The sequence below is a fragment of the Barnesiella sp. B2-R-119 genome (genome assembly GCF_023656675.1).
In the GTDB taxonomy this organism is placed as follows: domain Bacteria; phylum Bacteroidota; class Bacteroidia; order Bacteroidales; family Barnesiellaceae; genus Barnesiella; species Barnesiella intestinihominis.
Genome location: NZ_JAMOKL010000002.1, coordinates 173,014 through 230,684, shown reverse-complemented (window position 1 = coordinate 230,684; position 57,671 = coordinate 173,014). Strand labels below are relative to the sequence as shown.

General features: G+C 43.3%; 45 protein-coding genes (2 of these 45 only partly in view). 20 read left to right on the top strand and 25 right to left on the bottom strand.

The window, feature by feature from the left end; translation table 11 throughout:
• Positions 1-878 carry the end of an excinuclease ABC subunit UvrA gene (gene uvrA / locus NBH06_RS04155; RefSeq protein WP_155012552.1) on the top strand. Its footprint begins 1,933 nt before the window's first position, so the window shows 878 of its 2,811 coding nt (coding positions 1,934-2,811); its start codon lies off the left edge, out of view; its stop codon occupies positions 876-878.
• A gap of 170 nt (positions 879-1,048) precedes the next feature.
• Here uvrA and NBH06_RS04150 read toward each other — a convergent pair whose 3' ends face one another.
• A complete protein-coding gene (locus tag NBH06_RS04150; protein ID WP_250792912.1) occupies positions 1,049-1,549 on the bottom strand; it encodes a DUF4293 domain-containing protein in 501 nt (166 codons plus the stop codon).
• A 254-nt stretch (positions 1,550-1,803) separates the two neighbouring features.
• Between NBH06_RS04150 and NBH06_RS04145 the strand changes: the two genes are divergently transcribed.
• The 4 genes from NBH06_RS04145 (at position 1,804) to NBH06_RS04130 (ending at position 6,477) form a co-directional block, all read left to right on the top strand.
• A complete protein-coding gene (locus NBH06_RS04145; protein WP_250792909.1) occupies positions 1,804-4,029 on the top strand; it encodes a tetratricopeptide repeat protein in 2,226 nt (741 codons plus the stop codon).
• A 224-nt stretch (positions 4,030-4,253) separates the two neighbouring features.
• On the top strand, positions 4,254-5,009 hold the full coding sequence (locus NBH06_RS04140; RefSeq protein WP_250792907.1) for a tetratricopeptide repeat protein: 756 nt from the start codon (positions 4,254-4,256) through the stop codon (positions 5,007-5,009).
• Positions 5,010-5,028: 19 nt separating this feature from the next.
• Positions 5,029-5,874, top strand: a complete 846-nt coding sequence (prmA, locus tag NBH06_RS04135; protein WP_250792904.1) for a 50S ribosomal protein L11 methyltransferase — start codon at positions 5,029-5,031, stop codon at positions 5,872-5,874.
• A 414-nt stretch (positions 5,875-6,288) separates the two neighbouring features.
• Positions 6,289-6,477 carry a hypothetical protein gene (locus NBH06_RS04130; RefSeq protein ID WP_046416777.1) on the top strand — a complete coding sequence of 63 codons (189 nt, stop codon included), beginning with the start codon at positions 6,289-6,291 and terminating at the stop codon, positions 6,475-6,477.
• A gap of 96 nt (positions 6,478-6,573) precedes the next feature.
• On the opposite strand, the gene NBH06_RS04125 is transcribed toward NBH06_RS04130, so the two are convergent.
• From NBH06_RS04125 to NBH06_RS04100, 6 genes are all read right to left on the bottom strand, one after another.
• On the bottom strand, positions 6,574-7,035 hold the full coding sequence (locus NBH06_RS04125) for a helix-turn-helix domain-containing protein (protein WP_250792902.1): 462 nt from the start codon (positions 7,033-7,035) through the stop codon (positions 6,574-6,576).
• Between the two features lie 345 nt (positions 7,036-7,380).
• Positions 7,381-8,346 (bottom strand): fimbrillin family protein, encoded by a 966-nt coding sequence (locus NBH06_RS04120; protein ID WP_008861894.1) that lies wholly within the window; start codon positions 8,344-8,346, stop codon positions 7,381-7,383.
• 155 nt (positions 8,347-8,501) lie between these two features.
• A complete protein-coding gene (locus NBH06_RS04115) occupies positions 8,502-10,340 on the bottom strand; it encodes a fimbrillin family protein (protein WP_250792900.1) in 1,839 nt (612 codons plus the stop codon).
• Positions 10,341-10,370: 30 nt separating this feature from the next.
• The gene (locus NBH06_RS04110; protein ID WP_250792898.1) at positions 10,371-11,273 is read right to left on the bottom strand and encodes a fimbrillin family protein; all 903 of its coding nucleotides are present in this window, start codon (positions 11,271-11,273) and stop codon (positions 10,371-10,373) included.
• A 29-nt stretch (positions 11,274-11,302) separates the two neighbouring features.
• Complete coding sequence (locus NBH06_RS04105; RefSeq protein ID WP_250792896.1) at positions 11,303-12,163, bottom strand: FimB/Mfa2 family fimbrial subunit; 861 nt, start codon at positions 12,161-12,163, stop codon at positions 11,303-11,305.
• A gap of 15 nt (positions 12,164-12,178) precedes the next feature.
• On the bottom strand, positions 12,179-13,372 hold the full coding sequence (locus tag NBH06_RS04100; RefSeq protein WP_250792894.1) for a DUF3575 domain-containing protein: 1,194 nt from the start codon (positions 13,370-13,372) through the stop codon (positions 12,179-12,181).
• 342 nt (positions 13,373-13,714) lie between these two features.
• Here NBH06_RS04100 and mutA point away from each other — a divergent pair, with 342 nt between their 5' ends.
• From mutA to NBH06_RS04080, 4 genes are all read left to right on the top strand, one after another.
• Positions 13,715-15,586 (top strand): methylmalonyl-CoA mutase small subunit, encoded by a 1,872-nt coding sequence (gene mutA / locus NBH06_RS04095; protein WP_250792892.1) that lies wholly within the window; start codon positions 13,715-13,717, stop codon positions 15,584-15,586.
• Positions 15,587-15,627: 41 nt separating this feature from the next.
• Positions 15,628-17,763, top strand: a complete 2,136-nt coding sequence (scpA, locus tag NBH06_RS04090) for a methylmalonyl-CoA mutase (RefSeq protein ID WP_008861900.1) — start codon at positions 15,628-15,630, stop codon at positions 17,761-17,763.
• Positions 17,764-17,919: 156 nt separating this feature from the next.
• Positions 17,920-20,361 (top strand): phosphodiester glycosidase family protein, encoded by a 2,442-nt coding sequence (locus NBH06_RS04085; RefSeq protein WP_250792890.1) that lies wholly within the window; start codon positions 17,920-17,922, stop codon positions 20,359-20,361.
• Positions 20,362-20,554: 193 nt separating this feature from the next.
• Positions 20,555-23,161: a M6 family metalloprotease domain-containing protein gene (locus NBH06_RS04080; protein WP_250792888.1), complete on the top strand. Its 2,607-nt coding sequence runs from the start codon at positions 20,555-20,557 to the stop codon at positions 23,159-23,161.
• A gap of 89 nt (positions 23,162-23,250) precedes the next feature.
• Here the strand turns inward: NBH06_RS04080 and NBH06_RS04075 are convergent, their stop codons facing one another.
• Positions 23,251-24,636 (bottom strand): Gfo/Idh/MocA family protein, encoded by a 1,386-nt coding sequence (locus NBH06_RS04075; RefSeq protein ID WP_250792886.1) that lies wholly within the window; start codon positions 24,634-24,636, stop codon positions 23,251-23,253.
• Between the two features lie 163 nt (positions 24,637-24,799).
• Between NBH06_RS04075 and NBH06_RS04070 the strand changes: the two genes are divergently transcribed.
• Positions 24,800-25,357, top strand: a complete 558-nt coding sequence (locus NBH06_RS04070; protein WP_195555215.1) for a hypothetical protein — start codon at positions 24,800-24,802, stop codon at positions 25,355-25,357.
• A 94-nt stretch (positions 25,358-25,451) separates the two neighbouring features.
• Entirely contained in the window at positions 25,452-26,489 is a 1,038-nt protein-coding gene (locus tag NBH06_RS04065) for a DUF6340 family protein (RefSeq protein ID WP_250792884.1), read from the top strand.
• Between the two features lie 642 nt (positions 26,490-27,131).
• On the opposite strand, the gene NBH06_RS04060 is transcribed toward NBH06_RS04065, so the two are convergent.
• The 5 genes from NBH06_RS04060 to NBH06_RS04040 form a co-directional block, all read right to left on the bottom strand.
• A complete protein-coding gene (locus NBH06_RS04060) occupies positions 27,132-28,394 on the bottom strand; it encodes a phosphoglycerate kinase (protein WP_008861907.1) in 1,263 nt (420 codons plus the stop codon).
• 96 nt (positions 28,395-28,490) lie between these two features.
• Positions 28,491-29,321 (bottom strand): orotidine-5'-phosphate decarboxylase, encoded by an 831-nt coding sequence (gene pyrF / locus NBH06_RS04055; protein WP_195331720.1) that lies wholly within the window; start codon positions 29,319-29,321, stop codon positions 28,491-28,493.
• A 12-nt stretch (positions 29,322-29,333) separates the two neighbouring features.
• Entirely contained in the window at positions 29,334-30,446 is a 1,113-nt protein-coding gene (gene prfA / locus NBH06_RS04050; protein WP_008861909.1) for a peptide chain release factor 1, read from the bottom strand.
• A 248-nt stretch (positions 30,447-30,694) separates the two neighbouring features.
• Complete coding sequence (gene glgP, locus NBH06_RS04045; RefSeq protein WP_250792883.1) at positions 30,695-33,250, bottom strand: alpha-glucan family phosphorylase; 2,556 nt, start codon at positions 33,248-33,250, stop codon at positions 30,695-30,697.
• A 23-nt stretch (positions 33,251-33,273) separates the two neighbouring features.
• The gene (locus NBH06_RS04040) at positions 33,274-34,926 is read right to left on the bottom strand and encodes a glycosyltransferase (protein WP_008861911.1); all 1,653 of its coding nucleotides are present in this window, start codon (positions 34,924-34,926) and stop codon (positions 33,274-33,276) included.
• Positions 34,927-35,145: 219 nt separating this feature from the next.
• Between NBH06_RS04040 and NBH06_RS04035 the strand changes: the two genes are divergently transcribed.
• From NBH06_RS04035 to NBH06_RS04025, 3 genes are read left to right on the top strand one after another with little or no spacing between them, the layout of a single operon-like run.
• On the top strand, positions 35,146-35,427 hold the full coding sequence (locus tag NBH06_RS04035) for a hypothetical protein (RefSeq protein ID WP_250792880.1): 282 nt from the start codon (positions 35,146-35,148) through the stop codon (positions 35,425-35,427).
• Positions 35,428-35,435: 8 nt separating this feature from the next.
• Positions 35,436-35,984: a lysophospholipid acyltransferase family protein gene (locus NBH06_RS04030; protein ID WP_250792878.1), complete on the top strand. Its 549-nt coding sequence runs from the start codon at positions 35,436-35,438 to the stop codon at positions 35,982-35,984.
• A gap of 54 nt (positions 35,985-36,038) precedes the next feature.
• Positions 36,039-36,824: an amidohydrolase gene (locus NBH06_RS04025; RefSeq protein WP_250792876.1), complete on the top strand. Its 786-nt coding sequence runs from the start codon at positions 36,039-36,041 to the stop codon at positions 36,822-36,824.
• 94 nt (positions 36,825-36,918) lie between these two features.
• Here NBH06_RS04025 and NBH06_RS04020 read toward each other — a convergent pair whose 3' ends face one another.
• The 10 genes from NBH06_RS04020 to lplA form a co-directional block, all read right to left on the bottom strand.
• A complete protein-coding gene (locus NBH06_RS04020; RefSeq protein ID WP_250792874.1) occupies positions 36,919-37,236 on the bottom strand; it encodes a hypothetical protein in 318 nt (105 codons plus the stop codon).
• Between the two features lie 83 nt (positions 37,237-37,319).
• The gene (locus NBH06_RS04015; RefSeq protein ID WP_250792872.1) at positions 37,320-38,660 is read right to left on the bottom strand and encodes an ABC transporter permease; all 1,341 of its coding nucleotides are present in this window, start codon (positions 38,658-38,660) and stop codon (positions 37,320-37,322) included.
• Positions 38,661-38,671: 11 nt separating this feature from the next.
• Positions 38,672-39,604 (bottom strand): ABC transporter ATP-binding protein, encoded by a 933-nt coding sequence (locus tag NBH06_RS04010; RefSeq protein WP_250792870.1) that lies wholly within the window; start codon positions 39,602-39,604, stop codon positions 38,672-38,674.
• Between the two features lie 122 nt (positions 39,605-39,726).
• Positions 39,727-41,964: a DNA primase gene (gene dnaG / locus NBH06_RS04005; protein ID WP_155012776.1), complete on the bottom strand. Its 2,238-nt coding sequence runs from the start codon at positions 41,962-41,964 to the stop codon at positions 39,727-39,729.
• A 631-nt stretch (positions 41,965-42,595) separates the two neighbouring features.
• Positions 42,596-43,945 (bottom strand): dihydrolipoyl dehydrogenase, encoded by a 1,350-nt coding sequence (gene lpdA, locus NBH06_RS04000; RefSeq protein WP_118687215.1) that lies wholly within the window; start codon positions 43,943-43,945, stop codon positions 42,596-42,598.
• A 70-nt stretch (positions 43,946-44,015) separates the two neighbouring features.
• Entirely contained in the window at positions 44,016-45,479 is a 1,464-nt protein-coding gene (gene gcvPB, locus NBH06_RS03995; RefSeq protein ID WP_195241893.1) for an aminomethyl-transferring glycine dehydrogenase subunit GcvPB, read from the bottom strand.
• A gap of 3 nt (positions 45,480-45,482) precedes the next feature.
• Positions 45,483-46,811: an aminomethyl-transferring glycine dehydrogenase subunit GcvPA gene (gene gcvPA / locus NBH06_RS03990; protein WP_250792868.1), complete on the bottom strand. Its 1,329-nt coding sequence runs from the start codon at positions 46,809-46,811 to the stop codon at positions 45,483-45,485.
• Between the two features lie 18 nt (positions 46,812-46,829).
• Positions 46,830-47,207 carry a glycine cleavage system protein GcvH gene (gene gcvH / locus NBH06_RS03985; RefSeq protein ID WP_250792865.1) on the bottom strand — a complete coding sequence of 126 codons (378 nt, stop codon included), beginning with the start codon at positions 47,205-47,207 and terminating at the stop codon, positions 46,830-46,832.
• A 28-nt stretch (positions 47,208-47,235) separates the two neighbouring features.
• A complete protein-coding gene (gcvT, locus tag NBH06_RS03980; protein WP_250792863.1) occupies positions 47,236-48,330 on the bottom strand; it encodes a glycine cleavage system aminomethyltransferase GcvT in 1,095 nt (364 codons plus the stop codon).
• Between the two features lie 29 nt (positions 48,331-48,359).
• On the bottom strand, positions 48,360-49,334 hold the full coding sequence (gene lplA, locus NBH06_RS03975; protein WP_250792861.1) for a lipoate--protein ligase: 975 nt from the start codon (positions 49,332-49,334) through the stop codon (positions 48,360-48,362).
• A 52-nt stretch (positions 49,335-49,386) separates the two neighbouring features.
• On the opposite strand from lplA, the gene NBH06_RS13590 reads away from it, so the two are divergent.
• Both NBH06_RS13590 and NBH06_RS03970 read left to right on the top strand, forming a co-directional pair.
• Positions 49,387-49,791, top strand: a complete 405-nt coding sequence (locus NBH06_RS13590) for a pentapeptide repeat-containing protein (protein ID WP_350449407.1) — start codon at positions 49,387-49,389, stop codon at positions 49,789-49,791.
• A complete protein-coding gene (locus tag NBH06_RS03970; RefSeq protein ID WP_250792859.1) occupies positions 49,788-50,039 on the top strand; it encodes a pentapeptide repeat-containing protein in 252 nt (83 codons plus the stop codon). The genes NBH06_RS13590 and NBH06_RS03970 overlap by 4 nt, the downstream gene beginning before the upstream one ends.
• 210 nt (positions 50,040-50,249) lie before the next feature.
• On the opposite strand, the gene NBH06_RS03965 is transcribed toward NBH06_RS03970, so the two are convergent.
• Together NBH06_RS03965 and lon are read right to left on the bottom strand one after the other, a co-directional pair.
• On the bottom strand, positions 50,250-51,314 hold the full coding sequence (locus NBH06_RS03965; RefSeq protein WP_250792858.1) for a D-2-hydroxyacid dehydrogenase: 1,065 nt from the start codon (positions 51,312-51,314) through the stop codon (positions 50,250-50,252).
• 8 nt (positions 51,315-51,322) lie between these two features.
• Complete coding sequence (gene lon / locus NBH06_RS03960) at positions 51,323-53,755, bottom strand: endopeptidase La (protein WP_407934819.1); 2,433 nt, start codon at positions 53,753-53,755, stop codon at positions 51,323-51,325.
• 193 nt (positions 53,756-53,948) lie between these two features.
• On the opposite strand from lon, the gene NBH06_RS03955 reads away from it, so the two are divergent.
• From NBH06_RS03955 to NBH06_RS03940, 4 genes are all read left to right on the top strand, one after another.
• A complete protein-coding gene (locus NBH06_RS03955; RefSeq protein ID WP_250792856.1) occupies positions 53,949-54,662 on the top strand; it encodes a tRNA1(Val) (adenine(37)-N6)-methyltransferase in 714 nt (237 codons plus the stop codon).
• A gap of 67 nt (positions 54,663-54,729) precedes the next feature.
• Entirely contained in the window at positions 54,730-55,284 is a 555-nt protein-coding gene (locus NBH06_RS03950; protein ID WP_195241897.1) for an HdeD family acid-resistance protein, read from the top strand.
• Between the two features lie 254 nt (positions 55,285-55,538).
• Positions 55,539-56,876, top strand: a complete 1,338-nt coding sequence (locus NBH06_RS03945; protein WP_008861931.1) for a hypothetical protein — start codon at positions 55,539-55,541, stop codon at positions 56,874-56,876.
• 28 nt (positions 56,877-56,904) lie between these two features.
• Positions 56,905-57,671, top strand: partial view of an OmpP1/FadL family transporter gene (locus NBH06_RS03940; protein WP_250792854.1) — the 5' end (the start) only. It continues 862 nt past the right edge of the window; 767 of the gene's 1,629 nt are visible here — the first part of the coding sequence; the start codon lies at positions 56,905-56,907; its stop codon lies beyond the right edge, outside the window.

Genomic DNA, 57,671 nt, shown 5'->3' with positions numbered 1-57,671 from the left:
GAGAGGGCGGAGAAATGCCCGGAACGTATTCTCGTCTTTCGGGCGATATGGATCGAATTCATTCTGTCGAATTCGTGGATCAGAATCCTATCGGTAAATCGACTCGTTCCAATCCTGCTACGTATTTGAAAGCGTTTGACGAGATACGGAAACTGTTTGCCGAGCAACAAGGAGCCAAGCAGATGGGATTTTCTCCCTCGTATTTCTCTTTTAACTCCGAGGGCGGACGCTGCGAGGAGTGTAAAGGAGAGGGAACCATTACTGTGGAAATGCAGTTTATGGCCGATATTGTCCTCGAATGCGAGTCGTGCCACGGAAAAAGGTATAAGCAAGATGTACTCGATATCGAGTACAGGGGCAAGAACATCAGCGATGTGCTTGATATGACTATCAATCAGGCCATAGAGTTTTTTTCGGAGGTGAACGGAAGTCAGGAGAAGCGTATCATAAAGCGGTTGAAGCCGTTGCAAGACGTAGGACTGGGATATATAAAATTAGGACAGTCTTCTTCAACGCTTTCGGGCGGAGAAAATCAGCGTGTGAAATTAGCCTTTTTCCTGAGTAACGAGAAACAGGAATCGACTCTTTTTATTTTTGACGAACCTACGACAGGATTACATTTTCATGATATAAACACGCTTTTGAAATCGTTTAACCAGCTTATCGAACGAGGTCATACTGTTGTTATCATCGAACACAATATGGACATTATAAAGTGTGCCGACCATGTTATCGATATGGGGCCGGAAGGTGGTAAGGAGGGTGGATACGTGGTTTGTACCGGTACTCCCGAGGAGATCGCCGAATGCTCTGCTTCCTATACGGGAATGTTTTTGAAAGAGAAACTAAGAAGCTGTTTTAAATTTATTGAGAAATAATATTACCATTGCAAGCAGGTATGTTCCGGCCATATTGCGCCCCTGTCACGCATCTAGAATCCCTTGATTTTTGTCAATAGCCCGCTATTGACTGCCTATCTCGGACTCCAATCTGCTTCAACATAGGTCTCAATCTGTCTCGGAATAAATTTAAAACAGCTTCTTAAAGTTTAGCGTATGCGGTCGAGGCTTCGAACCAAACGCTCGTCTTTATTAATGGCCTTATAGGCTAAAATGTCGAGAATGAGGGCGACGAAAGGCATTACGATATAAGCGGTCCACGATATGTTTGAAGCCGAAAGATCTTCGCGGAATGTATAACCGCTCAAAAAGATGACGATATAGAAAGTTACCAGAAAGAATGCGTCGATCATGCAGATACGCGCTTGTGTAGGTCTGTTCTTATATAGGAAAATCGTGATAAACGATAATACGGCTATTACGGTTCCTAATACGAATACTCCCCATGTGGGGGTAAATACAGAAGTTTGTGTGACTGCTGCGGCACTATCCTGTACAGGAGTTGTCATAGCTTCTACGGTAGAGATACCTTGTGCCGTGAAACTGTAAATGCCATCGGTCGTATCGAATTGAGCTATCGGAAGAAATAAAAATACAGCCATTAAAGCCGTCGTCAGTAATAAATAGATCGATTGTATTCGTTGTATCATAATATAAGTTTTCTTCAATGGTGAAATAGGTACGTAAATAAACGGAGCGGGTTGCAGCTTATTTGTGCGCTCCGTTTTGCAAAGATAGAAAATTGTCGGTAAACACCCAAATGTGGATTTGAGAAATAGCTGTGGAAAGGAGGGTAGGGCGAATGGGAAAAATTAAATAACCTTTTTCCGGCACACTATTTGTAAATTAAGTTTGTTATATAAGGGAAAGCTATTAAATTTACTTCGATTTTATATTTATAAAGATGATTACGACAGAGATAACGAAATTGCAGTACGATATATACGGCTTGCTTGCCGAGAGACGATTGAAAGACGCTTTCGGTAAACTTGCTTTATTGGTAAACGAGTTGCAAGATTGGGTAAGCCGGGACAAGTTGAACGAGATGGAGACGTCGTATAGATATATGATACAATATATGTTGGACGGTGTCGAGGATCCCGAACGGAAGAGTATTTACGATCATTTGGTTTTGTCTGCTTATGTGTTGACCGATCGGGTTTCGGATCGATTGGCCGGGCAGGTTTCTCCTTCTCAATACTATGGGTGGAAGAGATATGCGTCGGCCAGCCGAACGGGTATTTCCTTATCGTCTCAATTCGATGTGTGCGATAATGAAATCAACGATCTTTCTTTGGCTTTGTTGCTTGGCGAACAAGAGCAAGATTTTTCTAAAATTCAATCATTGAAACACCGTATCGAGGACACGGCGGGAAATCTTTTTATGGATATATGGACCAATTATCCGGCGGCAGAGGAAGATTACCGGTCGTTAAGAGAGGCTCTTTTCACCGATCGTTTTCCCGATACTTTCGTTTCGCTTCTTCTTTCGGCTGTGTTGTTGAACTTATTGCACCGGTTCGACGAGCAAAAGTTGCTCATTCTGTTGGACGGTTATCGCCATTCTTCGCCCGAGATACAGATGCGTTCGCTTTGTTGTGCCCTCATCGTCATGTATATTTATCGGGAGAGATTGCCTCTTTTGAAGAGTTTGCGGAATCGCCTCGATGCATTGTGTGAAGAACCGAGATTCAAGACCGATGTTCGTAATATTTTCTTGCAGTTCATCAAAAGTCAAGAGACTGAAAAAATTACCAGAAAAATGAATGAAGAGCTGCTTCCCGAAATGATGAAACTGGGGCCATCGCTTTATAAGAAAATACGTCAAGAAGACTTGATGAACGATATCAATGCGCTGGAAGAAAATCCGGAGTGGCAGGAGATGCTCGACAAATCGGGAATTACCGATAAGTTAAAGGAGTTGACCGATTTGCAGATGGAGGGAGCCGATGTTTTCATGAGTACGTTTTCTCATTTGAAGAGTTTCCCTTTTTTCCAGTCGATTCAAAATTGGTTTTTGCCGTTTAATCCCGATCATACAGCGTTGTCGGGGGTATTGTCCGGTAAGGGTGGAGATACGTTTAAGAAGATGATTTCGGCATCGGCTCTATTGTGTAATTCGGATAAATATTCTTTTTGTTTGAGTTTGGCTCAGGTTCCCGAGTCGCAAAGGGATTTCATGATGGGGCAATTCAGTGCCGAGAATGCGGCGGTTCAAGAGATGGAAAAAGAGGAATTGATGAAGAAAGAAATAAGTCGGGAAAATATATCCAATCGTTATATTCAAGATTTGTACCGTTTCTTCAAGCTGTATATACGTCGAACCGAGTTTACGGATCCTTTTGCCGGGCATATCAATTTATTGCATGTATCTGTTTTGAATCCGTTATTGAGCGATTCGGACAGTTTGCGCCTCATAGGGGAATATTATTTCCGGCGGGGATATTATGTTGAGGCTCTCGAATTGTTCGAAAGGCTTTCGGCGGCATATCATTCGGATAGTGAAATTTATCAGAAGATAGGTTTTTGTTACCAGAAGAAAGGAGACTATGCCAACGCTTTGGAGGCTTTCCTCAAAGCAGAAATTATTTCGCCCGACAATTTCTGGACGATTAGACGCATAGCTACATGTTACAGAAATATGAAAAAGCCCGAGATGGCTCTTTCGTATTATCATCGTGCCGAAAAGATACAGCCCGAAAATTTATCGGTACAGATGAATATAGGGCATTGTTATGTCGAACAGAAAGATTATGAAGAGGCGCTTAAATATTACTTCAAGGTGGATTATCTTGATCCCGAAGGTGGAAAAGCGTGGCGTCCTATCGCATGGTGTTCTTTCTTGGTCGGTAAAAAAGAACAGGCGCAGCGGTATTATGAGAAGATATTGGACGATAAACCGGTTTCTCTCGATTATTTCAATGCCGGGCATGTGGAGTTTTCTTTGGGACATATCAGAAAGGCCATCGATTATTATCGGCGCAGTATAGAGCTGGACAACGGTGATTCTGCTAAGTTTCTTTCTAATTTCAAGCAGGATGCTCCCGATTTGATCGCCTCGGGAATCGCTGCGAGCGATATGCCTATTTTGTTGGATCAACTTATGTATGGCATTACAGATTCTTTATAGCCTTTGACAAGGAGGCGATTCTATTAGATATGAAGATAGGGTGTTGTTCGGCATAGTCAAATTGGAAATGTGATTTCCATTTGTCTCTGCACTCACCTTTCGTTATCTTTGTAAATACGAAGATAGGATGCGGCTCGGCATAGCCAAATTGGAAATGTGATTTCCGTTTGTCTCTGCTCTCACCTTTCACTATCTTTGTCATCTGAAAAAGTAAGGTAATATTTATGAGACGTATAGTTTGTGTACTGTTTCTTGTGGGTGTGTTTTCGACAAATTCCGTATGCGGTGAGACTCTTTCGGAGTATCGGGAGAATTTGTATGATTTGTTCATTCAACAGAAAATACCCCAGTGGGGTGCTGTCTTGTCAAAAATGAGTGCCGATAAGTCGTGCGGGACATTGGAGGGACGCCATGAAATTTTGTGCGGTTATTATGGCCTTGTAGGACATTTGGTCGATAAAAAGAAGAAAGACGAGGCGCAGGCTTATTTGAAAACCGCTTTGGCGCTTTCTGAGAATTATCGAAAAATGTATCCGAACGATGCTCGGTTTAAAGCGTTGCATGCCAATTTGATAGGTTTGAAAATAGCCCTTTCTCCCATGCGTGCGGCTACGTTGGCATCGGGTATGTTGTCATCGGCTAAGACTTCTTATAAACTCGCCCCCGGGGATAGTTGGGTTTCTATTCTGTACGGGAATATTTTGTTCTATATGCCGGGAATATTCGGCGGGGATAAAGAGGAAGGTTTGGAGTGCTATCAACGAGCTCGCCGAAGTATGGAAAAGGATATTTCGACCAACGGGCATCATTGGCTTTATGTACAATTGTTGGTGACCATCGGGGTGGTTTATGAGAAATCGGAACATTATGAGCAGGCGTTAGCGATGTACAAGACGATTATGGAGAAATATCCTGAGTATGGATTTGTAAAAAATACGAGTTATCCTCGGGCTCTGAAAGCAATGCAACAAAAACAATAATTTGAAAAGAAGTGCAATTATGAACGATTATATGCAGGTACGGTTCGATGTAGAGCCGTGTAGCGAGATGGCGACAGATGTTTTGGCTGCGGTTTTGGCTGAAATCGGTTATGAAAGTTTTGTCCCCGACGAACGAGGGGTTACTGCTTTTGTCCCTCAGGGTAAGTATGACGAGACACGACTTAAAGAAGAGTTGTCGCAATATCCCATCGGAGGGGTATCTGTGACGTATGAAGCGACATTCGTTGCCGGGAGGGATTGGAACGAAGAATGGGAGAAAAATTATTTCAAGCCTATTGTCGTGGGGGACGAGTGCGTGATACATAGTACATTTCATACCGATATTCCGCAAGCTCGTTACGATGTGCTGATAGACCCTAAGATGGCTTTTGGGACGGGACATCACGAAACTACCACTCTCATGTTGCAGGCTATATTGGCATCGGATCTTACCGGTCGCTCGGTGCTCGATATGGGGTGTGGTACGGCTGTATTGGGTATTTTGGCTCGTATGAAGGGGGCGGCTTCCGTCGTCGCTGTCGACATTGATGAATTTGCCGTCGAGAATGCCATTGAAAATATCCGTTTGAATCATGTATCGGGAGTTGAAGTCCGTTTGGGAGGAATCGAAGCCTTGAAGCAGGAGTCGTTCGATTTTATTTTTGCCAATATCAATCGGAATATATTGCTGGCCGATATGCATGCTTATGTGGCCTGTATGAAACGTGGTTCACGTATTTTCATGAGTGGTTTTTACGTGGAAGATATTCCTTTTATTCGGGCGGAGGCCGAACGCCTCGGATTGCGTTTCGTCGGTTACGCCGAGAAAAACAGATGGGTAGCGGTCGAATGTATGAGCGATTGAAATAGATAAGACAAGTTATTCGTGGGCTCAGGATCGTTAGTGGGGATTGTACTTTTGTACAATCTAACTCATCTCCTCAGAAACTACCGTTTCTTTGGTGTCTCCCCAATCTGCTCTGCTTATCGAAGATTCTTCAATTTTGTTTTAACCCCCTCGCCCTTTGGGCACTCCCCCTATATCGCTATGCGACACAGGGGGAGAGGTTGGGGAGTATTTCTCTTTTGCCTTGTTTCGATTTTAAGTTGCGATACCCCGTAATGCTACGGGACATGGCAGGGGAGAGGTGTACAAAGCCATTCTTATTCTGAAACAAGAAATGCCGCTCTTCCTCCTCCACTGTGTTTTTGCGATGCAAAAATATAGGGGAGGTGTCACGTAGTGACGGAGGGGTTAACTCTTACAGCCAAAAAGTTTATGAAATCTTTTCAACCCCTCTCCTCAGAGACTGTTGTTTCTTCGGTGTCTCCCCTATTATATCGCTATGCGACACCCCATAATGCTACGGGACACGGTAGGGAAGAAGGAGAAATTCAATCCATTTCATTCGCTAAAATTCATGTTTACCCCCACCGATTCAATATAGGAGGAGAGGTAGTAAAATAAAGTGAAGATATTTCAATTCTTCTACGCTTCGATATGTACAGAGATAGTTCCCCGCATTATTGTCGAGATGTAAATAATGACGGGGGAAAGAAATGATTATTCAGATTTGTATTGTCCCAACTCTTGCTGCAATAAATCGATTCTGTCTTGATAATTTCGAATCAGATTCTGTAATAAAGAAATTTCTTGTTGTTTGGATGCTTTTAAAGCCAGCTCTTCTGTTAATAAATTTTTAATATTTTTATAGATTTTAGAATCTTCGGAGACCAAAAGGTTATCATTTGCCGAATTGTTATTATATTTGTTCGGACTAATAAAATAGGTCTCTTCACATTCTTCTTGATTTACGAAAATGAAAAAGTCGGTAATGGGAAAATTCCAGTGATTGGCAATACTCAGTAAGACGTTTATATTCATATTTCCGCCTCTTACTGCCTTGCCTATGGTGTTTTTATCCAAGCCAAGCTCTTTGGCTGCATCTTTGTAGGTGAGCCCCTTTCGATGCAAAAATCTTCGGAGCGAGTCTCCGGAATAAACGAGCTTTTTACCGTCTTTCATATGGAATAAGGTGTAAACGATTAAATTCTCTCTGAAACTATTATGATAGTTTGTTTATACCAATATACAAAAAAATCGGCAATTAGTTTGCTCGAAGGTTTCCTTTCGGAAGAGAAGAGGAGGAATGTTTTTACAACCGCATTTGGTTTGATTTGGTATTAAGGGGAGGTCGATGACGGTATTGAAAAAGATAGAGGAGGGTGTTTCTTTTAAAAAAGCATCGTCCTTGCCGATAAATCCGAACAAGGACGAAATTGCCAGTATTGTAATTGTTTGTCGTCAGGTATATCGAATCTTGTAAAATATTGCTAACTGGTTTTATGTTTTTTTGAGGGTCTATCGTCGTTATAATTCTATGCTGCCACTACCGCTTTCACCTTCTCCCCAGTCGATACTTCCCGGAATTTCTATGGTTACTTCTTTGCTATCGATGGTGATGTTATAAGTATGTACTTTACCTGCTTCGAGTTCGGCGGCTCCCTCTTTCGGGGTGTAATAATGTGTGCCGAGTTCGGTGTCGATAGCGATTAGTCGTTTACCGTCCATGTTTTGCGGAATGACAAGAGCCGTATAACTGGCTATGTATTTCGAGGGATCGGTAGGCTGTGACAATTTGAAAGGCGTAATTGTTTTGTCCATCGGTCCGGGAAGCCATGTTCCTGTTGTTACGCCTGTACCGGAGGGAGCCGTGTAAGTTCCCGACAAGGCGAGGTTGTTATCTCCGATTTTTACGGACTGAATCTGGTCGGCGGAATCGATACCTTCCGTTTTTTTGATGTTAACGATAATTCTTGCTGTTTGATGGTAGAAAATCAGGTTCGCTGTGCTACCGAATTTTACTTCGACGGGGGCTGTAAATAGGAGATCGCTTTCTGCATATCCGTTTCCAGTTTCATCTTGGTCGGCTGCTACGCTCCACGAGTCGGGCAACGTGTTTGAGGTCGAACCATCGGCACAATACCAAGTCCGTATGAGTTTTGTCTCATCGCTACGCTGCCAATAGTGGGTTTCTTCTTTTGTTAAGGCAACAGGTATATCGTTGTTTATTTCATAGGGGTAGGAGATCGCATCGTTCCAGTTGTACGCATCGCCTGTTTTGGTTATGGCCTGTACGGTCACTTTTTCACCGTTCGTCCATGTGCCGTCCACAGAGGAACGGGCGATGGGGCTTTCTACCGAAACGGTCATGGCAACCGGATATTTACCTTGCGGCAACGTTTTTTCGGTTATCATGTCTCCGTCCGAAGTGCATGATGCGAATATCACAGCCCATAATCCTATAAAAGTCGCTTTTCTGTATGTCATCTTCATATTGCGATATTTTTTATTTGTTTCGTGCTACCGCTCCCGGCGAAAAGAGCGGCTACACCTTTATGTGTAGCTCCGGGCGTTACGCTCGATGCCCGGGATAGCTGTATTTGACTTTACGAAATTGATCGAATGTAATTTCTATTGAAGTCAATCGTTTAGAACGCACAAATCGCACGGACATTGAATTTTTGGTTCTTGAAGAGGCCGTTCCCCGATATTGTTCCTGTCGAGAATGCTAAACAATAAGCTCTATTGGTACGGGCATAGCTGTTTCCTGTGTATCCTTCCTGTGATGTCCAATAATACACGTCGGCGAGGATTTCAGTATCGTTATCGTTATCGGACAGGGCATTCAAGATGTCGTTTATTTTTCCTTTGTTGCTCGTATCGGTTGTGCCGTAACTGGGTAGCGGATATTTCCACGAATCCTCATCGCAGAGCAATGCCAGTTCTTTCAGAGACGGGAAATACCAGCTGCTACAACCTTTGGGCGTAATGTTGTTATCGGCGAAGGTTTTGATGGATTGAGCGGCTTGGCATCTGTAAAGTATTTTCGCAGGGTCGCTGTTATAAGCCAATAATACCATAGTGTTGTTATATCCCAACAGTTTGTGAGCTTCGCTGTCGAGCGTCTCGTCTATCGGAGAGATAGGGGCGATTTGTGTGTATTTGCTGTCGAAAGTCGCTGTTTCTTGCCACGTTGTCACACTCTCGCGGAAAGTCGTGCTTGCAGATTGCCAAGGGGTTTCCGTGGCGGCGTCTTTCAAAGCGACGATGAGACCGTGGGTACAATCGGGATAATCGGCCATCAATACCTTGTCGTTGGTCAGCGTGGTTTTGGGATAGGTGTCTGAGTAGGTCCAGAAGACGATACCGACACACGCTTTTTTCTGTTCGTCGGTGAGGGTGGTATAATCTTCGGTTCTGACAAATGTTCCGTCTTCCATCGCCAAGTCGCCGACTTGTGCCTGAGTCCGGTCTGTGATATTTCCTATCGGCGGCGGTATTACAGCTATCCCGTCATCGTCTCCTGTGCCTTCGTCCCAGTCATGGATGCTCGAAGATACTTCTATGGCTGTTTGATTGGCTGTGATGGTGTATCGGTATTTTTTCCCGCTTTCGAATGTCGTCCCGCCGTCTTTCATTTTGTAAACGAATTCTCCACCTGCCGCTAACGTTATTTTAATGAATGCCGTCCCTGCTTCGATCGTTTGCGGTACGATAATGGCTTCGTTCAGTATCGAAGTTGCGCCTTCGGCTGTTATGTCGGTATCGATGGTTATATTTTGAGCTGTTCCGTCTGCCGTGATTTCAATCCCGTCGGGGAGCTCGGTGTTTTTGCCATATGCAGGCTTTTCTTTATCAAGCGTGAATTGGGCTTGGGGCAGGGTATTCAGTATCTCTACTTTGGTTATACCGGCGAGAAAATCGTTTTCACCGACTCCCTTTTTGAGTATTACTTCGACTTTGGAGAGCAAATGCCTGAATTGTACGGCCACGGGGGTGGGGTTACCGCTTCGTGGGACTCCGGTAAGTTTGGCGTAAGTCAAGTCAGAGGTGGCATAACCATCGGTCTCGCTGCGTTGGTCTGCGGCTACGGTATGAGTGAGCGACCTTGCCGGATAGGTGTTGCCGAACCATGTGGCGTTGGTATGGAGGGCATAAATGTTTACGTCGTTGCCGGTTAACGGGAAGTACATGGGCGTGCTGCCGTTCAATGTCCCGGCAGCCCCTCCTTCTTTGGTCAAGAGTATATTTTCATAGAGATTTTCTTGATCTATGGTTTGCTGTCGGTTTTTAGAATCGTCTATCCATAGATGTACCGTTTCTCCATCTTTGAGCTGTGTGTCCAGCCCGTGGGAGGATCGAGTCTGTACATCGATGCCGCTGGTGAACCTCAATTCGATTTGTCCGTCATAACCCGACAGACTTTCTGTTTCGTTGCATGCCGCCAGTCCGAGCAGGGCGGTCGCTAAAAAGAGATATTGTTTCATATTATTTTAGGTTTGTTGAAATTTCAAATTTTATTCTGCTTCTCCGCTATCGCCTGTACCGTTGCCCGATATCCAGTCTACAATTTCGGACGTTACGTCGATTTCTGTCTTGTTGAGCGTGACATTGAATTTATATTTTTTGCCGGCTTCGAAACGGGTCGCGAAGGCGGATTGTACGGGCCATATAAAATGTCCACCGTCTTTTAGCTTGAATTTCAGAGACATTTCATCGAAATTATCACTCGGTAGAATGATGGCTTCGGCTTTCGTCCCTTTGTTTGTCACGAGTAAATCGACTGTTCGGGGCGTTTCTGTTACGATCGCTACCTCATTACCGTCTATGACGTCGTATGTCGCAGTGGTTTGTTGTCCGGTCAATTCTACGGTGAGACCTTCCAAAACAGAGGTGTCGTCGAATCCTGTTCCGCTGGTTATGTTCAGTTCTATTTTCGCCAGTTTGTGGTAGAACGTGAAACGCACGGAGGGTGTATTTTTGTCGGTCTCCGGGTTGTCGCTTCCCAAAAGGTCGATTGCGCTTTGAGAGGATTGGTCGGTTATATCGATCGTATAAGTGCGACCGTTGTCACCAAGATTTTTCGTGTAGGGATAATAGGCGACAAAATTGCGTCTCGAACCGTCTGTCGGCAGGTAGATGGCCTCGGCTTCGGTGGCCGTGAATTTACCGCTTCCATCGGTCGTGGTATAAAGTCTATTGTTTTGTTCCACTGTTTCTCCGGCGAGCATATATATTCCGATACGGTCGTTCGGTTCCCATCGGGTGTCGTTTGCACGCGATGTCACGCATATATTACCGTTCACATGCAGAGCTGTCGGGCCGCTATTCCCTGTTGTATCGCCAAGAGGAGTTTCATCGTTACCACAACCGGCCAAAGTGACGATGGAGAGTGCTAAAATCAAAATTTTTACTTTCATTTTTATAGTCGGTTTGTTTCGTTTGTCATTTAATAAATTTCGATGTTTTCACCGTTTTCTTCGTTACCGTTTTCCCAGCCGACGATCGTTGCCGTCATATCGGCTTCGATCGGAGTCAGCAAGTCTCCGGTTATGTACATGGGAGTCGGCATATCGTCGTTGAAGTTTTTCAACAGATCGGTGAGATCGTTTTCGATGGTTTGCGAGCTTCCATCTGTGAAAGTCAGATCGATTCGTAAGGATTGTTTCAAACCGGTTGTACCCAACAGTCGGGTATGCGCTGTTATTTTATCGTTAGTTCGAGCAAAAGGAAAACTTGTGTTCATGGCTTCGCCGTAGATTCGTTGTGATGAAAGGTCGAACGAACCTGCTATTCCCGAAAGGGTTCCCGTGATGTTTGAGATGCGATCCGGGTCTCCTTCTTTAACGGTCAGTTCGAATAACAAATCGCGCGTTTTTTGTTTCATGTAGATTTCTACTTCGAGTGTATCGTCTTTTATCACATTGATGTTTTGTGCTTCTGTCAGCAGATATCCCGGCAGTGACTCCAATAAACCTCTTTCTACCGTATTTATATGAGCCGTAGTATGGTCGATCGTTATTCTGTCGGCTTCGTTCCATGCGATGAGTGTATGGGAGTTGGGCTCAAACAGAGAAGGGTGGCAGAACTCGCGGTCCGCAGGTGCTTTGAGTGCCGTCCCTTCGCAGCAGGAGTGCAGTAATACATATTCTTCCGGTAAAGGGCAATCTGTCGAACGATGAGACCAATCGGCCGTTATGGTTATCCTTCCTTTATCGGGGTGAGGTGTTTTGTAGAGTTCGTCTTTTACACAAGAGTTTAACAGTAGCAAGCCTGCTACTCCGCTCATTATATATCGTATTGTTTGCATATTACCTCCTTTCGATTAAAATACATTCCATACTAATGTCACTCCGGCAGATATGGGGCCCCACCAGTTTTTAGTCTCTTTTCCCTGACGTACCCGTATGCCGTCGATAACGATATATTTGTCGTAATCGGCATGAAGGCAGCCGAGAGCAAGAGAGAAATCGAGGTTTAGCACCTTATTCAGTTTTAATTGGTATCCGCCCGTTAATCCGCCGCCCATTAAATTGCCTTGTTTACCGATCTCGGATAGTTTGTAATTGAACGAGCCGGCTTTGTATATGGCTCCGATATAGCCTCGTTTTTCTTTACCGATGTAGTAGCGCGCTTCGGGTGCGATTTCCCACAAGGCATAACGACGGTCGTTGCTGTTCCACGTCCAAGAAGTGTAGGAGCCGTTCACGAGTATGCCTACGTGATGGTTCAAGCGCCATTCCACTCCGAGGTCGGGGGTGAGAGTACCCCAACGGAGCAAGTTTGCCCGCAAGGAGAGCGAATGGGATTTCGCTTTTGCGGTGGCTTCGGCAGCGAGGCGCTCTGTTTCGGCACGTTTTTTTTCGTCTCTTTCAGCCGCAAGCCTTTCGGTTTCCGCTTGTTTGCGGGCCTTTTCTTGGGCGGCAAGGTGTTCTCTTTCGGCTTGTTCTTTCGCCAGTCGTTCTGCTTCGGCTTTTTCACGAGCAGTTTGCTCTATGGCCAGACGTTCCCGTTCGGCTTTTTCCGATCTCTCTTTGTTGTAATTTTCGACCCGTCGAGCCGCTTCTATACCCGCAATTTCGGCTACTTTTTCTACGCTGGCCGGAAAGGTGACGACAACGACATTGCGCAGTTTTTCTTTCCCATAAGAGGAGAGGATAGCCCGGTCGGTGACGAACATCTGTTCGGTCAATCCTCCCTGCGTGATGAGTTCCGATTTTATTCTGTTGTTACGAATGTATGCCATGCGTTCGGAGGTCAGTATGTCGTTCGCCGATGCGGCATAGCTCGAAACGCTGATATACATTTGCCCGGCTTGCAACTGCTTTTTGTTCTTTTCCAAAATATTTAGGAGCTGGTGCAGAGACCGGTCGTTTCCATTCCACGGTACATAGAACATGTCGTCGTTCGGAACGAAACGGAATATGTAAGTTGTGTCTGTCGGTTGTTGTGCTATTACAGGTAATTCCCATATAAACAACAATGCTGTTATCAATAATAATTGTTTGCTTTTTTTCATATTGGGCAGTTTTGTTTTTCTATGGATATAAATATGTATCGACTATATAATACTATAAAGATTTTTGCAAATCTATTATTCTTTGTTTGAAAAAATGTTTTTTGATTTGTTAATTTAGTGTAATAAAAATGGTGGCCTTGAATTTCTTAATATTTTATTATAAGAGAAGTATCTATACATAAAAATTACAGAAAAAATTCTTTATTTCAAACTATTTGTACTACTTTTGTTGTCAGATGTCGGGCATATAGATTTTATGCTCGGCTTGTTTTGCGAATAATAGTATATATTCTATATATTTATATAAATAGTTTGGCTTAAACAACTTAACTAATAACAACTATGGCAGAAAGTAAAGAAAAACTGTTTGACCAGTTCCCTCCGGTGTCCACACAGGAATGGAAAGAAAAGGTCGTGGCAGACCTTAAAGGAGCTGATTTTGACAAAAAGCTCGTATGGAGGACTAACGAAGGGTTTAATGTTAACCCCATGTACCGTGCCGAAGACATAGCAAATTTGAGTACGACCGATTCTCTTCCCGGTGAATATCCCTACGTGCGGGGAACTCGTGCCGACAACAATTGGCTGGTTCGTCAGGATATCAAGGTGACCGATGTGAAAGAAGCCAATGTAAAGGCTCTGGATATTTTGAAAAAGGGTGTGGAATCGTTGGGATTCGAGATTGCCAAAGATTTGATTTCGGTAGAAAACTTGGAAACTTTGCTGCATGGTATCGACGTGGAGAATGTGGAATTGAATTTCTCTACTTGCATGAAAAGCACAGTGAAACTTGCCGAAACAGTGGCCGCTTATTTCAAAATGACTTCTATCGATTTGACAAAAGTATCGGGCTCGATTCGTTTCAATCCGTTTAAGCGAATGTTGACCAAAGGCCGTGATTTCGCCGATTATGCCGATCAGGCTGTTGCGGTTATCGATGCGGTGAAAGAGTTGCCCGGATTCCGTGTATTGGCTGTCGATGCCGTGATGTTGAACAATGCCGGATCTTTTATTTCTCAGGAGCTTGGTTTTGCTTTGGCTTGGGGTAATGAGTGGCTGGCCGCCCTTACAGATAAAGGTCTGTCGGTCGACGAAGTCGCTAAACGAGTGAAATTTAATTTCGGCATATCGTCCAATTATTTTATGGAGCTTGCCAAATTCCGGGCTGCCCGTATGTTGTGGGCTCAAATTGTGAAACAATATAATCCGGCTTGCGATTGTGCTTGTAAAATGAAGGCTCATGCGCAGACTTCGGAGTTCAACCAGACTATATTCGACGCTCATGTGAATCTCCTTCGTTCGCAGACCGAGACGATGTCGGCTGCTTTGGCGGGTGTGGATTCCATTACGACGACTCCTTTCGACAAGGCTTACAAGGAACCGGATGATTTTTCGGAAAGAATCGCTCGTAACCAACAGTTATTGTTGAAAGAAGAGTCGCATTTGAATCGTATTACCGACCCGGCTGCCGGTTCTTATTATGTGGAGACTTTGACGGTTTCGATCGCCGAGCAGGCTTGGAAACTTTTCCTCGAAGTGGAAGAGAAGGGCGGCTTCTACAAAGCCGTGAAAGAGGGATTCGTACAAAATCAAGTAAACGCTTCGGCCGAGACTCGCCATATGAATGTGGCTCGTCGGAAAGAAATTCTGTTGGGAACGAATCAATACCCCAATTTCAATGAAGTCGCCAGCGATAAAATCGTTAACGGCGAAGCGTGCGGTTGCGGATGTGGAAAGCACGAGGGAGGACATCATTGCGAACCTGAGTTCCCCGTGTTGAATACCAAACGGGCAGCCAGTGATTTCGAAACTTTGCGATTGGCAACAGAACGTTCGGGCAAACGTCCGACGGTATTCATGTTGACTATCGGGAATTTGGCCATGCGTTTAGCACGTTCTCAATTCTCGTCGAATTTCTTTGCTTGTGCCGGATACAAGATCGTCGACAACCTCGGTTTCGAGACCGTACAGGCCGGAATCGATGCCGCTTTGGACGCCAAAGCCGATATTGTGGTACTTTGTTCGAGCGATGACGAGTACGCTCAATATGCTCCGGAAGCATTCAAGATACTCGACGGTCGCGCTCTGTTCGTCGTAGCTGGAGCTCCGGCTTGTATGGACGAATTAAAGGCTCTGGGTATTACCGAGTTTATTCACGTTCGTTCGAATGTACTCGATACGTTGAAATCGTTTAATGAAAAACTTTCGATTTAAAGGTGGACAATTTGTATCACACAAGAAAAAACAAAAAGACAATGAGACCTAATTTTAAGAATATAGATATTACGAAGGATGCTTTCGCCCATTCGGCAGGGAAAGTAGCCCATGAGGGTGAAAACTGGATAACCCCGGAGTTGATACCCGTCAAACCTGTTTACACCAAAGAAGACCTCGAAGGTCTTGAACACTTGAATTATGTAGCCGGACTTCCTCCGTTTCTTCGTGGTCCGTACAGCGGTATGTATGCCATTCGTCCGTGGACAATCCGTCAGTATGCAGGTTTCTCGACCGCAGAGGAGTCCAATGCTTTCTATCGTAGAAACTTGGCTTCGGGACAGAAGGGATTGTCTGTGGCATTCGACCTCCCGACACACAGAGGATATGATGCCGATCATGAGCGTGTGGTAGGCGATGTAGGTAAGGCCGGTGTATCGATTTGTTCGCTCGAAGATATGAAGGTTTTGTTCGACGGTATCCCTTTGAACAAAATGTCTGTATCCATGACGATGAACGGAGCCGTGTTGCCTATCCTTGCTTTTTATATCAATGCCGGGTTGGAACAAGGCGCGAAACTCGAAGAGATGGCCGGAACGATTCAGAACGATATTTTGAAAGAATTTATGGTGCGTAATACCTATATTTATCCGCCTGAATTCTCGATGCGTATCATCGCCGATATTTTTGAGTTTACTTCGCAAAACATGCCGAAGTTCAACTCGATCTCCATTTCGGGATATCATATGCAGGAAGCCGGAGCGACAGCCGATATAGAGTTGGCTTATACGCTGGCCGACGGTCTTGAATATTTGCGTGCCGGAATCAACGCCGGTATGGATATCGACGCATTCGCTCCGCGGTTGTCTTTCTTCTGGGCTATCGGTATGAATTTCTTTATGGAGATCGCCAAGATGCGTGCCGCACGTATGTTGTGGGCTAAGATCGTAAAACAGTTCAACCCCAAGAATCCGAAATCTCTCGCTTTGCGTACTCACTCGCAAACGTCGGGTTGGTCACTGACCGAACAAGATCCGTTCAATAATGTGGGTCGTACTTGTATCGAGGCTATGGGGGCTGCTTTGGGGCATACCCAATCGTTGCACACCAACGCTCTCGACGAGGCTATCGCCCTGCCAACCGATTTTTCGGCTCGTATCGCTCGTAATACTCAGATTTATATTCAAGAAGAGACCTATATTACAAAAGAAATCGACCCGTGGGCAGGTTCTTATTATGTAGAGGCTCTGACTAACGAGCTGGCTCATAAGGCATGGGAACATATTCAAGAGATCGAGAAGTTGGGCGGTATGGCTAAGGCCATCGAAACCGGACTCCCGAAACTTCGTATCGAAGAGGCTGCCGCCCGTACGCAGGCACGTATCGACTCGGGTAAACAGACGATCGTGGGTGTAAACAAATACCGTCTTGAAAAAGAGGCTCCCATCGATATTCTCGAAGTCGATAATACGGCTGTGCGTAAAGAGCAAATCGAGCGTCTGCAAGATTTGAAAGCTCATCGCGACGAAGCCGCGGTTAAAGCGGCTCTTGATGCGATTACCGAATGTGTGAAGACGAAGAAGGGTAATTTGCTCGACTTGGCTGTCAAAGCCGCTAAGGTTCGCGCTACGTTGGGAGAGATTTCCGATGCTTGCGAAGTTGTCGTAGGTCGTTATAAAGCAGTAATCAGAACTATATCAGGCGTGTATTCATCAGAGACTAAAAAGGATGCCGATTTCGTTCGGGCAACGGAATTGTGCGAAAAATTCGCTAAAAAGGAAGGTCGCCAACCTCGTATCATGATAGCGAAGATGGGACAAGACGGTCATGACCGTGGGGCCAAAGTGGTAGCTACCGGATATGCCGATTGTGGCTTTGACGTGGATATGGGACCTTTGTTCCAAACTCCGGCGGAAGCTGCGCGTCAGGCTGTCGAAAACGACGTACATGTGTTGGGCGTTTCTTCTTTGGCTGCCGGACATAAGACTTTGGTTCCTCAGGTAATCGAAGAGTTGAAGAAATTGGGTCGCGAGGATATTGTGGTAATTGCCGGTGGAGTTATTCCCGCACAGGATTATGACTTCCTTTACAAAGCCGGTGTAGCCGCTATCTTTGGCCCGGGTACTTCGGTAGCCAAAGCTGCGTGCCAGATACTCGAAATTCTTCTCGATGAGTAATTTTGGAAAAGGATAATGTGTTGAAGCCCGGCAGTAATAAACTGCCGGGCTTTTTTGATAATAATATATTGTTATAAAAATGTTTAAAAATAATTGTCTATGATTTGAAAAATATATTAATTTGCAGAACCGATTTATTTCTTAATCTTGATATATATGAAAAATTATTTGTTCCCTTTTAGTTTCTTATTGCTTAGTTTGGGCATTCAGGCCGAGAAGCCGCAGTGGGGTATTCCCGATACGATAAGTCATTATCCGATAGGTCCCGGAGCTGTGTATACTCATATCGAGTTTACACAAAAGCCGATACAGTTACATCAAATTACATTGGATTTGAATAACGAATATAATGCGGTAGAGGTATATCCGTCTAACGGGAAGACTCCGGATGCCTCACGGGAGACAACGTCATCGCAGTGTAAGAGTAACTCTTATGAAGGACACCGGGCGTTTTTCGGGGTAAATCACGATTTATTTCATTATACGGGGCAGACTACGGCTGCGGGGATCAATGTCCGTAACGGAGAAGTTGTCAGTCATTACGGCGATTATGGTCGTTCTGTCATGTCTATTAGCAAAGATAAGGTGGCAGAGGTTTTCCCTCCTAAATATTCGGCAAAGGTAATTTGTCCAGACCAAACAGAAATAACGATCGACAATGTGAACGAGTCGGCATACGGAATACAATCATACAGAAATTGCGTATTGTTCAATACGTATAGCAGTCTTACTCTTACGGAAGACGGTTTATATGTGAAAATAACGCCGCAAGGGGAATGGATTATTAACGGTAACTCGACTCCTTGTCGAGTGGAGGCTATGGAGCATACCCCTATACAACCCGATGGAAAAAGTCATATTTTGTTTATGAGAAACCATGCGTCGGAGCAGTTCGAGGATAAAGTAAAAGTAGGTGATGTCGTTTATATCGACCAGCGGTTTGTGAATACGACGTTTCCCAATTCCGGCATATCCGTTCCACCGGCACAAAACGTTGTACAAGCGTTGCATGGTTGGCCGAGCGTGATATTGAACGGAGAACTTCACGATAAAGAGTACAACGATTTTGTTACTCCCGGACGTGAGTTTCAAGACTATCCTTGTACATTGGTGGGGATAACGAAAGACGGGAAAAGATTGTTTATCATTACCGCCGACAAGGCCTCTATGGTTGAGAATGCTTATTATTTAGTAGAGCAAGGAGCTTGGAATGTCGTTAATTTTGACGGTGGGGGATCGGCTACTATGGTTGTTTGTGACGAAGTGGTAAATACCCCTACCGATGGAAAAGAGAGGGCTGTGATGGATTCGTTTCAAGGTATTTCGTTAGCTCCGGTCGACAGTACGTTTTCTTTCGTTTCTTTTTCTAAACCTTCTGTGCAGGCTATACCTTTGTCGGTGGTTCCTTTGAGGGTATTGGCTCATAACCGTTATGGCGAGATTATCGACGATGATTTTAAAGATGTTACTTATTCGTGCGAACCGGAGGAATTGGGATATGTGAATAGTCGTGGCGAGTTTTGTGCGGGAGCTGTTTCTATGTTAGGAACGATTACGGCTCGGAAAGGTGACTCTGCATGTAAAATACGGGTCGTTATGGGTAATGCCGGCAAGTCGGTTAAATTATGTGCCGATAGTCTTTGTATCGACGATATTAGAGAATATCCGATAGAGATCGAGACCGAATCGGACGGAAAGAAATATATGGTAAATCCTGCTATTTTTGACTGGCAATCTGTGGGAACGGATTGTTGTGATGTAGTGGACGGTGTCGTGAGAGGTGTCACGAACGGGCGAACTGTGTTGCAAGGGAAATATGGAGATGTAGAAATTCAGTTACCGGTTATTGTTGAAATTGGAGTGGGAGAGAAGGTGCATGAACATTTTTCTGATGGAGCTTCTTTTTCTGTAACCGGTAGTTCTGCTATAACTGACATTCGTTTCGATTCGTCTGTCCTTCCTGTGGGTTGGAGTGACGGTACTACTCTGTTGTTCGATTTATCCACCGGGCGTGCTCCTAATATTATGTTGGATAAGCCGATACGTTTCTTCGGGTTACCCGATTCGATTTCGATACAGGTGAAAAATTGGAGCGCTTTAATCAATAATATTTCTTATGAATTTTCTTGTTCTACTGGTTCTTGGAGCCGTATCGTTAATCCAGATGCCGATAGCGATTCTGTCTATACAGTGTCTTTTGCCGATTTAGATGTAACGGCTTTCCCGGTGGTGTTGAATGGTATGAAGATATACTTGTCGACACAGATAAAGGGACCGAATCAGAAAATTTCATTTAGGGATTTGAAGGCTTATTACCCTCATGAAGCACCCGATGGGATAAAAGAGGTAAAATGCGGATCTGATTTTTCGATAAGTAAGATTGATCCGGGAGTAATAAGGATACAAGGTATATCGGAAGGAGAAGATATTGTTATTACATTGTCGGATATGAACGGGAGACTGTTGGAAACTTTCTGCGATAAGGCTGTGGGTTGTGGTGTTTGTGACATAGAGTTACCGTTCGTATTACCTCCGGGTGTATATTTGGTGGGAATACAGACGAAAAACGGTCGTGTAGTGGAAAAACTTGCATGGTAATGAGAAGCGAACCCCGAATTTTTCGGGGTTCTTTATTTAGGATTCTTTCGAGAGAAGGCTATCTGTATTTTTTAAGAGTGTTTTGATCATTCGGAGGAATACAAAACTTTTTTCATAAATTAAGAATACCGTATTTTTTTCTTTGTTTTATTTTTATTAGTATCTTTATTCGCTTTTATAAACATGATTGTCTATGAATAAAAATTTTATCTCATTGTGCGCCGGTATTTTATTGGGTGTATCTCCGCTTTTTGCCGTACCGGCCAAGCCTGTCCTTGTTAGGGTCGCTCAACCGGACGGGACCGTTGTAACCGTTAAAACCGTAGGTGATGAATTTTATCATTACAAGTCTACTTCCGATGGCATTCCGGTAGTACGTGGCGAAGATGGTTTCTATCGTTATGCCGAGTTGTCTGCAACGGGACTGGTTGTTGCGGGCAATGTGATAGCCCGCGATTCGTCGATGAGGAGTGTTTCGGATAAGGCGTATTTAACATCGCTGTCCGAGAAGAAGATTTCACAGAAACTTTTTAGTCGTCGTAATCTACGGAAGCAACAATTACAAAACAATATAACTCGTCGAGTTACGCAGGCTACTGCCGGCGACGATGTGCACGGTTTGGTCTTGTTGGTTCAGTTCAGCGATAAGAAATTCAGTTCGGTGGGGACACAGCAGGCTTTCGACGAGATGATGAATAAGGAAGGATATGATTATATGGGAGCCATCGGTAGCGCTCGGGATTATTTCATTTCTCAATCGGGAGGACTCTTTCAACCGACATTCGATGTGGTAGGGCCTATCACTCTCGACAATACGATGGCTTATTATGGGGCTAATGATTATTCCGGTCAAGACGTACGTCCCGATGAGATGGTTATCGATGCTTGTAAGAAGTCTGAATCGACGGTCGATTTCACGATATATGACAGAGATAATGATGGATTCGTCGATTTGGTGTATGTGATTTATGCCGGGTATGGAGAATCGTCGGATATAGACGGTTCTTTGGAAAATGCGATTTGGCCTCATGCTTGGTATATTTATCAAGGTGCGCAAAAGCGAGTATCGGTCGACGGTAAATATCTCGATGCTTATGCTTGTTCGGCCGAGCTGTTGGGAAACAGTGGTACTACTCGGGACGGAATCGGTACATTTTGCCATGAATATAGCCATACGTTGGGACTCCCCGATTTTTACGATACGAGCGGTGTGACTTCGAATTATGGAATGGGCACGTGGAGTTTGATGGATTATGGCTGTTATAATGGCCCTGATTCCGATGGCGACGGTTATTCCGATGGTTCTGTTCCGGTCGGGTACACAGCATATGAGCGGGAGTTTTGCGGTTGGATAACTATCGAAGAGCTGACGGCTCCTTCTTCGGTTACACTGGAAAATCTGGCCGATAGCAAGAAGGCCTATAAGATAGTATCGAGCGATAAAGATCAATATTTTACATTGGAAAATAGGCAACAGACCGGTTGGGATCGATATATGGCATCAGCCGGGCTGATGATCGTGAAAGTCGATTACGATCAGTCCGTTTGGGATTATAATACGGTTAACAACGAATCGAGCCGCCAGCGCATGACCATTATGCCGGCCGACAATAAATATAGCGAGTATAATGAAGATGGTGACTTATATCCCTATAATGGTAATACCTCTTTTACCGATGACAGTCGCCCGGCTGCAAAGACAAATACCGGATTGAAGTTGGGAAAACCTGTAACCAACATCGCACAAGATAATGGTGTGATTACGTTCGACTTTATGGGAGGAACCCCGGCAGTGCTTGCTCCCGTGGCCGATGTCGCTACTCATGTGACAGCAACCGGATTTACCGCAAACTGGTCGTCGGTAGAGAATGCTGCCAGCTATACGTTGCAGGTCGATAGAAAACAACCATCGGCCGGTGGCGAAATTTTACTGTCGGAGGATTTCTCGAATTGCACGGCTGACGAGACTACAAATATCGCAGGAACGACTACATTCGGAAATGCGAAGGACGGTTATTTCCAAACTTCGGGTTGGAGTGGTAAGTATTTGTTCCCGAACATAGGAAAGATGAAACTAGGTAATTCGGATAACGGGGGAGCTGTATGTACTCCGGCTATCGATTTATCTTCTTGCGACGGAGTATTTACTGTCCAGTTCGATGCCTCTATGTTCGATGGAAGTAAAGAGAAAAGTGTTGTGATAAAGGTATATGTCGAAGGAGATGAGTCGAATGCTCAATCGACCGAAATTCTCTCGACCAGTAAGATGAATACTTACACGATGACTTTTACAGGTGGTACAGCCGATAGTAAAATCGTGCTGATGTCGACAGCGAGCAGTGGAAAAAAGAGGGCTTATCTCGATAATATCGTTATATATAGCGGTGAAGTTTTACCTGAGATTGCTTCTAAACAAGCTGTTAGCGATGTTTGGCCTCTGATTGTGACGGGAATTACGGATACATCGTATCAGCTCGTTGATTTGGAGCCGGGGTATGTGTATTCTTATAAAGTAAAAGCTGTGACCGCAGAGGGGGAAGAAAGTGACTATTCCAATGTGGTGAAGGTGGATTTATTTACCGGTATTTGCGATTTGCCGGAGTCGCGCAATCGAGTGTATACCGATAACGGTTATATTGTGGTCGAGTGTGAAACGTCACAGCCGGTCGAGGTCGTTAATTTGACAGGTCAGATTGTCGTATCGGCATCTGTGAATGGGCGTTCTTTGTTATCGGTTCCGGTTAAGGGTGTATATGTCGTGCGCTGTGGCACATCGGTAACTCGTGTGGTTGTGAAATGATGATATTTATATAATAAAGAAAAGACCGAAGCGAATGTAAATGGGCTTCGGTCTTTTTTTATAGTCTATGTGTAGAAGTTTTTGAGAACTCAAATTTTTACTTTTCGATCGTTCAGCCGACTTTCTTCGGCTTTGAATCCCATGATATGGCTTTCGACTGAAACACTTATGGGGCTGGACAGATAGTCGCGGTTATTGTTCCCGACAGCGTTTATAAAATCGCGAACCAAACACAGGTCTCCGCCTCCGTGCCCGTGTCCGACGTAACTTTTCACTTCTTCTACTTTGGCATCCCATATGCGCTGTTTCCCACTGCGGAAATCGGTTACGGTAAATGTTGTCATATCACCTACAATTTCTCCTTTCGTACCCATTATTTGAGTCCTTCTTCCTCCTTTGGCCATGAATGCCTCCATAGAGAAATTGGCTGTAACACCATTTTCAAATTCCATGCTGGTCACGTAGTGGTCGCATTGGTCATTGTCCATTTGGAACACGCAGCGTCCGTAGTCGGTAGTCCGTATCACTTTACGTATTGCCTCGTTTTGAAGGCTGCGTTCTTTGGGCAGGTCGAATGCATATATATGTTTTCGTTTTTTCAAATAAATGTCTAATGCGGAATAGGGGCATTCATTTTCATGCGGACAATCTAAACAACGTTCGGTAGCACCTTGCGGCATATTTTTCCGCTTGAAATAGGTTAAAGAGCCGTAGGCCGAAATGGACTTGCATGGAGAGCCGACCAGCCATCTGATAATGTCTAGGTCGTGGCAGGATTTTGCCAAAATAATGGGGGTGGTTTCCTTTGAATTATGCCAGTTACCTCTTACATAAGAATGCGCCATGTGTGCGTATTGTATGGGTTCGAGATGTTGTATACTAATCAGTTGCCCTATGTCACCCGAATCGATGATTTGTTTGAGAGCGATGAAATAGGGTGCGTATCGTAATACATGGCAGACTCCTACAATGGCATTTTTTTTGATTGCTAAATCTCGAATGTCCGTACATTCTTTTTCAGTAGGTGCTATGGGTTTTTCGAGTAAGATGTGATATCCCATCGAAAGCGCTTTCATACAAGGATCATAATGTAGATTGTCGGGTAGACTAATGATAACGGCATCTGCGAATTTTGTTTTATTCAAGGCTTCTTTCCAATCGGTAAATCTGTTTTCTTCCGGGACATCGTGGTCTTCGGCCATAGATTTTAGCCGCAATTGGTTTTTATCGGCAACTCCTACTATTTTCATGCAATCGGGGTACTTTTTCGCATATCCGGCGTAAACGCTTCCTCTGTTACCTGCACCGAGGACAAGAAATGTTATCGGTCGATTTACATTGGCTTTCAGGTCTTTTATGTCGGTGGCGATTCGAGATACATTGTTTGTCTGTTTTCCGTTGGCTAAAATAGAAGGCGCAAAAGCTGCACCGACAGCGGTAAGCCCCATTACTTTTAAAAATTCCGAGCGTTTCATGATTTAGATTTGATTTTCAAAATTTCTACAAATATATAAAAGAGAAAAATACGAAACAATTTATATGTTTAATATTTTCGATTTGTATATATATTGCTTCGATTTGTTTCTTATGAGATTGTAATGGTGTTTTTCTTGATCTTGTTTGTGTGAGAGAAGTTGAATGATTACATTTGTTTGTTCAATATCGGCATGTATGGGGAGCGATGAGTTGAAGGCATTTTTGACGGCTCTGTCGGGTAGGGATATGAAAATTCGGATTGCAGAATTTTTACAGCAGAAGGATTGTATCGCCGAAGCAATGGATATAGCTGTGGGGGAATCTGGTTCAGAGGCATTTCGTGCAGCATGGGGTATCTCTGCAATATACGAAACGAACCGCCTTTGTTTTTTACGATATAAAGATAAGTTCGTTTCGGATTTTTGTCGTGTCAACCACCACGGGGTAAGAAGAGAATATGGCCGTATAATGTTGAGTATGTTGAAACATAAGGAGTATATTCCAGATAGGCATTCTGCTGAAAATTTGGCCGAAATAGTCTGTTCGTGGAGTATTGACCCGAAGATAACGATATCGGAAAAAGTGTGGACTTTTTCGATATTGAAATTTTTATCCCGGTGGATAGAATGGGGTGAAGATATGTTACAACAATTGGAGGCTCTATGTGAAACTGATATGTCGCCGGGAATGAGGGCCTTAATGCGTCGATTGCGCAAATAGTTTAAAATAGCTTAAATGTTTTTTATTCATCTCGTGAACACTTTGCCTAGTATTACATTTGTATAATAGAACCTAAGGCATAAAGGAGATTTATATGAAGAAGTTATGGGGTTGTATATTGGTATTTGCTGTGTTGCTGACGGGATGCCGATCGGCTTCGGTGCTCTCGTTCGATGTGTGGCGACCGGCAAAAGTCACTTTTCCGGCGGATATCGTGCGGGTAACTGTCGTTAATAATTCGGCAGAGCCTAACGAAAAAGAGGGGAATAAATATAAGGATATTTCGGGTAGGGAATATACGTTGGTCGTACCGCATGACAGCACGACTTATCGTTTGGCGGAATATATAGCATTAGAGCTTTCTGATGCACATTATTTCCCTGAGATTACAATTTTTTATGACGACTCTATAACCTTGCCTAAAAGTTTGTATCCTCTTTTGTCGGAAAATCAACTTTCGATTGTAAGGGGAGGAGCCGATAATACAGCGGTCGTGTCTCTCGATAAAACCGATATGGTAGTAAAAATGGAGGATCACACTTTGTTAGGTTCTTCCGGAGAAACAGTCTTTGTTACAGACTTATCGGTAGCCACGACTTTGAATTTACGTGTATATTGGCCGAACAAGATAGAACCTTCTTCCGAAATGGTTACGGATACGTTATATTGGCAATCTTTCGGGTATACGCCAGATGATGCTCATAGTTCATTGCCTCTGACCGCTGAGTTTATTCAAGAGGCGATGAGGCAGATTTCTGCACGGGTAAGAGAATTGTTTATTCCTCATGTAGACAATGTCAATCGTTATATTTATACATCTACCAATCCGGCGATGGATGATGCTTATGATTTTTGGCAGCAGAAAAAATACAAAGAGGCTTCTTATTTGTGGGAATATGTTTATGAAGAACAGAAAAATGAAACTACCCGAGCTATGGCAGCAGCCAATTTGGCTGTGTATAATGAGCTGTTCGATAATTATAAAGTCGCTATTGAATGGGTAGATAAATCACTTTCCTTATTTGAAAAGAGGGTGGATAGTAACGCTTCTGATATAACTGCTTTACGGGATTATCGTCGACAACTGATGGAACGGAAGTCTGATAATTCTTTGTTGCAGAAACAGATGTAGAGACAAAGATTGAGAAGCCCTCTATTTTCTTGCATCTTCATCACCAAATAAAGGTGATGTATTTGAGAGTGAAGTTTTTGTTTGTATTAACCCCCTCGCCCTGCGGGCACTCCCCCTATATTTTGCTGCGCAAAACACAGGAGGGAGAGGGTGAGGTGTATATCTCCCTTTCTCCTCGGCTCCGATGTTATTCAAAACGACCCGTCATGCTGCGGAGTACGGCAGGGGGAGAGGGTGAGATGTATATCCCTTTTGTCTCTGCTTCGATGTTATTCAAAACGCCTCGCCATGTTACGGGGTATGGTAGGAGGGAGAGGGTTAAAAAGCACTTTTAATATTTTAAACTCCTCTATTGCTGTGCCTCGTAGCATTACGGGGTGTGGCGTTAGCTATATAGGGGAGGTGTCACAAAGTGACGAAGGGGTTGAAAACGCCATCGTATCAGTCTGTTTATACTGGATATATCCCTTTCTTCTCTGAGTGTCCCATAGCATTACGGAGAACTGTGTTAGCCATATAGGGAAATATACACGAACAATCTCCGTTAATTATCGACTAAGATCCAAATAGTTCCATACTAACTTGTAATAAAAAAACGTCCAAATAAAATTTGGACGTTTTTTATAAATATTTATGGGCATGTTAGCCTTGTATGGCAGCTATACCCGGTAAAGTTTTGCCTTCGATGGCTTCGAGTAGAGCTCCACCTCCGGTCGATACGTATGAAACTTTATCGGCCAATCCGAATTTATTTACGCAAGCCACAGAGTCGCCCCCGCCTACGAGAGAGAATGCTCCGTTTTTAGTTGCTTCTACAATGGCTTCTGCAACAGCACGGGAACCTGATGTAAAGTTATCGAATTCGAATACTCCTGTCGGACCGTTCCACAGAATAGTTTTCGATTTCTTGATTACGTCGGCGAACAGAGCTTCGGATTTAGGACCGATGTCCATACCTTCCCAACCATCGGGTATTTTATCGACATCACAGAAGTCGGTATTGGCATCGTTCGAGAAATCGTCGGCGATCTTGGCATCGACTGCTAAAACCAAATTTACATGGTTGGCTTTGGCCTTGTTGATGAGTTCGAGAGCTAAATCGAGTTTGTCGTCTTCACAGATGGAGTTACCGATTTTACCGCCCAATGCTTTGGTAAAAGTATAGGTCATACCACCGGCGATAATCAAGTTATCTACTTTGGTCAATAGATTTTCGATAATATCGATTTTCGAAGAAACTTTCGAACCACCCATAATAGCAGTGAAAGGACGAACCATCTCTTTCATTACTTTATCGACGGCGGCAACTTCTTTACCCATGAGGTATCCGAACATTTTGTTTTCGGGAGAGAAATATTCTGCCATCAAGGCCGTAGAGGCATGGGCACGATGTGCCGTACCGAAAGCATCGTTTACATAAACATCAGCCAAGTCGGCGAGTTCTTTCGTAAATTCTTTTTGGCTGGCTTTGATCGCTTTTTTAGCAGCAGCTTTTTCTTCGTCGCTGGCATCTTCGGCCAATCCTCTGGGCTTTCCTTCCTCTTCGGCATGGAAACGCAAGTTTTCGAGAAGAAGAACTTCTCCGGGTTTTAATGCGGCTACGGCTGCTTTTACTTTATCGCCAACACACTCATCTACGAATTTTACTTCGGTTCCGAGCAATTCGCTCAAATGTGCAACGATATGACGCAAAGAGAATTTGTCTTCTGGACCTTTTTTGGGGCGTCCCAAGTGAGAACCGATGATGAGGCTACCGCCATCGGCCAATATTTTTTTCAGTGTAGGTAGTGCTTTTACCATACGGGTGTCGTCGGTGATATTAAAGTTCTCGTCGAGAGGAACGTTAAAATCTACGCGGACAAATGCTTTCTTACCAGCAAAATTGTAATTGTCAAGTGTTTGCATATCGTTTAATATTTAGTATGTAACTCTTTTACTCTTTGGCAAATTTAGATAAAAATCGATTATCTTTTTACTATTAAATGCTATTTTCTCTAAAAATCAAAGTAGTCCCTTTGCGTGCAATAGATGTTCCATTTCATATTGTACTTTTAGAGCTTCTTCCCGGGCAGCTTCTGCGAATTTCTCGTCTGTGGCAGCATAGATGATCTTTCGGGAAGAGTTGACGAGTAAACCGCATTCGCGGTTCATGCCGTATCGAGCCACTTCTTCGAGGCTTCCACCCTGCGCTCCTACACCCGGAACTAAAAGGAAATTATGCGGAGCTATACGGCGTACGTCCTCGAATAGTTTTCCTTGTGTCGCTCCGACGACAAACATCAACTGTTCGTCTGAGGCCCAATTTTGAGCCGTGCGTATTACTTTTTCAAATAGCCGTTCGCCGTAAGAGTCTGCTGTCAATTGGAAGTCATAAGATCCTTTATTCGAAGTAAGTCCGAGCAGAATGACCCACTTGTCGGGATAGCCGAGAAAGGGCTTCACGCTGTCTTCTCCCATGTAGGGGGCTACGGTCACGGCATCTAAATCGAGGTGGCAGAAGAAGCTACGAGCATATAGCTCCGATGTGTTTCCTATGTCGCCACGTTTGGCATCGGCGATGATGAATTGGTCGGGGTAATTATCCCGAATATAATTTACTGTCTTTTCAAAAGCGGCCCATCCTTGCATTCCTAAGCTCTCGTAAAAAGCCAGATTGGGCTTATAGGCCACGCAGAGATCGGCCGTAGCATCGATAATAGCTTTGTTAAACGCAAAAATGGGGTCTTCTTCTTGTTTCAAGTGAGACGGTATCTTTTCCATATCGGTATCCAGACCAATGCAAAGGAAAGATTTTTTCCGTTTGATATTTTCAAACAATTGTTTCTTGTTCATGACATATGTGGATTATAGTTCGCTCTCTTTTAATCGTTCTGCATTCTCTGCCACGATTAAATGGTCTATACAATCTTGTATGTCTCCATTCATGAAGGCAGGTAAGTTATAGATCGTATAATTGATACGATGGTCGGTGATACGTCCCTGAGGATAATTGTAGGTGCGGATTTTGGCCGACCGGTCTCCGGTAGATACCATTGTTTTACGCCTGCTGGCGATATCGTCTATGTATTTCTGGTGTTCTTTGTCGTAGATGAACGAGCGTAAACGAGAGAGTGCCCGTTCTTTGTTTTTAGGTTGGTCGCGGGTTTCGGTACATTCGATAAGAATTTCTTCGGAGACACCGGTGTTGGGATTCTTCCAAATATATCTTAACCGTACACCCGATTCTACTTTATTGACGTTTTGGCCTCCGGCTCCGCTCGACCGGAAAGTATCCCATTTTATTTCTCCTTCGTTTATTTCGACATCGAATTCTTCAGCTTCGGGCAATACAGCCACTGTTGCCGCAGAGGTGTGCACGCGGCCTTGTGTCTCGGTGGCAGGGACTCTTTGTACTCGGTGTACTCCCGATTCATATTTGAGTGTGCCGTATACATTATCGCCCGATACTGTGAAAATGATTTCTTTGTATCCGCCGGACGCTCCCTCGCTGTAACTGCTGACTTCGGCTTTCCAACCTTTGGTTTCGCAATATTTAGCATACATGCGGAATAAGTCTCCCGCGAAAATGGCTGCTTCGTCTCCACCTGTTCCTCCCCGTATTTCTACGATGGCATTTTTGCTATCTTCGGGGTCGGCAGGAACCAACAGTAATTTTATTTCTTCTTCGAGTTGCGGCAATTGTGACGTGCAAGAATCGAGTTCCTCCTTTGCCATATCCCTCATTTCGGGATCGTTTTCGGTTTCGAGTAATCGGCGAGATTCTTCTATTCCGTTAAGTATTTGTTTGTATCGTTTGGCTGCCTCCGATATTTTTTCGAGGTCACGATATTCTTTGGTGAGTTTTACAAACCTTTTCATATCGCCGATAACGGCAGGGTCGGTAATCAAAGTTCCTATTTCTTCGAATCGGATAAGCAGTCCTTCCAACTTTTCCAATAGTGTAGTCTGTTCGCTCATTCGGCCTATTTTTGCTTTTGGGCAAAGATAAGAAATTTCGCCCGATTTATTTTAACAGAAGGATTGAAAAAGATGGCTCGGCATAGAACGATAGTTTTTGGAACCAAGTCTGTGCCGAGCCACCCCACATACAGAGTAGTAGTTTAGGTATTAAACATACTTATCTATATAATGTTTGATGTTTATCCTTGCTTAACGTGGTTTAACTATAAAAATAGCCGAGTATCTTTCTCGGCTATTTTTATAGACTAAAACCAACGGACGTAGGCCAAATCTTGACGATGTGGCAGGTCTGGATTTTTGGGATACATTCGGAATGAATAGCGGAAGACCCCTGAATCGTTAAGTTGGTATTGTATTTTATAAGTTACTTTCGTTCCATCGGTTTGAACCGGTTCCATTTCGAGTGTCTTGTATGGCTCGGTGTTACCTTCTTCTACATTGGCTATGACTAGTTCTACACCCAAACAGTTGCCCAGTCCTTTATTATCCAAAACGACAGACATTTCGTATTCTTCACCTACGTGCGGATTATAAAGCAATCCGTCGGGTATGGATACGGAACAGATCTCGATATCGTTCCATTTGGATACAAATTCTTCTTTCCAAGCTGCGATTTCTTTGGCTTTGGCGAATTGGTCGGCTTTTAGTAATCGGGTACGTTTGCCTTCTTTCAGATAGAACCGGTCGATATAATCGTGCAGCATGCGTTCCATCGTGAACTCCGGTGCAATCTTCGCGATGGAATTCTTGATGTATTGTATCCATTCCGGGGAATATCCTTTGCTGTTTTTTGCGAAATAGAGGGGTACTATTTGATTTTCGAGCATGGAATAGATTGTCGCCGCATCGAGTTGATCTTGTTGGCTTTGGTCTTGGAAAGTTCTTTTATCGGTAAGTGCCCAGCCGGCTCCTTCTTTGTATCCTTCGTACCACCAGCCGTCTAATACGGAGAAGTTGAGTACTCCGTTCATTTCGGCTTTCTCGCCCGATGTACCGGAGGCTTCCAATGGACGGGTAGGGGTATTTAACCAAATATCGACACCGGAAATAAGCCGTTTGGCGACTTTCATGTCGTAATTTTCGAGGAAAATAATTTTACCGAGGAATTCGGGCATACGGGAGATTTCCACAATTCTTTTTATTAAACCCTGTCCGGCTCCGTCGGCGGGGTGAGCTTTCCCCGAGAAGATAAATTGTACCGGATAATTGGGGTTGTTGACTATTTTTGAGAGTCGTTCAAGGTCTGTGAATAACAGGTGTGCTCTTTTATAAGTGGCGAAACGACGAGCAAAACCGATCAGTAAAGCGTTCGGATTGATTTTTTCGAGGACCGAAACAATACGGGAAGGGTCTCCTTGATTCTTCAACCAAGTTTCACGAAAATCGTCTTTGACGAATTTAACGAATTTATTTTTTAAAGTTTGTCTGATGTTCCAGATGATTTCGTCGTCCACTTCGTAAATCTTTTCCCACATTTTGGGATCGGATTGATGGGACATGAATTCGGGACCGAAAGTCTTAACATAGAATTCTTTCCATTCCGAAGCAGCCCACGTGGGCATGTGTACACCGTTGGTGACATATCCGACATGCAATTCGTCGGGGCTATATCCTTTCCAAATGGGCTGGAACATTTTCTGTGAAACTTTACCGTGCAACCAGCTTACCCCGTTTACTTCTTGACAAGAATTGCAAGCGAATACACTCATTGAGAATTTTTCGTTTGTATCGGGATTTTCTCGTCCCATATTCATCAGGTCTTTCCACTCTATCCCTAATTTGGCCGGAAATTCTCCCATGTATTTCCCGAAAAGAGATTCATCGAAATAGTCATGACCTGCGGGAACAGGGGTGTGTACGGTATAAAGAGAAGACGACCGTACTACTTCGAGTGCTTCGTTGAATTTTAAGTGGTCGTTTTGTACGTAGTCTACCAATCTCTGTACATTCAGTAATGCCGCATGGCCCTCGTTACAATGGTATAGGTCGGTTTTGATTCCCAATTTATTCAACATTAAGATACCGCCGATTCCTAGCAAATATTCTTGTTTCATGCGGTTTTCCCAGTCGCCGCCGTAGAGCTGGTAAGTGATAGGACGATCCCATTCGCTATTCGTATCGAGGTCGGTGTCGAGCAGGTATAATTTGATTCGACCGACATTTACTCTCCAAATGTGGGCATAGACGATTCGTCCCGGGTAGGGAACTTCGAGAACCATCGGTTTGCCGTCTTGTTCGGTTAATTGCTCGATGGGTAGTTGATTGAAATTCTGGGCTTCATAGTTGGCGATTTGCTGCCCGTCCATTGACAGAGTTTGAGTGAAATATCCGTATCGGTATAGGAATCCTACGGCTGTCATATCGATATTACTGTCACTTGCTTCTTTTAAGTAGTCTCCTGCTAAGATACCTAACCCTCCCGAATAGATTTTCAGAACGTGGCTCAATCCATACTCCATACTGAAATAAGAAATGGAAGGAACGTCTTTGCGTTTTTCTACTTGTAGATATTTCTCGAACTTGTCATACACATCTTGAATGTTGCGCATGATTTGTTTGTCTTTGGTTATTTCTTCGAGCTTTTCGTAACCAATGCGTTGTAGGAATAAAACGGGGTTTTCATGAACCGATTTCCATAAATCTTTATCGATCGATTTGAAAAGGTTTATGGCTTCATTATTCCATGACCACCATAGGTTTTTAGCTAATATTTCTAAGCATTTCAAATCTGTCGGGACTTGTGATTTAACAGTTATATCCCGCCAATTAGGAGTGTTTGTATTGCTTACTTGTACTTTCATAATTGAAATATATTATAAGTTTATTATTTTCGTAATGCTGCTTTTTTCAGAGCCAAGTGGAATGCTTGTGTATAATATTCTATAAAATGTTTCCATTCGGCTTCGAGTGAAACGTTCGTGGCCGCTTGTCCTATTTTTGCTCGTTGAGCTTTCCCGCAGTGGCTGAGGGCGAGGATAGAGTCGGCTAAATCTTCCGATACTTCTACAAAATTCAAATCTCCCCGATGCAAAACTTTTACACCCGATTTCTCTAAACCCTGTTCCTTTCGGCTGTTTATCCATTGCCCAAATCCCGATAAATCGGTAGTGATCGTGGGTATTCCGAACGCAATGCTTTCCAAAGGTGTGTATCCCCACGGTTCGTAATATGATGGAAAAGCCGTAGCATCTAATCCTATTAACAAATCGTAGTACGAAAGGTTGGCAATTCCGTCTTTCCCGGTGAGGTAGGACGGCAGGAAGATAACTTTCAATCGGCTTCCAGCTTCGTTATCTAAATTTAAATAATGTATCTGATTAACCACACTGTCTTGATCGTAATTGTGAAGCGTGTGGGTGATGAAGGGAGCGGGAAGGGGCGTTGCCTCATAGGTAGCGGATTGAAGCCTGTTTTGTAAGTCAATTCTCGGACCTTCCACCCAAGCCGGGACTAAAATAAACGCTACTATTTCTCTTTCTAAATCAGGACTTTTTGAGACTCTTTTAACCGCATCGATAAAGAGGTCTATTCCTTTGTTTTTGTATTCGTAACGTCCCGATGTGGCAATCAAGAAAGCATTTTTTTGCGGTCGCTCCCCTGTCAATGCTTCGACAATATCACATAACCGTTTACGGGATAGGTTACGTTTTGTTGAGTATGATTCTTCCGCCGGAACAAAATCCCTCTCAAATCCATTCGGGGTGACAATGTCGGGTGTTCGTTCTAGTAATTGAGAACATTCTTTTGCCGTAATGTCGCTTACTGTTGTGAAACAATCTGCTTCGTGGGCTGCACTTTTTTCTAAGGAGTGTTTCGATACCATGTTCAACTCTTCGGCCATCTGATCTCCATTGTAACCGGCTAAATAGTCATATAGAGGTTTTCCGTTTCCTGCAATAGAACGACCGATAGATGTCGCATGAGTTGTGAAAAGCGTCGCGATTTGCGGTAAAGTGTACTTTACGTGAAGTAGTCCCATACCTGTGGTCCATTCGTCGAAATGGGCGACGACCTTAAATTTTTCACCCTGTATGAACTTGTAAAAACTTTCGATAACCACAGCCGACGCATAGGAGAATATACACGATTCGTCATAGTCTCCGTAAGCTGGTAAAGAGTTTACCCCATACCGGTTCCACATTTCACCATATAAATCGTTTTTATAAGGATATAATGATTTGAAATCGACTAATATGACGATAGGTCTGCCCGGTATATCCCACCGACCTATCTTTACTTTCATGTTTTGGGGTAAAGAGGCTTGTTTATGCCAGTCTTTCAGAAGAGTTTTGGATCTGATAAAATAGGGACACGGTTTATCTCCCCAGATATCCGGTCCTATGAAAATAATTCTATCTTTATATAGTTTTTGGAGCGTTCTTGCTTTTGTGGAAAGAACGGTATATATGCCGCCCACTTTATTGCAAACCTCCCAACTTACTTCAAATATATAATCAGGTATAAGTTGCTTTTCCATGATTACTATAATAATATTATACTATTGTTTTGCAATAGAGCGAACAAAGTTACAACAAATATTTTGTAACTCAGTGATAAAAAATATTTTTTAGAATCGGGTGATTTGTCATATTTAGTGAATTGAGATTGTATATTTCTTAGGTAAAAAAGGGAATCTTTTTGGGAAACTTCGAGAAATAGGATTATATTTGTCTGACAAACTTAAAAAGAAAAAGTTATGGCTAATAAAAGAACTTTGAAGAAAGAGATTAATTACGTTGCCGGAGAATTGTTATCGGAATGTCTGTGTAATAAATATCTTATACCGGGCACTGATGCCGAAAAAGTAGATGCATTGATGGGAAAGATTATTGGTATCCAAGATGATTTTTTATGTCGAGTAGGGGCTAATGGAGATAAAGATCCCAAGAAAGTAAAAGTTTATTACCGAAAGCTCCGTGCCGACTTCGATGAAGCGATAGATGGAATCTTTGAAGATTTGGCAGCTTTAAACGCTTGATAAATAATATGAAGAGGGCAATCAGCTCTTTTATATTGAGACTCTTCGGGTGGACGGTGGAGGTTGATGTCCCCGATTATCCGAAGTGTGTTATCTGTGTGGCTCCCCATACCAGTAATTGGGACTTTTTTATAGGGAAATTGGCTTATCTTTCCATTGGTCGTTACGCTGGATTCATGATGAAAAAAGAGTGGTTTTTCCCTCCTTTGGGGAGTCTCTTGAAGTCGATGGGCGGGGTTCCTGTAAGCAGGGATAGGCATACCGATATGGTGGCGCAACTGGTTGGGATTTTCAAATCTCGAAAGCGTTTTTCCATAGCGATAACCCCGGAGGCTACCCGCAAGGCGAATGCCGATTGGAAGAAAGGCTTTTATTATATAGCGAGAGATGCCGAGGTTCCTATTGTATTGGCTTATATCGATTATAAAGATAAAGAGGTGGGCATAAAGAAAGTTTTTATGCCGACGGGAGATGTGGAAAAAGACATGCGCATGATAAAGTCTTATTATAAGAGTTTTCATGCACGACGACCCGAAAATTTTGTTACCGGATTGTAGTATTTATATAAGGGGCAGAATTCGTTTATTCTGCCCTTTTTTAGTTTCGATGGTATGGGCGATGTTTTGAGAGTTTCGTTGATACAGACCGATATTGTTTGGGAGGATAAAAGAGCTAATTTGGACAAGTGTGCCGCAATCCTTTCCCATATAACGGGAGACTGCGATTTGGTGGTTTTTCCCGAAATGTTTACGACCGGTTTTTCCATGCGTGCGGAAGATTTGGCAGAGTGTATCGATGGAGAAACTATTACCGAGGTAAAGAAGTGGTCTCGAAATTATAATGTGGCGATAGCCGGTAGTTTTATAGCTCGGGCTGGTAATGTTTGTTTTAATAGGGGATTTTTTATCGAGCCCGATGGATCGGAACACTATTATGATAAGAGACATTTATTCCGAATGGGAGAAGAAGGTCGTCATTTTGTCTCAGGGTCGGAAAAGCTCGTAGTAAATTATAGGGGCTGGAATATTTGTTTGCTCGTTTGTTATGATTTGCGTTTTCCCGTTTGGTGCAGAAATGTAGGGAATGAATATGATTTGCTTTTATTTGTGGCGAATTGGCCTCAATCCCGTTCGTATGCTTGGAGAAATTTGTTAATAGCCCGGGCTATCGAAAATGCGGCTTATGTTTGTGGCGTGAACAGAATAGGACAAGACGCAACATCGATGGTTTATAGAGGAGATACGATGGCGATAGGGGTTAAAGGCGATGTTGTCGCAGAATCTGAACCGTTTGTGCCACAAGTCGTAAATGCGGAATTGGATTTATCTAAATTAAAGTCTTTTCGGGAAAAGTTCCCGGTTTGGAAAGATGCCGATGAATTTGTGTTGAAAAAATAACGAATTATTTTTTAATACAAAAAAGAAAGGCAGAGACTCTCCCGAGCCACTGCCAGAATTATCGTGTGTAATTTATGAAAGCTGAATAGAGGTTTTACTCCTTTTTATGTCGTTGTTTGCACTTCCAGATAGTACCTTTGTTTTCTGCATTTTCAAAAAACTTTTTTACGGCTTCTCGTTTGGGTGGAGGCATCAGCCCTCCGAATTTTAAACAAACGTTACCTTCTTGGTCGTAAACGACGGTCGTGTTTTTGTCGAACGCTCCGGGAGTAGTCGCAAAAACGGCATAGTAGTTTTTCCCTTCCTTTTCATAAAGAGTTATTTGGCATTCTCTTTTCTCGAATTCTTTTTTACGTTCTTTCAGCCACGATATTTCATCAACCGGATTGTTGTGCTTTGGGGTTCTTTCCACAATATATTTATTACCGGTACAGGAAAATAGCAATAGCCCACAAAAGACAAGAATGAGGTGTCGAGAGTTTTTCATAATGGTTTTTATGCCTTATAACGTATCCACTTTATCATTTCTTTGTAGCTGGGCTTTTTGCCATACATGAGTATTCCCACCCGGTATATTCTTCCGGCTACCCACGCCAGCCCGATGGCAGAACCGTAGAGAATAATCATCGATACTATCAGCTCCCATGTAGATACCCCAAAGGGGATTCTTACCATCATGACGATGGGGGAGGTAAACGGTATCATCGAACACCACATGGCTAACGGTCCGTCGGGATTCTCAGCACTGAATATGCCTGCATATAGGGCGAAGATGATAATAAAGGTAATGGGAACCATAAATTGTTGCGTATCCGACTCATTATCGACTGCCGATCCTATGGCTGCGAATAAGGAAGCATACAGAATATAACCTCCGATAAAGAATAATACGAAACATATGAGCAACTGGGTGAGATTGATACTTCCCAGCATGTTTTGGATTTCTTGCATGGCTCCCATTTTTCCTGCGAGTTGAGCTGCATCTACACCGTTCATGCTCCCTGCGACGGCGGTCATGTTTTCGATATTGGCCGTATCCATACCACCGCTAAAAGAGAAAATCGCTCCCGCAGACAAAAATATCCCGATGATAAAAAGAATCCAAATGCCCAGTTGGGTGAGGCCTACCAGTCCGATACTGGTGATTTTGCCGATCATCAGCTCGAAAGGTTTTACCGATGAAACCATTACTTCCACAATTCGGTTGGTTTTTTCCTGCATGACACTCGACATGACTTGGCCTCCGTAGAGCATGAGAAACATATATATAATCAATGTCATGGCCATACCGATAACCATGACCATTTCTGATGAGGTTTGTGTTTCGGCGCCGTCTTCTTCCAAGCGTATAGTGTCGACATGTAGGTTTATGTCGGAATCGTCTATGATTTGTTTGATATTAGGAATATTATATGACAATAATTTCTCGTTTTTCAAAAACTCTTCCATTTGCGACGTGATCATCGACTCGCAGCTGTTCGTTATTTGCTTTTGAGAGTAGATGGTCATACCTTTGGGATTGTTCAACAGATTATCTTTGATGATAACATAAGCATAGGGTTGGGATTCTTCGGCACGCATTTCCGCCGGGTTGAGTATTCCCTGCGTATAGGTGAACTGGTATTCTTCGGAGTTTTCGTAAATATTCTTGTAAAGACCGGTTTGGTCTATAATGGCTATTTGTCTGACTTCATCGCTCGATAGTTGTGCGAGCCAAATAGGTGCGAATATCAAGGCGACCATGACAATCGGTGAGAGTATCGTCATTAAGATGAACGATTTTTTTTGGACGCGAGTCAGATATTCGCGTTCTATAATAAGAGATATTTTACTCATAATATACAGATTTACTTGATGTTTGTATTTTCTTTGAGAGCCGATTCTCCCACGGTTTCAATAAAAATTTCGTTCATGGTGGGCAGAATCTCTTCAAATCCCGATAACTGGCATTGTTGCGTGAGCAGGGAGATGAGTTCGTTGTTGCTCATTTGGGCATTTCGTTTACGCAGTGTATATGTAAAAATGGCGTGTCGTTCTTTTGTCTCCAATATTTCATATAGATCGTTGCTTTGCAGATTCCCTTGTTGTACTTCGATTTTGAAGAGATGTTTTTTGTGCTGTTCGCGAATATTGTTTATTTCGCCTTGTAAGACGACATGCGAGCGATTGATGAGGCTGATCTCGTCGCAGAGCTCTTCGACAGATCCCATATTGTGGGTAGAGAATATGATCGTGGCGCCTTTGTCTCTCATTTCGAGAATTTCTTGTTTCAGCAGATTGGCATTGACAGGGTCGAAACCACTGAACGGCTCGTCAAAAATCAGCAGTTTGGGGTTATGCATAACGGTAGTGATAAATTGTATCTTCTGTTGCATACCTTTTGAGAGCTCTTCTATTTTTTTCTTTTCCCAACCTTTTATGTCGAATTTGTTCAGCCAATATTTCATGCCTTCTTTGGCAGCGTTTTTCGATAATCCTTTCAATTGAGCCAAGTATAAAATTTGTTCTCCTACCTTCATCTTTTTGTAGAGGCCACGTTCTTCGGGTAAATAACCGATGTGTTCCACATCTGAGGGGTGTAAAGGACGCCCTTTTATTAAAACTTCGCCTTCGTCGGGTGCTGTAATTTGGTTGATAATGCGGATTAACGTTGTTTTCCCGGCTCCATTGGGGCCTAATAAGCCGTAAATGCCGTTTTCGGGAACATGTACGGTAACATTGTCGAGAGCCCGATGAGAAGCATATTGTTTAACAATGTGGTTGGCTTCGAGGTAATACATAGCTTTAATTTGAATAATAGGTGTGTTATTGACGGAACAAAGGAATATATAAAATTTTAATTATACAATAAAAATGATAAAATTTTATTGTTTCTCGATAAATAAATATTGAATTGTATATATTATTTAGGCGAAATAATGCGATCTCCTATTTGTTTGGCCAAAGTGGTTCTCAATTGATTTAATTCGACATTCTGTTCCATTAGTTCGATTATCTTTTCATTATCTTTATTTTGTGTGGCTTCTTTTATTTTTTTCTGTATTTGTTTGATAGTCTGTTCGAGAATAGCATTTTTTAATTCATAAATAGCTCGCGGAATGAGTTCCCACAGCCTGTCGGATTCGGTCTCTACTTTTTGATATTTGGTGTGTACTTTACTCAATTGGTATTTATCGCTGACTAAATCTACGGCTAATAAACTTATTTGAGTGTCGGGGTAGGTCGTAAAATAACGTTCGAGAAAATTGCTTTCGAAGGTTTGTAACTCTTCTTCCATTTGCCGGGTTATATTTTCTCGCGCTTCGGCTTCTTTTCTTTGTTTGTCGGTAATATCGCCGTTTTCTAAGCGAATTTGTTCGATTATCTCATTTATTTGGTCTTGGGCTTTCGGCAATAGCTCTTGTCGCAAAGAAGAGACTTGCTGCACAACGTGTTCGCGCTGTTGGGAAGCCAGTTCTAGAATATGTTTATAGAGAGGGTTGTTGAATACGATATTATCGATCGCGAGTTCTTCGACAATATACTCCCATACTTTTTGCCAAGTACCTGTGGCCGTTTCGAATAAGTCACGGTAACCATATCGTACGACGTAACGGATTAATTCCCGTTCATATTTGTCTAAGGGTGATCTGTTTCCTCTTTTTGACGATAAAGGGGTAGGGAGGGGGATATTTTTATCTGTTTCCGGTATTTCTGATGGAGCAGGTGTTGCAACCTCTGCGTCGGAGACTTGATTTACAGATATGTTATTTCCAAAAGAGTCCTGAATGACAGACGGTCTTACCGTCTGCGATTGGGGAGATTGGTATCGGTCTCGGGTAGATTGCTGTTCTGCCCGTTGTTGTCGCATTTTGTTCAATTCGAACAAAAGGACATGTTCGTCGATTTGTAATAACCGACTGCATTCTTGCACGTAAACCGATCTTACGATGGTATCGGGTATGAGCGAAATGCTTTGTACGATATTCGAGATGATACCCGCCCGTTTTATAGGGTCTTCTCCGGCATCTTCCAATAACAATTGGGTTTTGAATCGGATAAAGTCCGTTTCATGTGATTTTATATATTGGGTAAATGATTCGGCGCTTTGGCTTTTGGAGAAAGAGTCGGGGTCTTCGCCATCGGGAAGTAAGACGACCTTGATGTTAAGTCCCTCTTGAAGTATCAGGTCTATACCTCGCAGTGACGCTTTTATGCCCGGAGCATCACCGTCGTATAGAACTGTGATGTTTTCGGTAAATCGATGTATCAATCGTATTTGTCCGGGTGTCAATGCGGTTCCTGAGGAGGCTACGACATTTTCAATGCCGGATTGATGCATGGATAATACGTCGGTATACCCTTCTACCAGATAACAGCATTTCTCTTTTTCGATAGCTCGTTTGGCTTGGAAAATACCATATAGTTCATTGCTCTTGTGATAAATGTCCGATTCGGGAGAATTGAAATATTTACTGATTTTTACACCCGATTTGAGTATTCGGCCTCCGAATGCGACGACTTTCCCCGACACACTGTATACCGGAAACATCACTCTTCCGGCAAACAGGTCGTAAATAAGGTTGTTTTGACCTTCACGGCAAAGCCCTGTTTTTAATAAATAATCGGTTTTGTAACCTTGTTTATTAGCTTCTTGTGCAAGTGCATCTCGCTTTTCAGGAGAGTAGCCTAATCCGAATTTTCGAATAATATCTTCATTGAAGCCTCTTTCTCTGAAATAGGCTAGCCCCACGGTGCGTCCCTCTTCGGTTTCTAATAGCGATTTACTGAAAAAATTTTGAGCGAAAGCGTTGATGATAAACATACTTTCGCGGTCGCTTCTTTTCTGTTTTTCCTCATCGGTCAACTCTTTTTCATGAATTTCGATATTGTATTTTTTCGCTAAATATTTCAGTGCTTCGTAATACGATAGTTGCTCATGTTCCATAATGAAATGGATAGCACTACCTCCTTTGCCGCAACTGAAACATTTACAAACGCCTTTGGATTGAGATACGCTGAACGAAGGGGTTTTATCATCATGAAACGGACACAACCCCCAATAATTAGCCCCTCTCTTACGTAGACTTACGAAGTCTGATACTACCTCTACGATATCGGTAGCGGCCATAATTCTATCGATGGTTGCTTGGTCTATCATTCCTTTTTTCTTTTTCTCCACGAAGATAGTTATTTCTTTGCGATAATAATTGGGGCGATTTATATTTTTCAAACAGGAGTAAATTATAGAAACAAAATATTTTTTATTGAATGAATTTTGCTAAAAATATTTATTAAATAACTAAATAATGTTATTAGTTGAATTTTTTCGATGGAGAAACTTGCTGTCGTATTAGAAAATTCATACATTTGCAATGTGTTTTTCATAGTATTAGATTTAAGGTTAATGAAGATTGGTTGTCGTGAGACAACCTTTCCTTTTTTAAACCCTTTCGTTTTTCTTTATTCCTTTGTTGATATTTAATAGGTGTTGTCGGTGTATACGAATAGCTGGCGAGAGACGTATGTTATTCGTTGTATAAGAAGAATTAGGATTTCAAGAATCCTTATGCCTCTCGACTTACATTATATATTGAATATGAATATGTCCTTTTTTTCTGTTGTCAAATTGTGTTTTTTACTCTCTTCATGTCGATATGAATGATGGTGACGTTTTTGATGTGCCGAAGGTGTCCCAATATGATTGTTATTGGTGTAGTTAAAAGGGAATGATTAAATATAAAGAAAGGCTTCCTGCGTTACGGGAAGCCTTTCTTTATGATAGATGGTGTTTAGAATTCCCGGGCACACTCTTGCAGAATTTCCGAAAGGGTGGGGTGTGCATGTATCATTTCTTTTAATTGGGCTACGGTCGTTTCTCTGTTCATGAGGGCAGATACTTCCTGCACTAAATCGGCTGCATGAGCTCCGAATATATGTGCTCCAATGATTTTTCCGTTTTCATCGGTTATGAGTTTGCACAGACCGTCAGGTTCTCCCATACTGATGGCTTTTCCATTGGCTCGGAACAAAGTTTTTTTTGCCGTGAACGGTATGCCGCGTTGTTTGCATTCCTCTTCGGTGAGTCCCACCATACCGGCTTCTGGACGAGTGAAGACAGCCGCAGGAATGGTATCGAGCTTTATTCTCTTGTCGATACCGAGAATGTGGTCGATTACTTTGCGGCCTTGAAAAGATGCGGCGTGGGCAAGCATGCAATGACCGTTTACATCTCCTATGGCATAGATCCCGGGGATATTGGTTCGGAGCGTATCGTCGGTTTCGATTCCTTTGGGCGAATATCGTACACCGGCATTATCCAGCCCTATACTCTCTACTCTTGGGCTTCGACCTACGGCAATCAGGACGATGTCGGCCTCGGTGGAGCATTCTTTACCTTTGTGGGTGTAGTGCACGAGCAGTTGTGCTCCGCTTCGTTCAATCGATTCGACGGCAGCTTGGTTGTAAAATTCGATACCCCGTTTGGATAGTACTTGTTTCAGACGCTTACTGATGTCGCTGTCGAAGTTGGGAAGAATTTCTTTGGCGTATTCGAGCATGGTGACCGTGCTGCCGAAACTACGGAAGATGGAGGCGAATTCGAGCCCGATGACTCCGGCTCCAATGATACACAGTTTTTGGGGGATATGGTCGATGTCGAGCATTTCGGTCGAAGTGAGTACGCCGGGTAGGTCACAACCTTCGATCGGAGGTCTTTTGGCTGTCGAGCCGGTAGCGATGAGTATGTGTTCGGCGGTATATTTCTTACCCGATTCCGATATTACCGTATGTGCATCGAACAGTTCGGCACGTTCGGGAATGTAGGTGATAAGTTTGTGCTTCAATAGAAATTCTATGCCCGATGTCAGTTGGGCGACAACTTCGTTTTTCCGTTCCATGATACGTCGGAAATCGATCGTCGGGGCAGAAACATGGAATCCCCATGTATCGCAATCGGTTATTGTATCGGCTATTTCGGCGCTACGGCAAAGGCATTTTGTAGGAATACAGCCTTCGTGGAGGCAGGTTCCCCCTGCTTTCCGCTGTTCGAACAAGGTTACACTCAGCCCCTTTTTCGCTGCGTATACGGCCGTTTCGTAACCTCCGGGGCCGGCTCCGATGATGATGACATCGCTGTTCATACTTGAATTTTATAAAAAATCGGAGAGGAGAAAGAGGTTTGTCTCTTTCTCGGTCTCCGATAGTTGAATATTATGATTGTTTTTGTAAATCTTTGAATCGTAAAATCGGATTTTTCGCCGCTGTGGTTTCGTCGAGCCTTCTCACCGGAGTGGAGTGGGGCGCGCTTTTTACCAAATCGGGGTTTTCGATCGCTTCGTGGGCGACCGTGCGCATCACCTCTATGAACTCGTCGAGAGTCTCTTTCGATTCCGTTTCGGTCGGTTCGATCATAATCGACTGATGGAACAACAAGGGGAAATAGATCGTGGGCGCATGGTAGCCGTAGTCGAGCAGTCGTTTGGCGATGTCCAATGTAGTCACTCCTGTGGACTTGTCGAGTAATCCGTCGAATACGAATTCATGTTTACAGATGCCTTCGATGGGCAGATAGTAACAGTCTTTCAGCGATTCTTTTACGTAGTTCGCATTTAATGTCGCTAACTCTCCCACGTGTTTTATCTGTTCTTTTCCCAGTGACAGGATATAGGCGTATGCTCTCATCATCACTCCGAAGTTCCCGAAGAATCCCGAAATGCGTCCCATACTGTCGTTCCCTCCTTCGATGGAGTATTTATCGCCTTTTTTAACGATTCTTGGGCGGGGCAAATAATCGACGAGCGCAGGGGCAACGCCTACGGGACCACTGCCGGGACCGCCTCCTCCGTGAGGGGTGGAAAAGGTTTTATGCAAATTGATGTGCATAATGTCGAAACCCATGTCGCCGGGACGGCAACGTCCCAACAAGGGATTGAGGTTCGCTCCGTCGTAGTAGAGCAGGCCTCCGCAACCATGTACCAATTCGGCAATTTGGGGTATCTCTTTCTCGAAAATACCCAATGTGTTGGGGTTGGTCATCATGATACCGGCTATCGTATCGTCGAGCAACGGTTCGAGTTTCGTGACATCTATCGTACCTTCGGGCGTGGAAGGAACTTCGACAATCTCCAATCCACACACTGCCGCACTGGCGGGGTTTGTACCGTGGGCACTGTCGGGGACGATTACTTTGGTGCGCTTCAAGTCTCCTCGCTTGATGTGGTATTGTCTCATCAACATTAGACCGGTCAATTCACCGTGGGCTCCGGCAAATGGATTTAGTGTAAATTCTGCCAGACCTGAAATCTCGGATAGAGCATGAGCCAATTCGTAATAAAGACGTAAAGCCCCTTGTATGGAATCCTCGGATTGTAATGGGTGCAATGCCGTGAACGATTCCATAGAAGCCATTTCCTCATTGATTTTAGGATTGTATTTCATCGTACAAGACCCCAATGGATAGAACCCGGTTTCAACTCCGAAATTTTTATTGGAGACGTTGGTATAATGACGCACGACATCGAGTTCGCTCGCTTCGGGGAGTTCGGCCTCCGTCCCTCTGCGCAAAGATTGCGGGAGGTCGGTTAAGGAATAGTTTCCGAAGTCGGATTGTTGCAGGGAATACCCTATGCGTCCCGGCTTTGAAATTTCAAAAATCAGCTTATCGTAGTATTTCATGACTTATCCCTCCTTTTCGATTAATGATACCAGATTGTCTATTTCTTCTCGGGTACGTTTTTCGGTCACGCAGAATAGGAGAGCATCGTCGGTTCCCTCGATAGGAATACCGGCCAAGAAGCCTTTTTCTTCGAGATGTTTCAAGAGTGTGTCCCGATTCAATGTCGTTTTTACAGCAAACTCTTTTAAGAACGGCTTGTCGAAACAGATCGAAAATTTACCCGTTTCCAGCAATTTGTCGCACAGGTAGTGCGCTCCCGCATAGGATTTCTCATTGACTTCTTTCATTCCTTGTTTTCCCATTAGAGCCATGTATATCGTTACATACAGAGCCATAAGGGATTGGTTGGAACAAATGTTGCTGTTCGCCTTTTGGCGACGAATATGTTGTTCCCTTGCCTGTAAGGTAAGTACAAACGCCCGTTTACCGTCCACATCGGTTGTGGCTCCGACGATACGTCCCGGTAATTTCCGCACTAAATCGCGGGTGGCTGCGAGATAACCGACATAAGGGCCTCCGAAATTCAAAGGCATCCCCAATGTCTGTCCGTCGCCGCAAGCGATGTCGGCTCCCCATTCGCCGGGCGTTTTCAGCACGGCCATAGCCGAGGGGTCGGCATAGACGATAAACAACGCTTTGTGTGCATGAGCATTGTCGGCGAATCCGGAAAAGTCTTCGATGATTCCATAGCGGTTCGGGGTACTTGCAATAACACCGGCCACATCGTCGGCTTCGAGCAGTTTCTCCATGACGGCTTTGTCGGTGACGCCTTCTTTTTCGGGAATCATTTCCAGATTTACCCCGTGGAAACGGGCGTAGGTTTCGATAACCTCGATGACTCTGGGATTCAATGTTTGGGAAACAATGACTTTATTGCGTTTCTTGGCATGGGCAATCGACATGAGCATGGCTTCGGCCGCGGCCGAAGCTCCGTCGTACATGGAAGCATTGCAGCATTCCATACCGGTCAGCTCGCATATCATGCTTTGAAACTCGAATATGTATTGTAGTGTTCCCTGAGAAATTTCGGGCTGATAGGGTGTGTAGGCCGTGAGGTATTCCGAACGGGAGATGAGTTGGCTGATAACCGCAGGGGCATAATGATCGTAAGCGCCGCCTCCGGCGAAGGGAATGAGTTTTTTGTTCGTCTTTCCTAATTCCCGAAAGTAGTTTCTGACTTCATCTTCGGACATTGATTTTTTCAAATCATAATCTTTGTCGAAGCGAATGTTTTCGGGAATCTCGGCATAAAGCTCATCGAGAGACGATAATCCTATCTTCCCCAGCATTTCGGAAATATCGGCTTCGGTATGCGGGAAATATTTGTACATGATGTGTTCCTCCGTCGATTATTCGCAAATGGCTTTGTAGGCTTCGGCATTCATCAGATTGTCCAGTTCGGCCTTATCGTTGATTTTAACTTTGCAAATCCAGTTCCCGAAAGCATCTTCGTTCAATAATTCGGGCTTGTCTTCCAGTTTGTCGTTAATCTCCACGACGATACCGCTGATGGGCGATAACAGGTCGCTGGCGGCCTTTACGCTTTCGACTGCACCGAACTCTTCTCCTTGATTCAGTTCGTCGTCCACTTCGGGAAGATCGACGTAAACGACATTACCTAATTGATGTTGTGCATAATCCGTGATACCGATATATCCAAATTCGCCTTCTACTTTTAACCATTCGTGTGATTCGGAGTAATAAAGTCCGTCTAATACTGTACTCATAATTATTTGTTTTTAAGTTGTCAATAAATCATTTTTTATAATTTTTTTCGTAGAAGCGTTTCTTAACAACCGTTCCTTTGAAAAATTTTTTGCGAATGTGTATCTCCACTTCGGTCCCCAATGCGGCGTGCGCACTGTCGATGAGAGCCATACATACACTTTTCCCGGTAGAGATTGAATTGTAACCCGTGGTGACGTGTCCGATGACTTTTCCATCGGCATAAACTTCGTAGCCGCTACGCGGAATGGCTTTGTCTGCTAATTCGATACCTACGATTTTTCTTTTTATGCCTTCTGCTTTTTGCAAAATGATGGCCTCTTTGCCGATGAATTCTTCCTTGTCGAGTTTTACGAATATACCCAACCCGGCTTCGATGGGAGTAATGTCTTTTTCGAGCTCATGTCCATACAAGGGAAGACCTACTTCGAACCGCAGCGTGTCGCGGCAACCTAATCCACAGGGAAGAACTTGTTTGGAATCCACCAATATATCCCATACCCGATTGATGAAATCGTGGCTACCGTATAGTTCGAAGCCGTCTTCTCCCGTATATCCGGTGCGCGATACGATTATCGTTTCGTTCTCGTATTTCATTTCTTTGCAGGTATAGAAAAGCAGGTCTTTCACATCGAGGTTCAGAAGTTTTTCTATGCAGGCTTCGGCGTGAGGTCCTTGTACGGCAACTTCTCCGTAATAGTCCGACAAATTTTCTATTTTCAGATCATATCCGGTGCTATGTTCCACAATCCATTGGAAATCTTTTGCAATGTTCGATGCATTTACTACCAAGAAAAATCGCTCTTCTCCCATTTTGTAAACCAGCAAGTCGTCTACCGTTCCACCTTCGGGATACAGCATCATGCCGTAAAAGATTTTACCGATTTCGGCATTTCGAATATCGTTAGTGAAAATATGATTGATGTATCGCTCGCTATCGGGGCCTGTGATGAGAATTTCGCCCATGTGAGAAACGTCGAATATTCCGGCGGCATGGCGTACGGCATTATGCTCTTCGATGATTGTCGTATATTCGATGGGCATGTCGAATCCGCCGAATGGCATCATTTTGGCTCCCAAGTCGAGATGTTTTTGGTGCAGGCATGTTTTTAATATATCTTCCATAGTCAACAGGTTTTTTGTTATAGAATTTTTTAATTGTTATTGAATAATATATCGATGAAACTTTTTCTGCTCAGTTGGCGTATATAATTCTCGATGGGATTGTCATCGAGAATGCGGTTGACAGACTGAGGTGTGAAAGGAACGTTTTGAAATTTGTTCAAAAATTCGTCGATTTCTCCGACGAGAAAATAATCTCCTACTAAATTCATCGATTTGATGATTCCGTTTTTGATTTCCAATCGTATTTCTATTTCGCCGGCAGGGACGTAACCTTTCCGTATCCATGTGTAGCGGGGATTGTTTCCCAATATCCATTCGTCCCGGAGGTATTCCGTTTCTATTTTTTCAATGTGAACGATATCTTTTTGAGTCAGACATTCTTCGTGATCACAAAGTGACGAACGTATGAATCTCTTGAATTCTTCGATGTCGATGTCGAGATATTCTTTAAGGTTGGTTACTCTTTTTCTGACGGATTCGATTCCCTTAGTAATGAGTTTCTCGTTGTTGGGGGTAATGGATAGAACCAAATCTTCGAGGTTGGTATCGAAGAGCATAGTACCGTGGACGATACTTCTGCCCGACGTGCGATAGAAAGCGTTTCCCGATACTTTTTTACCATCGACGGTAATATCGTTTCTCCCTGAGGCGACAGCTTTTACTCCTAGTTTGTTGAGTGTGTGAGCGATTAATTGCAGGTAACGGTCGAATGTGAAACTGACATTGAAATCGTCGGTAATATACGAGAACATGATGTTGCTGAAATCGGCATAGACACAACCTCCTCCCGATTTACGACGGTAATATTCTATTCTGTGAGAGCGGACATAGTCGAAATTGATTTCGTTTTCCATCAATTGGTTTCTTCCGAAAATGACCGTGGGATTGACCTGCCACATGAAAAAGCAATCTTCACCGGGCCGATTATGGGCTATGTATTCCTCCATAGCCAAATAGAAAGACAGACGGCGTACGGCCTTATCCGGTAGGGCGATATATTTCATAGGTATCAGGTCTGCTGAAATTATACCTTACAAATTTATATATTCTTTTGTAATGGGAAATACATTGACCCGAAATTTTCTTGAATTTTATTTTCGAGACGAAGAATCCTTTTATCTTTGCATAAAAGCGAAAAGTAATAAATTAGAGGTAAAAATGAAAGAGGACTTGAAATATAAAGGCGTAGATTTTTCGGATATTGAATCGGATAGAGAGTTTTACGGGTGTACATTCGAAGAATGCAGTTTTGCACAGGCAAAACTGACAAACGTATTATTTTCTCGGTGTGAGTTTATTCGTTGTGATTTTAGTTTATGTAAAATTTACGGAGTTTCTTTTCAAGATGTGAGATTCGTGGGGTGTAAGATGTTGGGGGGCGATTTTACCGGGTGTAAGGGATTGCTCTCTTTGTTTGATTTTGAGAAATGTCTGTTGCAGTTTTTTCGTTTATCGGTATGAAGTTGAAGTCATGTAACTTTATCGATTGCAATTTGGAAGAAGCGGATTTTACCGAATGTAATCTTGCGGAGGCTAATTTCGATTGTGCCGTATTAAATAGAACCGTATTTTTTCATACGAATTTAGAACAAGCCGATTTCTCTACTGCGATCGGATATGAAATAGATCCCCGTCATAATTCATTGAGAAAAGCCCGATTCTCTCTGGCGGGAGTAATCGGGCTTTTACGACCTTTCAGTATAGTGTAGATTAATTTAGAAACTGTTTTAAATTTATTGAGAAATAATATTATCATTTTAAGCAGGTATGTTCCGGCCATATTGCGCCCCAGTCTCGCATCTTGAATCCCTTGATTTTTGTCAATAGCCCGCTATTGACTGCATATCTCGGACTCCAATCTGCTTCAACATAGGTCTCGATCTGTCTCGGAATAAATTTAAAACAGCTTCTTAGTAATTTTAGATATTCACTTGATTTACCGTGTGTCCTTCCAAATATTGCCGGATATTGTCGGTTGCAATCTTCATCAATCTTTCCCGAGCTTCGAAAGTGGCCCATGCGATGTGGGGAGTGATGAAACAATTACGGGCGTGTATAAGCGGATTGTCTTTTCGAGGAGGTTCTTGCGATAGGACATCTATCCCGGCCGCTTTAATTCGACCTTCGTTCAAAGCGTCGGCCAAATCCTGCTCGTTAACGAGAGGCCCCCGTCCTGTATTGATGACAATGGCCGATGGCTTCATAAGCCCGATGGTTCGGGCGTTTATCAGATTACGAGTCGTGTCGGTCAAAGGGCAATGCAGGGTGATTACATCGCTTTCGGCTAGTAAGGTCTCCAATGTTACGGGAGTGACATAGTCGGGCAGTTGGTCTTTCTTTTTCGATGTTTGGGCTAAAACATTCATTCCGAAAGCATGAGCGATTCTTGCGACTGTGCTGCCTATATTACCGAACCCGATGATACCGATATTTTTTCCTGCAATTTCGAATATGGGACTTTTCTGAAAAGTGAAATCTTTACAGTCCGCCCATTCTCCCGATTTCACACATTGTGAATGGACGGCAACGTCGCTGGCTATGTTGAGTAGATGAGCAAATACCATTTGAGCGACCGACTCGCTGCTGTAAGCCGGTATATTGGTGACTGCGATACCTCGATTCTTTGCCGCTTCTACATCGACGATATTATACCCGGTGGCTAATACACCGATGTAGCGTAAATGAGGTAGTTGCTCCAATGTGGTTGCGCTCAATGGAGTCTTGTTTGTGAGAACGATGTCGGCCAAAGCAGCCCGCGATACGATTTCGTCAACAGAGGTACGGTCATAAACGGTGAATTCACCCATTCTTTCGATACCCTCCCACGACAAATCTCCGGGATTCAAACCGTATCCGTCGAGCACGACAATGCGATGAGACTTGCGTTTCTCTTCGATGACGTTTTCTGTTGCGTTTTTCAACTCTTCCCACGATAGCTCGTCAGCTTTTACTTTGTATCCGTCGGTCACTTTCCACTCTCTCATAATCTCTTTTATTTAATGTCAATGGCATTTTTTACTTTTTCATCGGTCAATGCTATTTTCAGGACATCGGTAATATTTTTTACATAGTGGAATGTGAGTCCTTTCAAATAGGACTCTTTGATTTCCTCTATATCTTTTCGGTTTTCTTCGGAGAGTATGATCTCTCGTATTCCTGCACGTTTGGCCGCGAGGATTTTTTCTTTGATACCGCCTACGGGAAGGACTTTTCCCCGTAACGTGATTTCACCCGTCATAGCTAAATGGTCTTTCACTTTTCGTTGGGTAAAAGTCGAGGCCAGCGAAGTTACCATCGTAATACCGGCCGAGGGTCCGTCTTTGGGTATAGCACCCTCCGGCACATGGATATGTACGGCCCATTTATCGAAGATGTCTTCATCGATACCCAATAGCGAAGCATGCGATTTGATATATTGCAAGGCAATTACCGCCGACTCTTTCATTACATCGCCCAAGTTCCCGGTCAAGGTGAGCTTTTCTCCTTTCGACTTGCTCAGGCTCGACTCGACAAACAGAATCTCGCCTCCGACTGCTGTCCAGGCCAATCCCGTTACGACACCGGCATAGTCGTTGTTCTCATATTTGTCCCGGTTGTATTCCTGAGCGCCCAAATATTCGTGTAGATCGTCGATAGAAAGGGTGGGGTTATATTCTTTACCGGAGGCTTTCAGTCGAGCGACTTTTCGCATGATGCGGGCTATTTTTTTATCGAGTTCCCGAACGCCCGATTCGCGGGTATATTGGTCGACTATTGCAGCCATTACTTTTTTGGGAATAACGACATCACCTTCCTTTAATCCGTGATTTTCGAGTTGTTTCGGTACTAGATGTCGACGTCCTATCTCTACTTTCTCTTCGATAATATATCCACTGATGTCGATTAGTTCCATGCGGTCGAGCAGAGGTTGGGATATGGTATTTAAATTGTTGGCAGTAGCGATGAACAAAATTTTCGACAAATCGTAATCGATGTCTATATAGTTGTCGTGAAACGCATTATTCTGTTCTGGATCCAATACTTCGAGTAAGGCCGAAGCCGGATCGCCTTTGAAATCGTTTCCTATTTTGTCTATCTCGTCCAATACGAAAACGGGGTTCGAGCTTTTTGCTTTGATGAGCCCTTGTATGATACGTCCCGGCATTGCTCCTATGTAGGTACGGCGATGTCCTCTTATTTCGGCTTCGTCATGTAGGCCGCCTAATGAGATACGGATATATTTTCTGTTCAACGCTTCTGCGACAGATTTTCCCAACGAAGTTTTTCCTACGCCCGGAGGACCATACAGACAGATGATAGGTGATTTCATGTCACCTCTTAATTTCAGCACAGCCAAATGTTCGATGATACGTTCTTTGACTTTATCCAATCCGTAGTGATCTTTGTCTAATTGTTTTTGGACATGATTGAGGTTGAAATTATCTTGGGTATATTCGTTCCACGGAAGCTCTAACAACGTGTCCAAATAGGTATATTGTACAGAGAAGTCGGGCGATTGAGGGTGTAGTCTTTCGAGTTTTCTCATTTCTTTTTCGAAAATCTCGGCAGTTTTACTGTCCCATTTCTTTTTTTCGGCTCGTTCACGCAATTCCTGAATATCTTGGTCTTGCATGTTCCCACCCAATTCTTCCTGTATGGTGCGTATCTGTTGTTGCAGGAAGTGCTCTCTTTGTTGCTGATTCAAGTCTTCGCGCGTTTTGGACTGTATGTCGGCTTTGATTTGTAAGAGTTGAGCCTCTTGCGTCAGCATTTCATAGAGTTTGAACAAACGTTCTTTGATATTGCTGATGGTGAGCAATTCTTGCTTTTGGGTTGCAGATAACGGAATATTCGCACCTAAGAAATTGACCAAATAATGCGCACTATCTATATTCCGAATAGCAAATACCAATTCTTTGGCTTGTTCTCCGATATTTTTCAACAGTTCGAAAGTCAAGTCTTTCAAGGCGGAAACCAAAGCCTCGAATTCCTTGTCGTTGGCATCGGGTAAAATTTCATTTTCCAGCGATACATTGGCTCTCATATAAGGGAGCGTTTCGGTAATTTCGTCGATTCTAAACCGTTTCATTTTCCCTTGTAATATGACAGTCGTACTCTCGTCGGGCATTTCCAGAATCTTGATGATTTCACCGATAACTCCTACTTCGTATAAATCGTCTTTTCCCGGATCCTCTACGGCGGCATCTCGCTGACAAACCACACCGATAGGGGTGTGACTGTTTTGGGCATCTTTGATCAACTGTAAGGATTTGGTTCTTCCTACGTTGACAGGGATAGCCACTCCCGGGAATAATACCATATTGCGTAATGCAAGAATGGGCAATCCTTTTGTATTTAAAGTCTTACATTCCGAATCGTTTTGTCCTGATATTTCTGTAAACAGAGGCATAATCGATGGTGTATTTTCGTCGTTTTCGCAGATCATATAATTGTTCTTAGGTGTATGATTAAATATTGACATTTTGACAGGTTTAGGTTTGTCGTTTTTTCATTAAACCTATTTTTACCTATCGTTTTACTTTATTGTACAAGTCGCGTGCCAAAGTTAAGCAAATAGCATGGCATTGTCGAAATTATTATGTTTTTTTGTTTATTTTGCAGGGCAAATGAGTGATGGTATGGCAAATTCTTTTTTTAAGTTTAAACAGTTTACGATACATCAGGAGCGCTCGGCAATGAGAGTCAGTACCGATGGCGTATTATTGGGTGCTTGGAGCAGGGTGGAAAAATCGAATCGCATTTTGGATATCGGTACAGGAACAGGATTGATAGCGATTATGGCGGCTCAACGTTCTTTGGCTCGAATCGATGCAGTAGAATTGGACTTCGGTGCGGCCAGTGAAGCGGCGTTCAATGTCTCTCTTTCTCCGTGGAAGGATAGGATAACGGTATATTGTATGGATTTTTGTAGGTTTTACGATAAAACTACAAAGCCGGTGTATCATCATATTTTATCTAATCCTCCTTATTTCATAGATTCTTTGCTCCCTCCCGATGGCAAGAGAGAACAGGCTCGACATACGGGAACTCTTGATTATGAAGTTTTATTCGAGGGTGCGTCCTATTTATTGTTGCCCGATGGGAAGTTATCTTTGGTATCTCCGGCCGATTTACAAGAACATCTTATTTTTATTGCTTCGTTGTATGGATTCTATCCGGTGCGGTTTACTTATGTTTCGGGTATTTCGGGTAAAGCTCCTAAACGATTGTTGTCGGAGTGGAGTAGAGCTCGTAGACCATTGGAAGAAAATGCTTTTTCCATAGAGAAAAGAGGGGAGGGATACACTCTTGAATATATAATGCTTACTCGTGATTTTTATTTGAAGATGTAGTCACTGAAACAATTACGGTGTCCCATGTGTTGTATAGCAAAGATTGTATCATTTAAAATAAATAATTATGGATATTGCAACAATGCATTTTTGGGGAAAGACCAAATATTGGTGGGCTTTGATTATTACGGGTATATTGATGATCCCTTGCGGATTGTGGTTATGGTTTCAACCGGCATTGGGATACGAGGTGTTATCTCTGTTGTTAGGGTGGCTTTTGATTCTTTTTGGAATTGTTCAGCTCATTGTATCGGGCAATGTTAAACAAAAAGTTCGAGGATGGGGTTGGTGGCTTGCCGGTGGAATTATCGATATACTTATCGGGTTTATATTAGTCGGGAATTTATCTTTCAGCGAGGCTGTGCTTCCTTTCTTTTTTGCCTTTATTTTTATGTATAAAGGGATTGCGAATTTGTTTTCTGCATTGAATATGGTTTCTACCCATAGATATTGGTGGTTGTATTTGGTTAACGGGTTGTTATTGTTGATACTTGGATTGTTATTCTTCGCTTCACCTTTTACGGCTGCGTTTTCTATTATTTTTTTGTGTGCGGCTGCCTTTATTTATTGGGGTTTTTCTCTTATTTTCTTCGGTTATTCTTTGAGACCCGTGGAACAATAGGGGAAAAGGAATTATTCGGTAGGTTTCAAAGCGCTCTCCATAAGGGGGCGCTTTTTGTTTAAGGGAGTTAAAACCTTTTGTGAAGGCTCTTTATAAAGTGGAAAAGAGTATATTTGTAAAAATTATAGGAGTGGGATGCAGCATTTAGTCTGTTTTTAGACTCTTTTTAATAAAGGTCATTAAACTATTCTTGCAAAAGAGAGTCTAATAGATATAATTTCAATAGAGTAATTTAAGATTAAGGAGAGATGATTATGAAAACAAAAAAATTTGCCCTGTTGATTATATTGTCGATGTTGGTGACGGGTTTTGCCGGGGCAGGCTCGTATATAGTCGAAGATGATATTTATTATAATCCGAACGATAAAAATCCTGTTGTAGAAAAGAAAGAAAAAGAGGCCCAGAAAGAACTTCAAGAGAAAGCTGCGGTTAAAAAAACATTGATGGCAACGTCGGATAATCACTTTCGAGATGTCGATGAATATAATCGTCGTGGAGAATCTTCCGATATGACGCTTGAAGATATTGCGGCCAATCAGAAAGAAGATTATGTGGAATACAATGTGGTCGATGAAAATGGTGACGACGGATATTATTTGAATGGTTTTAACGGCTCCGACTCGGATTATGAATACGCTTTGCGCATTCGCCGTTTCCACAATCCAAAGTTTGTCGTTTCGGTAAGCGACCCATTCTATTCCGATATTTATTTTTTGGATAATAACGATTGGAATGTTTATATCTCGGATAATTATGCGTGGGTAACCCCGACATGGACAAATCCGTGGTATTGGAATTATACATGGGCTCCATATTCTTATACCAGCTGGTCTTGGCGTTGGAGTTTGGGTCCGTGGGGATTCTCGTTCGGATATGATCCTTTTTACAGTTGGGGCGGTTGTTGGGGCTGGAATTCATGGTATCGTCCTCCTTTCTACCACCATCACCATCATCATTATTATGATCGTCCTTACTATGGTTGGAACAGACCGTATCGTCCTCAGTACACTCCCAACGGCCGCACTCCTAACCGCTATGGCGGTAGTGCGATATCTTCCGGGAACTCTGCTGCATCGAGCAGGCGGCGTGCGACTGTCGGCACAGGGACTTCGGGAAATACGACCGGTCGTCGTACGGTTGGAAATGTAACTTCTACATCGGGCGGACGTGGTTCACAATCGGTAAACGGAGTACGTACAAATCGAGGCACTGTAATAAGCAATAGTTCCAATTCGAATGGCAACCGGGGGTATAGTTTCGGGGAGGCAAATTCTTCCAGAAGGGGGAATTCCTCATTTTCAGGAACGGTTTCTAACCCGTCGAGTAGTCAAAGTAGAAGACAGACGACCATCAATAATAATACAAACTCTTCGAGAAGAAATTATAATAGTATAGGAAATGGTGGACGAGGTAGTTCCTCGTATAATCGCAGTACACCTTCTTCCAATCGAAATTCGGGTTACTCGAATAGTTCTTCGTCGAGTCGTCGTTCCTCCGGTAGTTATTCTGCTCCGTCTCACTCTTCTTCGTCGAGAGGAAGTGGAACGTCTTCCCGGGGAAGTAGCAGTAGCGGACGTGGTGGACGCAGATAAATAGGGTTGAATTTTCAAAATGAGACATATGAAGAATGTGAGATATGGTTTGGCATTGGCTGCTCTATGTAGCAGCTCAATGCTTTTCAGTCAGGGAGTTGTTGATGCTTTGAAATATTCTCAACAAGACATACGGGGAACGGCTCGTTATATGGGTATGGCGGGCGCTTTTGGCGCATTAGGAGGGGATATTACGACATTGAGCCAGAATCCGGCAGGTATAGGAGTTTATCGCAATTCCGATATAGCTGCAACGATAGACCTTTCCAATCAAGTAAGTTCGGTGAATACGGCTGGAAATAGAATGTCCGATAGCAAGTTTAATGTTTCATGTAATAATTTTGGCTTTGTATGGACTGTCCGCTTTAATCAGGAAGCCTTGAAAAATTTGAATTTCGGTTTTGCCTATAATAAGCAAAAATCGTTTGACCGCTCCTATAAAGCCGGCTATTCGGGGATAACCGGAGCCAGTTCGCTTTCGGGGTATATAGCCCATTTGTCCGAAGGTTATTCTGTTGCGGATTTAGCTTATCCAGACAATAGTGGGAGTAGCTATGACCCGTATAACAATAATCCGTGGTTGAATGTATTGGGATATCAGTCCTATTTGATAAAACCAAAAAGTACGACAGGAGATTCATGGAATAGTATAGTAGGAAACGGTACGAATACAGCGGGAGATCTTTATGTTCGGGAGAAAGGTTCGATCGATGAATACAACTTTAATGTCGGAGGAAATATCTATAACGTATTTTATTGGGGGGTAGGAATTGCCGTTACCGACTTTTCTTATGA

Bases quoted from the DNA above. Each gene is read 5' to 3' on its own strand.
- NBH06_RS04150 (WP_250792912.1), bottom strand. From the start codon at position 1,549: ATGATACAACGAATACAATCGATCTATTTATTACTGACGACGGCTTTA.
- NBH06_RS04145 (WP_250792909.1), top strand. From the start codon at position 1,804: ATGATTACGACAGAGATAACGAAATTGCAGTACGATATATACGGCTTG.
- NBH06_RS04140 (WP_250792907.1), top strand. From the start codon at position 4,254: ATGAGACGTATAGTTTGTGTACTGTTTCTTGTGGGTGTGTTTTCGACA.
- prmA (WP_250792904.1), top strand. From the start codon at position 5,029: ATGAACGATTATATGCAGGTACGGTTCGATGTAGAGCCGTGTAGCGAG.
- NBH06_RS04130 (WP_046416777.1), top strand. From the start codon at position 6,289: ATGAAATCTTTTCAACCCCTCTCCTCAGAGACTGTTGTTTCTTCGGTG.
- NBH06_RS04125 (WP_250792902.1), bottom strand. From the start codon at position 7,035: ATGAAAGACGGTAAAAAGCTCGTTTATTCCGGAGACTCGCTCCGAAGA.
- NBH06_RS04120 (WP_008861894.1), bottom strand. From the start codon at position 8,346: ATGAAGATGACATACAGAAAAGCGACTTTTATAGGATTATGGGCTGTG.
- NBH06_RS04115 (WP_250792900.1), bottom strand. From the start codon at position 10,340: ATGAAACAATATCTCTTTTTAGCGACCGCCCTGCTCGGACTGGCGGCA.
- NBH06_RS04110 (WP_250792898.1), bottom strand. From the start codon at position 11,273: ATGAAAGTAAAAATTTTGATTTTAGCACTCTCCATCGTCACTTTGGCC.
- NBH06_RS04105 (WP_250792896.1), bottom strand. From the start codon at position 12,163: ATGCAAACAATACGATATATAATGAGCGGAGTAGCAGGCTTGCTACTG.
- NBH06_RS04100 (WP_250792894.1), bottom strand. From the start codon at position 13,372: ATGAAAAAAAGCAAACAATTATTATTGATAACAGCATTGTTGTTTATA.
- mutA (WP_250792892.1), top strand. From the start codon at position 13,715: ATGGCAGAAAGTAAAGAAAAACTGTTTGACCAGTTCCCTCCGGTGTCC.
- scpA (WP_008861900.1), top strand. From the start codon at position 15,628: ATGAGACCTAATTTTAAGAATATAGATATTACGAAGGATGCTTTCGCC.
- NBH06_RS04085 (WP_250792890.1), top strand. From the start codon at position 17,920: ATGAAAAATTATTTGTTCCCTTTTAGTTTCTTATTGCTTAGTTTGGGC.
- NBH06_RS04080 (WP_250792888.1), top strand. From the start codon at position 20,555: ATGAATAAAAATTTTATCTCATTGTGCGCCGGTATTTTATTGGGTGTA.
- NBH06_RS04075 (WP_250792886.1), bottom strand. From the start codon at position 24,636: ATGAAACGCTCGGAATTTTTAAAAGTAATGGGGCTTACCGCTGTCGGT.
- NBH06_RS04070 (WP_195555215.1), top strand. From the start codon at position 24,800: ATGATTACATTTGTTTGTTCAATATCGGCATGTATGGGGAGCGATGAG.
- NBH06_RS04065 (WP_250792884.1), top strand. From the start codon at position 25,452: ATGAAGAAGTTATGGGGTTGTATATTGGTATTTGCTGTGTTGCTGACG.
- NBH06_RS04060 (WP_008861907.1), bottom strand. From the start codon at position 28,394: ATGCAAACACTTGACAATTACAATTTTGCTGGTAAGAAAGCATTTGTC.
- pyrF (WP_195331720.1), bottom strand. From the start codon at position 29,321: ATGAACAAGAAACAATTGTTTGAAAATATCAAACGGAAAAAATCTTTC.
- prfA (WP_008861909.1), bottom strand. From the start codon at position 30,446: ATGAGCGAACAGACTACACTATTGGAAAAGTTGGAAGGACTGCTTATC.
- glgP (WP_250792883.1), bottom strand. From the start codon at position 33,250: ATGAAAGTACAAGTAAGCAATACAAACACTCCTAATTGGCGGGATATA.
- NBH06_RS04040 (WP_008861911.1), bottom strand. From the start codon at position 34,926: ATGGAAAAGCAACTTATACCTGATTATATATTTGAAGTAAGTTGGGAG.
- NBH06_RS04035 (WP_250792880.1), top strand. From the start codon at position 35,146: ATGGCTAATAAAAGAACTTTGAAGAAAGAGATTAATTACGTTGCCGGA.
- NBH06_RS04030 (WP_250792878.1), top strand. From the start codon at position 35,436: ATGAAGAGGGCAATCAGCTCTTTTATATTGAGACTCTTCGGGTGGACG.
- NBH06_RS04025 (WP_250792876.1), top strand. From the start codon at position 36,039: ATGGGCGATGTTTTGAGAGTTTCGTTGATACAGACCGATATTGTTTGG.
- NBH06_RS04015 (WP_250792872.1), bottom strand. From the start codon at position 38,660: ATGAGTAAAATATCTCTTATTATAGAACGCGAATATCTGACTCGCGTC.
- NBH06_RS04010 (WP_250792870.1), bottom strand. From the start codon at position 39,604: ATGTATTACCTCGAAGCCAACCACATTGTTAAACAATATGCTTCTCAT.
- dnaG (WP_155012776.1), bottom strand. From the start codon at position 41,964: ATGATAGACCAAGCAACCATCGATAGAATTATGGCCGCTACCGATATC.
- lpdA (WP_118687215.1), bottom strand. From the start codon at position 43,945: ATGAACAGCGATGTCATCATCATCGGAGCCGGCCCCGGAGGTTACGAA.
- gcvPB (WP_195241893.1), bottom strand. From the start codon at position 45,479: ATGAAATACTACGATAAGCTGATTTTTGAAATTTCAAAGCCGGGACGC.
- gcvPA (WP_250792868.1), bottom strand. From the start codon at position 46,811: ATGTACAAATATTTCCCGCATACCGAAGCCGATATTTCCGAAATGCTG.
- gcvH (WP_250792865.1), bottom strand. From the start codon at position 47,207: ATGAGTACAGTATTAGACGGACTTTATTACTCCGAATCACACGAATGG.
- gcvT (WP_250792863.1), bottom strand. From the start codon at position 48,330: ATGGAAGATATATTAAAAACATGCCTGCACCAAAAACATCTCGACTTG.
- lplA (WP_250792861.1), bottom strand. From the start codon at position 49,334: ATGAAATATATCGCCCTACCGGATAAGGCCGTACGCCGTCTGTCTTTC.
- NBH06_RS13590 (WP_350449407.1), top strand. From the start codon at position 49,387: ATGGGAAATACATTGACCCGAAATTTTCTTGAATTTTATTTTCGAGAC.
- NBH06_RS03970 (WP_250792859.1), top strand. From the start codon at position 49,788: ATGAAGTTGAAGTCATGTAACTTTATCGATTGCAATTTGGAAGAAGCG.
- NBH06_RS03965 (WP_250792858.1), bottom strand. From the start codon at position 51,314: ATGAGAGAGTGGAAAGTGACCGACGGATACAAAGTAAAAGCTGACGAG.
- lon (WP_407934819.1), bottom strand. From the start codon at position 53,755: ATGATCTGCGAAAACGACGAAAATACACCATCGATTATGCCTCTGTTT.
- NBH06_RS03955 (WP_250792856.1), top strand. From the start codon at position 53,949: ATGGCAAATTCTTTTTTTAAGTTTAAACAGTTTACGATACATCAGGAG.
- NBH06_RS03950 (WP_195241897.1), top strand. From the start codon at position 54,730: ATGGATATTGCAACAATGCATTTTTGGGGAAAGACCAAATATTGGTGG.
- NBH06_RS03945 (WP_008861931.1), top strand. From the start codon at position 55,539: ATGAAAACAAAAAAATTTGCCCTGTTGATTATATTGTCGATGTTGGTG.